Here is a 57,671-nt window from a genome sequence, read left to right as displayed (position 1 = left end):
CGTCTTCCTCCAGAAAGCCCTTGTTGACGAAGTAGTGGTTCTCCAACCGGGCAAAGGCGCGCGCGTATTCGGCCGGGCTTTCACCCCCCTGTCCGTCACTGTCCATCGAGGCCAGCGCATTCTCCCACGCGGCCCAGGCCCGTCCGAAGCGGGTCTCCACCATCCTGTCGCCTGAGAACAGCCGGCGGTTGTAGGCGGCAATCAGGTCGTGCCGTTCGTCTTCCGGCACGAGGCTCACGAACCGCTGCCACTGCTCGGGCCAGAACTGTCCCGCCCCGCCCCCGTAGAACCAGTCCAGCTCCCGTTGCATCGACAGGAACACGCCGCGCAGCGCCAGGTAGGCCACAGCTTCTGGATGGGTTTCTGCATAAATCAGGCCCAGCGTCGCCCCCCAGCTGCCGCCGAACACCGCCCAGCGGTCGATGCCGAGTGTCGTGCGGATTTTCTCGATATCGCGGACGAGGTGCCATGTCGTGTTGTCGGTGGTCGAGGCATGGGGCCGGGAGCGGCCGCAACCGCGCTGGTCGAACAGGATGATGCGCCAGACTGCCGGATCGAAGTAGCGCCGCATCGCCGGGCTGCAGCCGCCGCCGGGACCGCCATGCAGCACCACCACCGGCGCGCCCCGGGGGTTGCCGCATTGCTCGAGGTAGATGTGATGCCCGTCACCCACCTCCAGAATACGCTGATCGAAGGGATCGATCGGCGGAAACAAATGCGAGAATGTGCGCTTTTGGCCCGAGAACTTGTCCATGTCCGTCCTATATAGAACGTGACGTCGGTAACGACACGTCGAGTTGATTTTGCCGATTGAGGCAAAGCCAAGATTTGCAAAGGATGGAGGGGATGTCCATGACAGCCGCGCCCGTTAACACCGTCGATGACAGCGAAGTCGCCAAGTTCGAGGCGATGGCCGCCGAATGGTGGGACCTGAATGGCAAGTTCAAGCCTCTGCATATGCTGAACCCGACGCGGCTCGATTACATCACGCGACAGATCGCCGCCGAATTCGGCCGTGACCTGAAGGCCGAGGCGCCATTCGCGGGCCTTCGCATCCTCGACATCGGATGCGGCGGCGGATTGCTCGCCGAGCCGATGGCGCGTTTGGGTGCGGATGTCGTGGGGGCTGACGCGGCGGCGGGCAATATCCCGGTCGCGCAGATCCACGCGGCGCAGTCGGGGCTCGAGATCGACTATCGCCACACGACCGCCGAGGCACTGGCCGAGGCGGGCGAGCAGTTCGACGTGGTGCTGAACATGGAAGTGGTCGAGCACGTGGCCGATCCGCTCGGCTACCTGACCGCCTGCCAGCAGCTCCTGAAACCCGGCGGGCTGATGATCTGCTCGACCCTCAACCGGAACCCGAAAAGCTTCCTGTTGGCGATCATCGGCGCAGAGCATGTCATGCGCTGGCTGCCCAAGGGGACCCACGAGTGGTCGAAGTTCATCACCCCGGACGAGCTGTTCTCGCTGATCACGCAGGCCGGGCTCGATCCGGTCGACCGCAAAGGGTTCGTGTTCAATCCGGTGCTCTGGACCTGGGGGATCAGCGACCGCGATCTCAGCGTGAATTACGTCACCGCATCGGTCAAACGCGCCGGCAGCGAAGGCTAGCCTTCGCCCTCCAGCTTGCGGCGCACGTCGCGCAGCAGCGGCAAGGCATCGCGGACCTTGCCGGGACCGATTTCGGCCACGGCCTCGGTCAGGATCGGGACGATGGCTGAAATCGCCGCCTCCCGCGCCCGCCGCCCGGCGGGACTTATCGAGATCATCTTGCGGCGTGCATCATCCCAATCGGGCCGCACATGGATATGCCCGGCCCATTCCAGCTTGTTCAGCGTGTTGGTCATCGCGCCCCGCGTCAGGTGAAACGCCCGCGCCAGCTGTGCGGGCGATTTTTCTTCCTGGGTGGCGGCCAGATGATTGAGCACGGAAAAATGGCTCAACTCCATGCCCTTCGGCAACGCTTTCGACAGCCGCGCGCGCGCCAGCTGGTCGATCATGAAGACCTCACTGAACAGCGCGACAGAGAGCGGATCGTCGTGTTTGGACATGGCGCGGAGTAAAGAGCCGCAGGACCGCGCGACGCAAGAGCAAACCGCCCAAACGGGTCAGTCTGCCGCGAGCATCGGGTCCAGTTTGCCGTCTCTCTCCAGGGCGGCCATGTCGTCGTATCCACCGACGTGGGTATCGCCGATAAAGATCTGCGGAACAGTGTGGCGCCCGTTCGCCCGTTTCAGCATTTCCTGCCGCTTGGAGGGGTCGCCCGCGACGTCGATCTCGGCATAGCTGACGCCTTTGTCGGTCAGCATCCGCTTGGCAGCGTGGCAGAAACCGCAGAGCGGAGAGGTGTAAAGCGTGACGTTGGCCATGGGAGAGTGCTTTCCTTGAGTTCGCGTAAGTCTCCCTATCTAGGTATCACCGCCGACCCGCGCTAGGGTCAGGACCGACACATTTTTGGCACCGGCCTGCCGACAGGCCTCCGTCGCGATGGCAAAAGTGGCGCCAGAGGTCATGACATCGTCGATCAGCAAGACATTGCGCCCCTCCAGCACCTGCGCCTTGCGGGGGTGCGGAATGATCGCCTCTTCCACGTTCTTAAACCGGGCATCGCGCGAGCGTCCCTCCTGCGAGGGGGTCGGGCGCAGTCGCAACAGGGCCATTGGCGCCACCTCGGCCTCGCATTCCCGTGCGAGCGACCAGGCCAGAAGCGCCGCCTGATTGAAACGCCGGCGCGCCAGTCGTGTCCAGTGAAGGGGCACCGGCACCAGAACCGGATCATCCGCCAGCAGGTCCGCCGCCGCCCGCGCCATCCACGGCCCCGCAGCCCGTGCGATATCCGTGCGGTCCCCATGCTTGAGCGACAGGACAAGCCGCCGCCCCACGCCGTCATAGGCGAATACGGCGCGCGCATGGTCCCACGCGCGGGGCACGCGCTGGCATTCGGCACAGATCAACGCCTCGTCCGGCGGGGCGGACTGGCCGGGCAGACCCGTGCCGCAGAGGTCGCAGGAGGCTCCGAGGATGAAGGGCGTGTCGCTCCAACAGGAGCCGCAGATTGCAAAGGTATCTTCGACACGCGCGCTGCAATTGAGACATTCCGGCGGAAACACCGCATGCAGCATGGTTTGCAATCTCATACCTGTCCCCTAGATAGCGCGCAGTGATCCCCTGCGCAGAGCCTCGATTTTGCAACAGCCACAGCCCCGCCTGACCGATACCGCTGCGCTCGCCGCGCACCGTGACCGCGCGACCCGCACCGCGGGCCTTGCCCACGCCCGGTTCCTTCACGACGAGGCCATTGCCGAGCTTCAGGAAAGACTGGAGGACGTTAATAGAACGTTTACGCGGCCCGCGATTGTGACTGATTTTCCGACAATTTGGCGCGACTTGGCTCCGAACGCGAAGATCGTGCCCATGGCCGAGGCGCTGGATCTTGAAGAGAAAGCCCACGATCTGGTGGTTCATGGAATGGGGCTGCATTGGGCCGATGATCCCGTGGGGCAGGTCGTCCAATGCGCACGTGCCTTGCAGCCTGACGGGCTGTTTCTATCGGCGGCTTTCGGGGGCAGCACCCTCACCGAGTTGCGGCAGGCACTGGCGCAAGCCGAGGCGCAGGTGATGGGCGGGCTATCCCCCCGCGTCGCCCCGATGGCCGAGGTGCGAGACATGGGCGCGCTGCTTCAACGCGCGGGCCTTGCCCTGCCCGTGGCCGACACCCTGCGCAAGAAAGTGACCTACCGGGACGCCATTGCGCTCATGCATGACCTCCGCGCGATGGGGGAAACCAATGCGCTCGCCGGCCGTCACAAAGCCATCCCGCCCCGCGCCTTGTTCCCCGCTGCGTCTGCGATCTATGCACAGATGTTCCCGGCCGAGGAGAACCGCATCGAGGCGAGCTTCGAGCTGGTTTTCCTGACAGGATGGGCCCCACACGAGAGCCAGCAGAAACCCCTGCGCCCCGGTGCGGCAACGTCTCGGCTGGCGGATGCGCTGAATGTGCCCGAATTTGATGAGAATGCGAAACCGGTCGCGGACCGACCAACGGACAAAAGTCAGGACTGAGATGACCCAGATGCAAGCGACGCCGTCCCAAGGCACCGACGCCCCCGCCCTGCCCCACGCTCCGGCCGACCATCCGAAGGTCAAGCGCGGCAAGATCGGGGTACTGCTCGCCAACCTCGGGACGCCGGACAATTACGACTATTGGTCCATGCGCCGCTATCTGAGCGAGTTCCTCAGCGACCGCCGGGTGATCGACTATGCGCCGTGGAAATGGCAGCCGTTGCTGCAGACGGTGATCCTGACGAAACGCCCCTTCACATCAGGCGCGGCCTACAAGTCGATCTGGAATCACGAGGCGGGGGAATCCCCGCTCGCCACGATCACGAAGGCGCAAACCGCGAAGATGAAAGCCCTCATGGCTGCGCGATACGGCGAGGATGTGATTGTCGATTATTGCATGCGTTACGGCAATCCCTCGACCAAATCCAAGGTCGATGCATTGGTCGCCCAAGGCTGCACGAAGATCCTTTTCTTCCCGCTCTACCCGCAATACGCCGGGGCGACCTCGGCCACGGCCTGCGATAAATTCTTCCGCGCGCTGGAGACCGTGAAGTGGCAGCCGCAGGTCCGCACGACCGAGCCTTACTTCGACAATCCAGCTTATATCGATGCCCTCGCCCAGAGCGTCGAGCGCGCCTATGGGGCGATGGAGGTGAAACCGGACATCCTTGTGGCCAGCTATCATGGCGTCCCGAAACGCTACCTGCTGGAAGGCGATCCCTACCATTGCCAGTGTCAGAAAACGACGCGCCGGCTAAAGGAACGGCTTGGATGGGATGACACGCAGATCATCACGACGTTTCAGTCGAAGTTCGGCCCCGAGGAATGGTTGCAGCCCTACACCGTGGAAGAGGTCGCGCGGCTGGCTGAACGGGGCAAGAAACGCATCGCCGTCTGCGCACCGGCCTTCTCGGCGGATTGCATCGAGACTCTGGAGGAGATCAATGAAGAGATCCGCGAGAGCTTTGAGGAGGCGGGAGGCGAAAGCTTCACCTACATTCCCTGTCTCAACGATGATGATGCCCACATGGAGGCCTTGGCGAGCGTTGTGGACAACAACCTGCGCGGTTGGGTCGACTGATTTTCATTGGAAAAGGGCCGGGCAGCGACCCGGCCTTCCGGTGCTATTTCATAAGCTTGAGGGAGCTTCAGGCGGCTTGAAGCGCGCTCACCGGGCGGCCAGTGAACACCTGGTTCCCCACCCGCACGCTGACCAAACCACTGGGCAGCCGCTTTACGAATGTTCCCTGAACGGACACGCAAGTTCCGATAACAACAGTGGTCAGCACAGATCATCTCCCCAGATACCGTGCGTCATGTTTCGCGCAAACAGGTTAACAAATCACTTAAAAAATTCTGATTGTTTACAAATTTTTACGATTTTGCAGATCAGGGCGGGCTTCAGAGCCAATCCCTGAGGATTGGAATAAGCGGAATATCCGCCGGTGGCATGGGGTAGTCCCGCAATTCCGAAGCCCGCACCCACTTCAAGGCCTGACCTTCTCGTGACTGCGGAATGCCCTCCCATTTGCGGCACGCAAAAAGCGGCATCATCAGGTGAAAGCTCTCGTAGGCATGGCTCGCGAAGGTGAGCGGCGCGAGGCAGGAGGCCCAGGTGTCGATGCCGAGTTCTTCCTGCAGCTCGCGGATCAAGGCTGCTTCCGGGGTTTCGCCCGGCTCCACCTTGCCGCCGGGAAATTCCCACAGACCGGCCATGGACTTACCCTCGGGGCGCTGCGCCAGAAGCACGCGCCCGTCGCGGTCGATCAGCGCCACGGCAGAGACCAGCACGATCTTGGCAGGCGCGGCGGGCGCCTTTGCGACGCGTACCTCGGTCACGAGCGGTAATCCGCGTTGATCTGGATGTAGCCGTGGGTCAGATCGCAGGTCCAGACGGTCGCTGCGCCCTGTCCAAGGCCAAGGTCCACGTCGATCAGCAACTCCTGCTGCTTCATGTAGGCCGCGCCTGCGTCTTCGGTGTAGCTCTCAGCGACCCAGCCCTGCTCGGCCACAAGGATATCCCCGAGGCGGATCGTTAGAAGATCGCGGTCGGCCTTGGCGCCGGATTTTCCAACGGCCATGACGATGCGGCCCCAATTGGGATCTTCGCCAGCGACGGCGGTCTTCACCAGCGGCGAGTTCGCGATCGAGCGCGCCACGCGGTCGGCATCGGCATCGCTGTCGGCACCGGTGACGCGGACCTCGACGAACTTGGTGGCCCCCTCGCCGTCGCGCACGATCTGGTGGGCGAGGTCCTGCATCACTCGCAGTAGCGCGGTCTGGAACGCCGGATGGGGCGCAGTGATCGGCGTGTTACCGGCGCGCCCAGTGGCAGCCATCAGGACGGTGTCGGAGGTCGAGGTGTCGCTGTCGACCGTCACGGCGTTGAAGCTGGCGCGGTTGCAGCCCGACAGCATCGCCTGCAACACATCGGGCGCGATGGCGGCATCGGTGAAGATGTAGCCCAACATCGTCGCCATATCCGGCGCGATCATCCCCGAGCCCTTGGCAAAGCCCATGATCGTGACCGGCGTGCCGTCGAGGTCCAGCGTCGTCACAGCGCCCTTCGGAAAGGTGTCGGTCGTCATGATGGCGCGGGCGGCGGGCTCGGTTGCGGCGGGGTCCAGAGACGCGGCGATCCCCGGCAGGGCATCGGTGATCTTCGACGCGGGCAGCGGCTCTCCAATGACGCCGGTGGATGACGTGAAAACATGGGAGGCAGGCAGGCCCAGCGCCTTGCCTGCGGCCTCCGCGATCAGGGCGACATCGCTGACGCCGCGCTTGCCGGTGAAGGTGTTGGAATTGCCCGAGTTCACCACGATGGCAAACCCTTCGTCTCCGGACAGTCCCGCCAATTTCGCCTGACAGTCCAACACGGCGGCCGAGCGCGTGGCAGAGCGGGTGAACACGCCAGCGATCGCAGACCCCGGCGCGATTTCGGCCAGCATCACATCGGTGCGGTTGGCCTTCTTGATGCCGACAGCGCCCGCCGCAAAGCGGACGCCATCGATTTTTGGCAGTTCGGGAAAGCTGGCAGGCGCCAGCGGAGAGACGGCAGGCCCGTCGGTTTTGGTCTCGGTCACGCGTGTCTCTCCTTGCCCGGATTATTCCGCGATCAGGTCTAGGTCGCGGATCATGGCGGGGTCAATCTCCACCTCGGGGCGCATGATGTCGGCGGCGTTGGTCAGCTCTTCCAGACGCGCGTCGACGCGGGCGCGGCGGATGGTTTCCTCCAGCTCGGGGCGCACCTCTTCCAGCGTCGGGGCCGCCTGCTCGCGGGTCTCGTTCAGCAGGACGACGTGCCAGCCAAACTGGGTCTGCACGGGGGAGGATACCTCACCGGGCTCCAGATCGAACACGGCAGCCTCAAATTCCGGCACCATCATGCCGGCGGTGAACCAACCCAGCGCGCCACCGTTGGGACCCGAGGGCCCGATGGAGTGCTCGGCCGCAAGCTCGGCGAAATCCGCGCCTTCCTCCAGCTCCGCCAGCATGTTCTCGGCGTCTTCTTCGCCCTCCAGAAGGATGTGCGCGGCGTTGTATTCGGTGGTCGGTTCGACGGAACCATAGGCCTCGTCATAGGCAGCTTGCAGCTCGGCATCGTCGAGGTCGGCCATGGCGATGTCGTCCATGAACATCGCGGCAAGGAAGGCGCGGCGCTCATTCTCGAGACCCAGCTCCATCTCGCGGGTCACGTTATCCTCGGCCTCATCGGCCAGCACCTGCTGCTGGATCAACTGCTCCAGCATACCGTCGAACAGCACCTCATCGGGAAGCTGCTGATACTCGGCCGGCAGCATCTGCCGCATGGCGATCAGGTGACCGACGGTGATGTCCGATCCATTGACGGTCGCCAGAACGGTCTCGCCGCTGGCATGACCGTCCGCAAATGCCGGACCGAAGGAGGGGGCTGCAAGGGCCGCGACAAGGCTGACGGAGGCTAAAAGCTTCTGCATCGAGGAAAATCCTTTGTGTGGAGCGACCGCGCCCGGAGGCAAGATCGGCTTACGTTGACTATCATCAGGCCGCCCCTTATCTCGCTTACGGGTTACACGAACCCGGGGCATTGACCGTTGGCGCTATAGGTAGACCGCGGCGCAGGGTCTAACAACCCGAGGCCCCACACGAATTGTTTAGACGGCAACGGCCCGCCTCAGAGGTCGTGATAGAGGTTGATGACTATGCTCGGACTGGGAACGATTGCGAAAAAGGTGTTTGGGTCTCCAAACGACCGCATGGTGAAAGCCGTCCGCCCGATCATCGACAAGATCAATGAGTTGGAGCCCCAGTTCGAGGCGCTGGACGACGCGGGCATCATCGCCAAGACCAACGATCTGCGCGAACGTGCGCTGAACGGCGAGAAGCTGGACGATCTGCTGCCGGAAGCCTTTGCCAATTGCCGCGAAGCCGCCAAACGCGCGCTGGGTCTTCGCGCCTTCGACGTGCAGTTGATGGGGGGCCTGTTCCTGCACCGCGGGAATATCGCCGAGATGAAAACGGGTGAGGGCAAGACCCTTGTCGCGACCTTCCCGGCCTACCTCAACGCGCTGACCGGCAAGGGCGTGCACGTTGTTACGGTGAACGACTACCTCGCCAAGCGCGATGCGGAATGGATGGGGCAGGTCTTCACCGCGCTCGGCATGACCACCGGCGTCGTCTACCCGCGCCAGCCCGATGCCGAGAAGCGCCAAGCCTATGCCTGCGACGTGACCTACGCCACCAACAACGAGTTGGGCTTCGACTACCTGCGCGACAACATGCGCGGCTCCATCGCTGAAATGGCGCAGCGCGGTCACAACTTCGCGATCGTCGACGAGGTCGACTCGATTCTCATCGACGAAGCGCGGACACCGCTGATCATTTCCGGCCCGACGCAGGACCGCAGCGATCTCTACCTCTCGATCGACAAGATCATTCCACGCGTCGAAGACCACCACTTCACGCTGGACGAAAAGACCCGACAGGCGACCTTCACCGACGAAGGCAACGACTTCCTTGAAGAAGTGCTGCTGGAAGAAGGGATCCTGCCCGAGGGTCAGTCGCTCTACGATCCCGAGAGCACCACGATCGTCCACCACGTGACCAATGCCCTGCGCGCCCACAAGGTCTTCTCGAAGGACAAGGAGTACATCGTCCGCGATGGCGAGGTCGTTCTGGTCGACGAGTTCACCGGCCGCATGATGCCCGGCCGCCGCATGTCCGAGGGGCTGCATCAGGCGATCGAGGCCAAGGAGGGCTGCAAGATCCAGCCCGAGAACGTGACGCTCGCCTCGGTGACCTTCCAGAACTACTTCCGCCTCTACGATACGCTGTCGGGCATGACCGGCACCGCGACGACCGAGGCCGAGGAATTCGCCGACATCTACGGCCTCGGCGTGGTCGAAATCCCCACCAACCGGGGCATCGCGCGCATCGACGAAGACGACGCCGTCTATCGCACCGGCGCAGAGAAATACGCGGCAATCGTCGAGACGATCAAGGAGGCTCATGCCAAGGGCCAGCCGGTCCTCGTCGGCACCACCTCCATCGAGAAATCCGAGATGCTCGGGCAGATGCTGACCCAGGCGGGCCTGCCGCACAACATCCTCAACGCGCGCCAGCACGAGCAGGAAGCGCAGATCGTTGCCGACGCGGGCAAACTGGGCGCGATCACCATCGCGACCAACATGGCGGGGCGCGGAACGGACATCAAACTGGGCGGCAACGTCGAATTCCAGATCATGGAAGCCATCGCCGCCGATCCGGAAGCTGATCCGGAGGCCATCCGCGAACGGATGGAGGCCGAGCATGTCGCGGCCGAACAAGCCGTGAAGGACGCAGGCGGGCTCTACGTCCTCGCCACCGAGCGCCACGAGAGCCGCCGGATCGACAACCAGTTGCGGGGCCGGTCGGGGCGTCAGGGCGACCCCGGCAAGTCCAGCTTCTTCCTGTCGCTGGAAGACGACTTGATGCGCATCTTCGGCTCTGAACGGCTCGACAAGATGCTGAACACGCTCGGCATGAAAGAGGGGGAGGCCATCGTCCACCCATGGGTCAACAAATCGCTCGAACGGGCGCAGGCCAAGGTCGAGGGGCGCAACTTCGACATCCGCAAGCAACTGCTGAAGTTCGACGACGTGATGAACGACCAGCGCAAGGTGGTCTTCGCGCAACGCCGCGAAATCATGGGCGCCGAAGACATCGCCGAGGTCGCCAAGGACATGCGCGATCAGGTGATCGAGGACATGGTGGACACCCACATGCCGCCGAAAACCTATTCCGATCAATGGGATGTGACCGGCCTGAAAGAGGCCGCTCAGAAAGTTCTGGGCGTCGATCTGCCGATCGAGTCCTGGGCCGATGAAGATGGTGTCGATCAGGAAGAAGCCATCGAACGTCTGGAGCGGGCCGCCGACGAGTACATGGCCTCCAAGGCCGCGCAATTCGGCCCCGAGCAGATGCGCAACATCGAGAAGCAGATACTCCTGCAGACCATCGACCAGAAGTGGCAGGAACACCTGCTGGCGCTCGAGCACCTGCGCTCGGTCGTGGGTTTCCGAGGCTATGCGCAGCGCGACCCGCTGAACGAATACAAGACCGACAGCTTCACGCTCTTCGAATCGATGCTCGACAGCCTGCGCGCCGACGTCACCGAGCGTCTTGCCCGAATCCAGCCGCTCACCCCTGAGCAGCAGGAGCAGCTTATGGCGCAGCTGCGCCAGCAACAGGCCGCCGCAGCCGGTGCCGAGGCGAAAGCCTCCCCGGCAGCGGAGCCTGCCGCCACCGGCGACACGGCGAAACCGGGCTTCGTGGAGGACGATCCAAGCACCTGGGGCAACCCCGGCCGCAACGACGATTGCCCCTGTGGGTCCGGCAAGAAGTTCAAGCACTGCCACGGCCGGCTTTCGTAAGCAGAGAATCGGCGGGCTGAGCGCGGACTCCGAAAATTACGGCGAATCTACGAAAGGCGTGGGACAACCGCCCCGTCTTTCGTCGATTTCCGGCACATTGATGCCCCACTGATCGAGCATACCGCACTCCGTGTATTTGTGGCGGAGTGTACGTTTATGTTGAGTTCTTTGATAATTAGAGCCGCGGCAGGGGGCACATTGGCCCTCGGCGGAGTTTTGTTTGCAATAGATTCAGGCTGGATCGACGGGGGTGTCGAGGCGCAGCAGGTCAATCAGGTCTTCGATGAGCAGACCTACACGTCCTCATCCCGCCCCGCGGGTGTCGAGGCGCCCGATCTGCCTCTCCTGGAAAACAGCGACGTGATCCTGCCTATGGCAGAGCAATCCCTTTCGCCTCAGGCGACGGTGATCCCCGCGTCCTTCGACGAACCCCTCACCACGCCGGTCGCGCCCCGGCAGGCCCCTCCGGCGCAGAGCGCCCTTGGCCTGCCCTGCGGGGTCACCGTGAGCGCGACGGCGGCACCTGCCGCGATGGTGGCGCTCGACGTGATGGCGCCGTGCCGCACGGATGCGGCGGTCACGATCAACCACTCGGGCCTGCAGATCGTCACCACGACCGATCCGCTCGGCTTGCTGACCCTCGACATTCCGGCGTTCGAGACACCGGCCTTCTTCACCGTCACCTTCGCGGACGGCATCGAAGAATCGGTTCTGGTCGGCTTGCCTGATCTGCGCGACTACGACCGCATCGGCCTTCATTGGCAGGGCGACATGGGGTTGGAGCTGCACGCAATGGAATTCGGCGCCGCCTTCGGCGAGCCAGGCCACGTCTGGCAGGCGGCCCCCGCAAGCGCCGAGGCGGCCCTTGCCGGAGAAGGTGGCTTTTTGAGCGTGGTGGAAACCGGTGACAGCTTCGCTCAGGTCTACACCCTCCCCCGCGCGACCCTGCGCGAAGGAGACAGCGTGCAGCTTTCGATCGATGCACCCATCACGCAGCAGAATTGCACCCGAGAGGTCATCGCCCGCACCCTGCGCAGCGAAGGGGCTGGCCGGGTCGATGTGACCGAGCTTTCGTTCACCGCGCCCGCCTGTGACGCCGTGGGTGACGTTCTGGTCTTGCAAAACCTGCTGGACGACCTGAGACTCGCGTCGAATTAAGGCCAACGCACCGGGGTTTCGCATGACGAGACATATTGGGGCGGTCCTTGCGATCGCCCTTTTTTCATGCCTGTCCGGGCCTGCCTTTGCGCAGGATGTGGAACTGCGATCCCTCGACGGCTCGGTAGAGTTGGAGGGCAACCTGATCTCCTATGACGGGGCCTTTTATCGGCTGGACACGGTCTACGGCCCGCTCACGGTCTCTGCCGAGGGCGTCTCCTGCGCGGGACCGGGCTGCCCCAACTTGGCCACCTTCGTGGCCGAGGCGCGCGTGGCGGGTGCGGCCACCGTGGCGGAGGGCCTTCTGCCCGCGCTGCTGGAGGCGTTTGCAAGCTCGCGTGGGATGTCCATGGGGGTCGAAGAGGGGCCTGCCTATGTCCTCCGCCGCTCCGACGGCTCGCCCGCCGCGCGTTTCGCCGTCACGCCGGGTACCACCGATGATGGCTTCCTGTCGTTGCTCAATGGCGAGGCGGATATTGCCTTGGCGCTGCGCGAACCCTCGCAGGCAGAGGTGGCCGCGTCAGAAGCCGCCAGTCCGGACGACCCGCCGCTGGACGACAGGGTCAGGGTGCTGGCGCTTGACGCGCTGGTTCCGGTGGTCTCGCCCGATAACCCGATCAACGCGCTCTCCTTGCCTGAGATCGCCCGGCTGTTTTCCGGCGACGTGACCAATTGGGCCGAGGTCGGAGGGCCGGACGCTCCGGTGGCCTTGCACATGCTGGCGCCGGGTCTGGGCCTGTCGCAGGCCTTTTCGACGCGGGTCTTGTTGCCATCGGAAGCCTCCATGAGCGACGAGGTCACGCGCCACGTGAGCGCCGAAGCGCTAGCCGAGGCCGTGACCCGCGATGCCTATGCTGTGGGGATCACGGCACGATCCGCGGTAGGACCCGCGCGGGCGGTGCCGCTGATGGGGGAATGTGGCTTTCCCCTCAGCGCGAGCACGGATGCGGTGAAGGCAGAAGACTACCCGTTGACGGCCCCGATCTACATGTACCTCGCGCCGCGCCGCCTGCCGCTTCTGGTGCGCCAGTTCCTCGCCTTCACGGAGACCGAGGCGGCCGAGGCCCATGTGGCGGCGGCGGGCTTCGTGAACCAACTGCTGACCCGCACGCCACTGGCCTTGCAGGGAGAGCGCCTGGGCAATGCCATCCGGGCGGCCGGTGACGAGGTGGATCTGGCGGCACTGCAAGAGGTTGTGGGCACCTTGGGGACGGCAGAAAGGCTGTCCACGACACTACGTTTCAATCCCGGTGGCGCCGTGTTGGACATTCAGTCCCGCGCCTCGGTGGGTCGGCTTGCCGCCGCCATCGAACGCGGCGCCTTTGATGGACGACAGCTGATCTTTGCCGGCTTCTCGGACAGCGATGGTCCGGCCACTGTCAACGCGCGCCTTTCCCTGAGGCGGGCCGGCGTGGTGCGGGACGCCGTCCGCGCGGCGGGTGTCGCGGATGCGAGCCGGGTCGAGATGGTCGCGGCAGGTTTCGGAGAAGCCATGCCGATGGCCTGCGATGATACCGATTGGGGACGCGCCGTGAACCGGCGTGTCGAAGTCTGGGTAGACTGAGCCGCGGTGGGTCGGTCGCGTTGATGCCGGCCGATCTGGGGCTCTGCCCCAGACCCCGGAGTTGTATGGCCAAGATGAAGGCGAGCCGAGGTTCAGAGGTATCCTTCGGCCCGGAAGCTGAGCTCTCGCGCTTTGCCGATCACGAGGTGATCGTGGATCGTGATGTTGAAGACATTGGCAGCGTCGCGGATCGCGAAGGTCATCTGGACATCAGCCTCGGACGGAGTGGGGTCGCCGGAGGGGTGATTGTGTACGAGGATCAGCGCCGTGGCGTTGAGTTCCAGTGCGCGTTTCACAACCTCTCGGGGGTAGACCGGGACATGATCCACTGTGCCATTGGCCTGGGCTTCATCAGCCACAAGGACGTTCTTGCGGTCGAGGTAGAGCACGCGAAACTGTTCCAGATCCCGGTGCGCCATGGCGGTTTGGCAATAATCCAGCAGCGCGTCCCAAGAGGACAGGATTGGTTTCTGGATCACCTTGGCCCGGGCCATGCGGTGGCCTGTCGCCTCGGTCAGTTTGAGCTCGAAGATCACGCGATCGCCGACGCCGGGCACCTCCTTCAGCCGTGCGCGCGGGGCGGCGAGCACGTGGTTGAGATCGCCGAATTGTTTGATCAGATCCTTGGCCAGAGGCTTGGTATCGCCACGCGGTATGGCGCGGTAAAGGATCATCTCGAGCAGCTCATAATCGGGCACCGCATCGGCGCCCCCTTCGGTGAAACGCTGCCGCAGCCGATCCCGGTGGTTGTGGCGATGTTTCTCTGCGCCCCGTGAGGGACCGCCGGCTTTGCGCCGGGCGGGAGTGTCGTGTGGCGTGACGGGGACGCCACCCGCAAATTGGGGCGAGGTCTCGTCGAAAGAAAAGGTAGGCTGATCCGACATAGGCGCAGTTTGCCGCCAAATGGTTAACGGATCGTTAGCATTCCTGATGGAGGATGAGCGAGCCTACCGCTTGGAATCTTGCGACCTCACGTGGACGCAGGCTCAGCCGTAGGTGGGGTGGAAACGACCCGTGGGCGACAGCGTGAAGATCTCGAACCCGTCTGCCGTGACGCCGATGGAGTGCTCGAACTGCGCCGAGAGAGACTTGTCGCGGGTCACCGCCGTCCAGTCATCGGAGAGGACCTTGGTCTCGGGGCGGCCGAGGTTCACCATGGGTTCGATCGTGAAGAACATGCCTTCTTCCAGCTTCGGACCGGTTCCGGGGCGGCCGTAGTGCAGCACGTTGGGGGGCGAGTGAAACACCTGCCCCAGACCATGGCCGCAGAAGTCGCGCACGACGCTCATCCGTTTGCTTTCAACGAACGACTGGATCGCGTGGCCGATGTCGCCGAAGGTATTGCCCGGCTTGACCGCCTCGATCCCCTTGAACAGGGCGTCGTGGGTCACCTGGATCAGCCGCTCTGCTTTCCGGGGCAGATTGCCGGCGACATACATCCGCGAGGTATCGCCGAACCAACCGTCAACGATCACCGTGACGTCGATGTTCACGATGTCGCCGTCTTTCAGCTTCTTCTCGCTCGGGATGCCATGACAGACGACGTGGTTGATGCTGATGCAGCTTGCATGCTGATAACCACGGTAGCCGATGGTTGCGGATTTGGCGCCCGCCTCCTCCACCCAGGCCTCGATCTGCGCATCGAGCGCGCCGGTCGTCACGCCGGGCACGACGAGGGGGGCGATGCGATCCAGAATGTCAGCCGCAAGCGCACCGGCCTTGTGCATGCCGGCGAAGTCGAGGGTCTGGTGAATGCGGATGCCGTCCTTCGTCAGGCGGCCTTTGAAATCGTCCAAGGGAGGTCTCCATCGCCCATGTTTGAGCCCTAAATAGGCCCGCAGACCGGAAATTGCCAGTGACGACGTCAGCCGCGCGCTTGCGGCGCCGGATCGACGGGGAGAGGCCCTGTCAGGGTGATCCCGTCGGGCGTGATCTCGGTCTCGTGACAGAGCACTTCGACCCCTGCCTTACGGGCCGCATCGAAGGCGCGCGCATAGGCCGGGTCCAGATCGGCGGCGAGGCGGAAGCCCGTGCAATCCGTCCGTTGCACGACATAAAGCATGACGGCACGACCGCCTGACTGCGCGATCTTCGTCAGCTCCCTCAGATGCTTCGCGCCGCGCGCGGTGACGCAATCGGGGAACTCGGCCCAGTCGCCCTCGCGCCGGAGATGGCAATTCTTGACCTCGACGAAAGCGTCGGGTCGGCCCGGTTCGGACAGAAGGAAATCGATGCGCGAATTCTCGTCGCCGTATTTCTGCTCGGGTCGCACGAGGGAATAGCCCTGCAACGCTTCGATACGACCCTCAGCCAGCGCCTCTTTCACCAAGGCATTGGGCAGACCGGCATCGATGCCTGCGAAATGGCCGTCCGGAAGCTCCACCAGACGCCAGCCGTACTTCAGCTTCTTTTTCGGATCGTCGTTGGGCAGAAGCCAGATCCGCGCGCCGTCGTCCCTCAGCCCCAGCATGGCGCCGGGATTGGGACAATGCGCGGTGACTTCCGTGCCATCCTCCAGCACGGCGTCGGAGAGAAAGCGTTTGTAGCGACGCAGGAGCCGCGCCGGGACGAGGGGGGATGGAAAGCGCATGGGCAGGGACGTATACCCTTGCGTGGAAATGGCCAAGCCACGCCGTGGTTGAACCCGCAACTCTGCCCTCTGTCGACGCCGCATGGGGGACGCGAAAGGACACCGATGCCCAATCCGACCGCCGCCATGCTCGTCATCGGGGATGAGATCCTCTCGGGTCGCACGCGCGACAGCAACATGCACCACTTGGCGATTGCGCTGACAGAGCATGGCATCACGTTGGCCGAGGCCCGGATGATCAGCGATGAGCATGAGGTGATCAAACGCCACGTGGCGGAGTTGTCGGAGAGATATGACCATGTCTTCACCTCCGGGGGTATCGGCCCGACCCACGACGATATCACCGCTGAAGCCGTGGCCGATGCGATGGACGCCCCCTGCGGCATCCGCGATGACGCACGTGCGATCTTGCAGGCGCATTACGACCGCTCGGGTCAGGAGCTGAACGAGGCGCGATTGCGCATGGCCCGCATCCCGGATGGTGCTGCGCTGATCGACAACCCGATCAGCGCAGCACCCGGCTTCACGCTTGGGAATGTGCATGTGATGGCCGGGGTGCCCACGATCTTCACGGCAATGCTCGCGGGTCTCCTGCCGACGCTCACAGGAGGCGCGCCGATGGTGTCATCCTCGATTCGGGTCGAGCGGGGCGAGGGCGATATCGCCGGACCGCTGGCGGATTTGGCCGAAGCGCATCCCGAGGTCTCGCTTGGATCCTATCCGTTCACGCAGAATGGCATCCATGGCTCGAACATCGTCGCACGCAGCCAGGACGCGGCGGCGGTGGAGCGGACCATGAGTGCCCTGCGCGCCCTGTTCCCGGAAGCGGTCTGAAGCGCGCGATGGATATCACGGACATTTTTCCCGTTCTCGAGGCTACTTGGCCCGCCGCGAAGACGCGACAGGTCGGTCCCTTCATCGTCCCAGAGGCCGACCGCGGGGGCAATCGCGTCAGTGCGGCGCGCCTTGCCGATCCCAAGGCATCGGAGGCAAGCGCGGAGGAGGTCGAGGCCGCTGCCGCGCATATGCAATCGCAGGGGCGTGCGCCGCTCTTCCAGGTGCTTGGCACTCAACCTGCGCTCGACGAGATCCTCGATGCGCAGGGCTACACGGCCCGCGACCACACGGTGGCCATGGTGATCCGGGCGGCGGATCTGGCCGCCACGCCGCCGCCCGTGACGGCATTCGACATCTGGCCCCCGCTGGCCATCCAGACCGAGCTCTGGGAGGCGGGCGGGATCGACGCCGCGCGCCGCGCCATCATGGACCGCGCACGTTGCCGGAAGACCGCTCTTTTCGGGCGCATCATCGACAAGCCGGCCGGCGCGGCGTTCATCGGCATCCACAAAGACATCGCCATGCTGCATGCTCTTGAGGTGGCGCCGGTGGCCCGTCGCAAGGGGCTTGCCGCGCATATGATGCGACTTGCCGCGAAATGGTCGGCGGATAACGGCGCGGAATGGCTCTCGATCCTCGTGACGCAACAAAACACCGCCGCGCTTGGGCTTTACGCTTCCTTGGGAATGGAACCTGTGGGAACCTATGCCTATCGCGTGAAGGAAGGCGGAACGGCCCTGTGAGATCACCTCGACCGTTTGGACAATGGCACAGGGCATTGCTGTGCGGCGTCATCTTGTGCCTTTCCACGAAGGCCCATGCGCTCGACCTCGCCCTGCCGCTGACGGCGGAACTGGTACATGGCAGCGACCCGGTCGAGGGGCGGCACCCGATTGCATTGGGTCCCTGGTCAAGTGCCACCGGCGTGCCGACCGAGGACGCCACCGGCCAAGTACAGGAATTCACCTGGCAGATCAGTGGCGAAGAGATCACGACGGACGGGCTGCTTACAGCGCTGCAAAACCAGATCGAGGCGCAGGGTTACATGACCCGCTTCACCTGCTTTGCAGAGGCTTGCGGGGGCTTCGACTTCCGCCACGCCCTGCCCGTCGGACAGCCGCCGGAGATGCATATCGATCTGGGCGATTTTCATTACCTCGCGGCCGCTTCAGAAGATGGAGAGACCCAAGCGGCACTGATGATCTCGCGCGGCGGCGCGACGGGCTTCGTGCATCTCGCCTTGATCCAACCCGTGGCCACGGCTGAAGAGCCTGTCATCCAATCGACGCGCGCGCCCGATGTCGCGGTGAGCCTGACAGACCCGGACGCGCTAATTGCAGAGTTGATCGCCACGGGCTCCGCGCCGCTTGATGACCTCCAGTTCGAGACGGGCGCCTCCAGCCTGAGCGGTGATAGCTTCGCCTCCCTCGCTGTCTTGGCGATGTACCTCGCTGAAAACCCCGACAGACGTGTTGTGCTGGTTGGGCACACCGATGCCGCGGGCTCGCTCTCGGGCAACATCGCGCTCTCGCTGGCGCGGGCAACCTCGGTGCGCGACTACCTCACAGGCTCTCTCGGTGTGGATCCGGGCCAGATCGAAGCGCAGGGTATCGGCTTCCTCTCGCCTCGGGCGTCAAACGCGACAGCGGAGGGACGGGAGGCCAATCGGCGGGTCGAAGTGGTACTGGCCGAGCCTGAATAACCGGCTGTAACCTGCCTGTTCGAGCCTATCGGCGATGATGGCTCACAAAAAATCCCGGAGGATGCGCGGGGCATCGTCCGGGACAAGTTGGGCATGTTCGGGAAGGCGAAGGGTTAGTGACGCTTCCGAACAGCACGGCAATGGGGGAGGTGGTCTACCAGTCGTTCGGACCCTTGTCGCGGAACGCCTCGACCAGATAATCGATGAAGGAACGCACTTTCGGCTGGATGTAACGGCCCGGCGGATAAACGGCGTAGACGCCTTGGACGTCGGTCGGAAGCTCGGGCATCGCGTCGACCAAGAGGCCCTGGCGCATCGGCTCGGCGTAGAGGAAACTGGGCAGGTAGGCGATGCCGAGACCGCCCACGGCAGCATTCAGAAGGCTCTGCCCGTCGTTCACGGTGAGCCAACCTGCGGTGCGCACCTGCCGCTGCTCGCCCGAGGGGGCGGTCAATTTCCAGACGTTGCCGGCGCTTGAATTGCTGTAGTGCAAGAGCTTGTGTTCGTTGAGGTCGTCAATGCGCTCCGGCCGGCCATATTCCTCGAAATACGACGGCGCCGCGATCATCCGGCGCTGCGTCTCGCAAATTTTGCGCGCCATGAGGGAGCTGTCTTCCAGCTCTCCGACGCGGATCGCCATGTCGAAGCCTTCGGAAATCAACTCCACGTAGCGGTTGTTGAGCACCATGTTCACGGTGATTTCCGGGAAGGCATGCAGAAACTCGCCAAGGATCGGCGAGATGTGATTGACCCCGAAGTCCGTGGCAATCGACACGCGCAAAGTGCCCGAGGGCGCAGATTGCATCGCGGTCACAAGGGCGTCGGCCTCGCCTGCGTCGTTCAGAACGCGGCGGGCACGGTCGTAATAGGCCAATCCGATCTCGGTCGGGCTCACGCGGCGCGTGGTCCGGTTGAGCAGTCGCGCACCGAGCCGGGCCTCTAGGGAGGATACGTGTTTCGAGACAGCAGATTTGGAAATCCCCATCTTCTTGGCAGCATCCGTGAAGCCACCTTGATCCACCACAGTGGCAAAGGCTTCCATTTCCGTGAGACGGTCCATACTCGATTTGCCCTTTTTCTCGTTACATGATGTTTTGCGGGCCAAATGGGGCGCAATTGGGATGTGGCTTTGTTCAAAGCGCGATTATTCCGCGGATCGTTCAAGGCATGGAAACAACTGTTTACGACCCGTTAACGATTGGACCCGGAACGCCGGTGAAGGTAGCGTCCGGGCGACAATGACACGGACACAATCGAGGGACTTTTTCATGGATTACGCCAACGCTCGCGCCGAACTTGCGGCCGCTTTTCGCTTGACCGCACGCGAGGACATGCACGAGGGGGTCGCGAACCACTTTTCGCTCGCCGTGAACGACGCGGGCACGCAGTTCCTGATCAACCCCAAGAAGCACTTCAGCACCATGCGCGCGTCGGACCTTTGGGTCATCGACGCCGAAGATCCCTCGACCATGGAAGGTGACAACGCGCCGGATCAGACCGCATGGGGCCTGCATGCCTCGTTGCATCGACACGTGCCCCACGCGCGCTGCGCCATGCACGTGCATTCCACCTACGCGACGGTGCTGGCCTCCTTGCAGGATTCACGCCTTCCCGCGATCGATCAGAACTCCGCCATGTTCCATAACCGTCAGGTCGTGGACGAGAACTACGGCGGCCTGGCGCTGGAAGAGGAAGGCACCCGCTGCGCGAAGCTGTTCCAGGACCCGACCGTGCGCACGATGATCATGGGCAACCACGGCGTGCTCTTCATCGGTGAAACCGTCGCCGAGACCTTCAGCCGGATGTACTACTTCGAGCGCGCGGCGCGGAACTACATCATCGCGTTGTCGACCGGACGGGCCCTGCGCGAACTGCCGGAAGACGTGGCCGAGTTGACCGCGAAGCAGATGGAAGACGACATCTGCGGCGATCAGGACGTGCTGGACGGAATGCGGGCAATGCTTGACGCCGAGGGGCTCGACTACGCCGCCTGAGCGCGGAACCCTTGCCATAACTTCGGGGTTGTCGGTGTGATGATCCCGGAGAACCTGACATATTACCCCGATGACCGTCCCGGCATTACCCGCCGGAGGGCCGGGCGTGGGTTCAGCTATCGCGCCCCGGATGGCACGCGGATCGAACAGGCGGCCGAGCGCAAGCGGATCGAGGCGCTGGCCGTGCCGCCCGCCTATACCGACGTCTGGATTTCGCCGCGCAAACGCGGGCACCTGCAGGCGACCGGCATCGATGCGGCGACCCGAAAGCAATATCGGTATCACCCGGATTGGAGCGCCTTCCGCTCGGCGCTGAAGTTCGACGACCTGCCGCGCTTCGGACTGGCCCTGCCCCGCATCCGGGCGGCGATCAGGGAAGGTCTGGAGGAAGAAGTCGGCTCGCGCACATTCGCGCTCTCTGCCGTGCTCGGCCTCATAGATCGCCTCTCCCTCCGCCCCGGCCACCCGGAATATGCGGAGACCAATGGCAGCTTCGGCGCGACGACGCTGCGCTCCAAACATCTTGTCGCCAATGATGACGGCACCGAGTTGCGCTTTCGGGCCAAGGGCGGCGTGAAGGTGAGCGAGGTCCTGTCCGACAAGCGTCTGGCGCGGGCGTTGCACAAGCTCGACGATCTGCCCGGCGCGCCCCTCGCGACATGGCTCGACGGCGAGACTGTCCGGCAGATCACGCCAGACATGGTCAGCGCGCATCTGGCCGAAATCACCGGGGAAGAGGGGCTGACGCCCAAGACCTTCCGCACGTGGAACGGCTCTGTCGCCGCGATGGAAGTGGCCCTGCGCGATGACGAGGTGACGATCAAGGACATGGCCGAGGCTGCGGCGGAGCGGCTCAACAACACGCCGACAATTGCGCGCAACAGCTACATTCACCCCGACGTGATCGGGCTTGCCGATGTCTCGGCCAGTGAGCGGGTTTCCTTCGGCGAGGCCGGCACTCCGGCACGTTTGCGGAAGGCAGAGCGCGCGATGCTGGCTCTGCTCGGCTAGGCTTTCCGAGCGTGGAGGATGCGCCCGATGAGGTTCAATAACACCTGTGCCGCAAGGATCGCTGTCGTCCCGTCACGGTCGTAATCCGGCGCGACCTCCACCAGATCCACCCCGACGATGCAATTCCGCCGCGCGAGAATGGCGAGGAACTCCATCACCTCGTAATAGAGAAACCCGCCATGGGACGGCGTGCCCGTACCGGGCGCGATGGAGGGATCGAATCCGTCGATGTCGATCGTGATGTAAAGGTTCACCCCTTCCGGCACACGCGCTGCGGCGGCCTCGGCACCCAAGGCGCGAATCTGACGAACCGACTGGATGTCCGAGCCGAACCGGCGGGCGTCGTCATAGCCCTCCTTCGCGGTGCTGCTGACATTGCGAATGCCGAACTGGCTCAGACCCGTGACGTGATCCTGCTCGGCGGCCCGTCGCATCGGGTTGCCGTGACCGTATCGCACACCGTGGCGCTCATCGACGAAATCCAGATGCGCATCGATCTGCACGATATGGATCGGTCCGCGATCGGCAAAGGCGCGCACGCATGGGATGTTGATTGAATGATCGCCACCAAGCGTGACCGGGATGGCCCCGGCTTCGAGGGCCGCCCGAACCCCCTTTTCGATATTGGCGTGAGAAGCCTCGGTCTGGGTGTGGACGATATCCGCATCCCCCATGTCGATGATCTTCGTACCGGGCCCCAAGTAGGTGACGTCGTCCTCGTGATCGTAGGCCCCGGCGTGACCGAATGAGAATAAGGTCGAGGCTTCCCGGATCGCGCGCGGACCGAAGCGGGCACCGGGGCGCCATTGGGTGCCGAAATCAAAGGGCGCGCCAAGCACGGCCACGTCCGCGTCGATGGCGTTCCAGTCCGCGACGTATTCGTATTTACCGAAGGTCGAGATACCGACGAAAGGCAGGTTGAGCCGGCCGCTGTCATAAGAATTGGTCATCGGGTGAATGTGCGGCGCATGGGTCGCGCCTTCAAGAAGATGTTGTGCTTGGGGCTGGTGTTGGAGCCTCCGGCGGCCGTATTTGGGAAAAGGTGAATGAAGGAGCGTCGAGCAGCTTGGCGAAACGAACGCGGAAGACGAAGAAGAAGGAATCGCGTCTGCGGCTGGGGCTGCGAGCCGTGAAGCGCTGGCTTTTGCGTGGCGCGGTCGGGCTCGCGGTGTTCTTCCTGTTGTGGATCCTGATCTATGCCGTCGTGCCGGTGCCGACGACGATCTACATGCAACAGGAACGCGCGCGTCTCGGCGGGATCGAGCGGGACTGGACACCCATGGAGGAGATCGCTCCGGTGTTGGCCCGATCAGTGGTTGCCGCGGAGGACGCGAATTTCTGCCTCCACTGGGGGTTCGACATGAGCGCGATCCGCGATGCCATCGCCGAGGGCGCGGCGCGGGGTGGCTCTACCATCAGTCAGCAGACGGTAAAGAACACGTTCCTCTGGCACGGGCGCTCCTGGCTGCGGAAGGCGATGGAGGCAGCGATCACCCCGGTCATGGAGTTGATCTGGCCCAAAGCGCGCGTGTTGGAGGTCTACCTCAACGTCGCGGAATTCGCGCCGGGGGTCTTTGGCGCGGAAGCCGGCGCGCGGCACCATTTCGGGGTCTCCGCCGCCGATCTGAGCGCGCGACAGGCCGCATTGTTGGCGGCCGTTCTGCCGAACCCGCAGGAGCGAAACGCCAGCGCGCCGTCCAATTTCGTCGACCGACGCGCCCGGTCCATCGCCGATGGAGCGGCCACAATCCGCGCTGATGGGCGGGACGATTGCTTTGCGAATTGATTTTCCCTGATCCGTCTTGCAAAGACGGGGTAAACCCCAACATGAGCAGCCCGCAATGAACCGCCTCTACCATTTTCCCTTGTCGCCTTTTTGCCGGAAGGTCCGCCTGATCCTCGCGGAGAAACGCATCGAGGTGGAATTGGTCGACGAGAAGTATTGGGAGCCCACCAATGAGTTCCTGCGCCGTAACCCGGCCGGAAAGGTGCCCGTGCTGCGCATCGACGGGATCTTGCTGTGCGACAGTACCGCGATTTGCGAATACATCGAGGAAACCGTGCCAGAGCCGCAGTTGATGCCGCGCGATCCGGTTGCGCGGGCCGAGGTGCGTCGGCTGGTGGCTTGGTTCGATGACAAGTTCTACAACGAGGTCACGCGCAATCTGGTGCACGAGCGGGTGCACAAGAAGCTGATGCGCAGTGGCTATCCTGACGGGCGCGCCGTGAAGCTGGGCGCCAAGAACATCAAGTTTCACCTGCGGTACATGGATTGGCTGCTGGATCAGCGCCGGTGGCTGGCGGGCGACAAGATGACGATGGCCGATTTCACCGCGGCCGCGCATCTGAGTTGCCTCGACTACATCTCGGATGTGGACTGGAGCCTGAGTGAGCCGGTCAAGGACTGGTATGCGACGATCAAATCGCGGCCCGCGTTCCGCTCGATCCTCGCGGATCAACTCTTCGGGTTTCCGCAGCCGCCCCACTACGCGAACCTGGACTTTTGAGCGCGCTGAAGGACGCTCTTCTGGCGGAGTCCGTCGCGGCGGGCTTTGCCAAGATGGGCGTCTGTCGGCCCGACGCGGTGCCCGAGACGGCCGAGCGCCTGCGCGCCTTCGTCGATGCCGGATATCACGGGCAAATGGGGTGGATGGCCGAGCGGATGCATTGGCGTGGCGATGCCAGCGCGCTTTGGCCGGAGGCGAAATCCGTCATCATGCTGGCAGAGCCCTACACGCACGATATTGATCCGCTCACCCCGCTGGAGGCGCGCGATCGTGCCACCATCAGCGTCTATGCACAGGGGCGCGACTACCACGATCTGGTGAAAAAACGGTTGAAGCGCGTGGGTCGCTGGCTGCTGGAGCAGGCGCCGGGCGAGCAGATCAAGGTCTTTGTCGACACCGCCCCGGTGATGGAGAAGCCCTTGGCGCAGGCAGCGGGGCTCGGCTGGCAGGGCAAGCACACCAACCTTCTGGGGCGCGATCTTGGGAGTTGGTTCTTCCTCGGTGCGATCTTCACCACGATCGAGCTGCCGGTCGATGCGCCCGAGGAAGAGCATTGCGGCTCTTGCACCGCCTGTCTCGACATCTGTCCGACGGACGCCTTTCCCGCGCCGTTCCGGCTCGATGCGCGCAAGTGCATTTCCTATCTGACGATCGAGCATAAGGGGCCGGTGGACAGGGACCTGCGCGCGAAGATGGGCAATCGCATCTATGGCTGCGATGATTGCCTCGCTGTGTGCCCCTGGAACAAGTTTGCGCAAGCTGCCCGGGACATTCGCTACGCGCCGCGTGACGACCTGAAATCGCCCCCGCTCGCCGAATTGGCGCAATTAGACGACGCGGGTTTCCGCGCGCGGTTTTCGGGGTCTCCCATCAAGCGCATCGGGCGCGACAGGTTTGTGCGAAACGTGCTCTATGCGATTGGAAATTCGGGGGTTTTTGAGTTGGCAAACGTCGCAAAGGGGCTGACAGATGATCCCGACCCCGCGGTCGCTGACGCCGCGCAATGGGCAGTGGAGAGGTTGCAATGAAGCTTTTGATTTTCGGGTATGGCTTCTCGTCAAAGGCCTTCGCAAAGGCCGTGCCGAGCGACTGGGAGATCGTCGCGACGACGCGGTCGCCTGAGAAAGCCGCCAAGATGACGGGCGTGACGGCTCGGATCTTTCCGGGGGATGACCTAGCGCAGGACGTGGCGGAGGCGACACACATCCTGATTTCCGCCGGCCCGGATCAAGGGCGCGATCCGGTTCTGGCTGAGCTTCGCGACGCCTTCGCAGCGGCCAAGCCCGAGTGGGTCGGTTACCTGTCCACCACTGGCGTCTACGGCGATCATCAGGGCGGCTGGGTGGACGAGCAGACGCCGCTGACCCCGACGAGCGAGCGGGGCGAGGCACGCGTCGCGACCGAGGGCGAGTGGCTGGACCTGTATCGCGAACACGGGTTGCCGGTTCATATCTTTCGGCTGGCGGGAATCTACGGCCCCGGCCGCGGCCCATTCGCCAAGGTCCGGAGCGGTAACGCGCGCAGGATCGTAAAGAAAAACCAGGTGTTTAGCCGCACGCATATCGACGATATCGCGCAGGTGCTTCTTGCCTCGATCGCGCGGCCCAACCCCGGCGCGGCTTACAATGTCTGCGACGATCAACCTGCCCCGCCGCAGGACGTGATCGCCTACGCGGCCGAGCTGTTGGGGCTGCCCGTTCCACCTGCGATTCCGTTTGAGGACGCCGAGATGACGCCGATGGGGCGCAGCTTCTATTCCGAATCCAAGCGGGTCGATAACACGCGGATCAAGGAAGAACTCGGGGTGAAACTCCTCTATCCCGACTACCACACTGGTCTGACTGCGCTTCTTTCCGCTGAGAGCGATCGCTAATGCTCGCATCGAACCCGGAATTCGGTGTAACTGGAACAAACCCTGTCTCGATGGAATGACCATGCGTTTTCTTCTGATTGCTCTGCTCACGCTCACGGCCCTCACCGGATGTTCGCGTTTCATCGAGTACGATGGACCACAGGTGACGCGCGTGATCGTCCACAAGGACGACCGGCTTATGTACCTGATGCATAACGAAGAAATCCTCGAAGCTTACGAATTCGAACTGGGCTTCGCACCCGAAGGCCACAAGCTGGAAGAAGGCGATGGTCGCACGCCCGAGGGCGAGTACATGATCGACCGCCGCAACCCCAACAGCGCGTACTACCTCTCGATCGGGATCGACTATCCGAACGAGGAAGACATCGCGCAGGCCCGCGCCCGTGGTGTCAGCCCCGGTGGCGACATTTTCATTCACGGCACGCCGCGGCCGTTCCGGCGCGACGACGACTGGACGGCGGGCTGTATCGCGGTGAGCAATCGCGACATGCGCCAGATCTACGCGATGGTCGAAGACGGCACGCCGATCTCGATCTACCCGTAGTTCAGGGCATCAGAATCACCCCTTTGAGCGACGATTCGGGGCGATTTCAAATGGTTCCACGAGTCCGCAAATAAAGCCGGCATCGTGCAGAAACCGTTGCGATCACCTTTATTTCAAGGCCCTTGCGCAGAAGTGTTGCTATTTTGACGACATGGGTCGTTTCCGTGCTTGGCGTTAATTTCGCCGCCATTGCAATCAAACCGGGTTGCTGGTTAAAGAAATGCACGAGGTACAGTCTTGGGTGCCCCAACCTGCGCATAGTGCGTAAAAGGGGCGTATCTTATAAGGATATCTACTATGAAAAAACTCGCTCTCGCTGCTGCTCTGTCCGTTGTCGCTTCTGGCGCAATCGCAGGCGGTTATGTTGCTCCTACGGTCGTTGAGCCCGTAGTTGTTGTCGAAGACACCAGCTCCTCCGCTGGCGGCATCCTGGTGCCCGCCATCGCAGTTCTGCTGCTGGTTCTGGCACTGCACCACTCCTGATCTTCGGATCAACGTGGAAGAATTTGGATTGGCGCTGCCTTCGGGCGGCGCCTTTTCTTTTGTGCAACACCTCGCACCGATGTTGCCTTGGGGGCCATCCGTTGATTGCACCCGCCGACAGTCTCCGGATACGACTCCTGCCAAGGTGTTAATTCAATTGCCCTGCCGACGCATGAGGCGTGAAACCGGGCCAAGGAGACTAAAATGAAAAAACTCGCACTCGCAGCAGCACTTTCCGTCGTCGCAACCGGCGCCATCGCAGGCGGCTATGTCGCCCCCACCGTTGTCGAGCCCGTTGTTGTCGTAGAAGACACCAGCTCTTCCGCTGGCGGCATCCTCGTCCCCGCGATCGCAGTTCTGCTGCTCGTGCTGGCGCTGCACCACTCCTGATCCTCGGATCAAGGTGGAAGATTTTGAATTGGCGCGGCCTTCGGGCGGCGCCTTTTCTTTTTTATGAGAGAGGCGCGTCGCAGGTATTACAAGCCTGCTTCGGCCTCGATCTGCTTGCGCGATTTACGCGCGCGTTCAGTTGCCGACTTCAGCTGACCACAGGCGGCCATGATGTCCTCGCCCCGCGGCGTGCGAATCGGTGAGGCGTAGCCCGCCTTGTAGACGATATCCGCGAAAGCCTCGATCCGCGCCCAATCCGAGCGCTCGTAGGGCGCGCCCGGCCATTCGTTGAACGGGATCAGGTTGATCTTCGCCGGGATGCCCTTGATCAGCTGCACCAAGCGCCGCGCGTCCTCGTCCGTATCGTTCACGTCCTTCAGCATCACGTATTCGAAGGTAATCCGCTCGGAATTGCTGACCTTCGGATAGGCCCGCAGCGCGTCGAGCAACTCGGCGATGGGCCAGCGTTTGTTGATCGGCACCAGCTTGTCGCGCACCTCATCCGTGGTGGCGTGGAAGCTGACGGCGAGCTGGCAGCCGATCTCTTCAGCCGTCTTCGCGATCTCCGGCACGACGCCCGAGGTCGACAGGGTGATCCGGCGACGCGAGAGAGAGATGCCTTCGGGGTCCATCGCGATCTTCATCGCGTCGCGGACGTTCTCGAAGTTGTAGAGCGGCTCGCCCATGCCCATCAACACGATGTTCGAGACCAGCCGCGGCTTGGCATCGCTGCCTTCGCCCGCAGCCGTCCATTCTTCCAGATCGTCGCGCGCCAGCATGACCTGACCGATGATCTCTCCGGCGGTCAGGTTGCGCACCAGCTTCTGCGTGCCGGTGTGACAGAACGAGCAGGTGAGCGTGCAGCCGACTTGGCTGGAGATACACAGCGTGCCGCGATCGACCTCGGGGATATAGACGACCTCCACCTCATGGCCGCCCGCGATCCGCACCAGATACTTGCGCGTGCCATCCGCACTGACCTGCTTCGAGACGACCTCGGGCACATCGGCCACGAAGGTCTCCGCCAGCATCGCGCGGTAATCCTTGGAGAGATTCGTCATCTCCGCGAAATCTCGCACGCCCTTCTGGTAGAGCCATTGCCAGATCTGCCCGGTCCGCATCTTCGCCTGTTTCTCGGGCGTACCCGCCTCGATCAGCGCAAGGCGCAGGGCATCACGAGTGAGACCAATCAGATTGGTCGGCCCGTCGGGCAGTTTGCGAGGGAACGTTTTGACGTCCTGCGTGATGGGGGCAGTCGCGGTCATGGCGGCACTCCTTTTGAGAACGGCCTTCCTTATAGGAGGCCGCGCATCCACGCAAATCTTTCGCGACGGCGCTATTCCGGCGCGCAGCGCACGGAGGCGTCATCGATTGCGCGGTCGAACCCTTGCAGGCTGAATGTATCGATGACCTCTGTCCCACGGGTGGACGTCGCCGTCACCACTGCCTCGATCCCTTCGCGCATGGCGGCGATCAACCGCGCATCTGCTTCGGGAGAGCCGGCCCATGACATCGGGCCTTCGGTGAACAATTCGAAGCTGTCGTCCCCCACCTCGACCGTGACAACGCTGTCCTCGGCGAACTGGTAGCCGCCGGTATAGCTGACCTCGCCCATGCGGCCATCGTCTGGCCAGTAGGAGACGAAAAACAGCGCCGTATCGCGGCTGATGTTGCCCGAGACATCGGTGCCACCGCGCGACGCCGTCGTGCCCGTGGGGTCCGAAACGATCCAGCACCGCGCGGGCTCTTCCTGCACATAGACGGGCCACGGCGCCTCATCGCTCTGCGCCAAGCCCATGCCGGGCAGCACTGCGCCAAGGCCCAGTGCCAGAACGGCTATGCCGCGTGATGCGCTTTTCATGACGGACTCAGTTCCCGCACCGCGCCTCGGCGTCTTCCACCGCAGCGGTGAACCCGAGAAGGCTGAAGGTGTCCTGCGTCTGCGTCCCGCGCGAGGACCGTGCCGTCAGAACCGCTTCGGCGCCGCGTTTCATCGCGGTGATGATGCGGTCATCGTCCTGCGGCGAGGCGGCCCAGGCCATTTCGCCTTCGGTGAACAATTCGAACGACGTGTTGCCGATCGCCATGGTCACGGTGGAGCCATCCGCGAAGGGATAGCCGCCGGTGAAGCTGACCTCGCCCAAACGCTCCTGGCCGGGCCAGAAAGAGACGAACATCAGGATTTCACCGCGCCGCACGGACACGACTCGGCCGTCACGCGTGTTCACGGTTTCGGAAGGTGTGGATACGACCCAGCACTGCGTCGGGTCATCTTCGACGAACACGGACCAGTCGGTCTCGGCGTTCACCCGGTTAGTCGATTCGTCCTGAGCAAGCGCGACCGTGGCCGATAGGGCCAATGCGCCCGCCAGAATACCAGCAAGATATGTCTTCATGAATAAGAGCCTCCAGCCCCTTCGCTGCCTCTGGTCGGCACCCGGTTTTTAGGTCATCACAAACGATGGGGCGTCCGACCGTAATTGCGCGGTAACCTAAACGAAAGCCGCGGTTGAAAAAAGCCCCGTGTGCGGAAATTCGCCGGGATGTGAAGGGACTGGGAGCAAATGGTGATGACAACGAATGCGAACGAGGCGCTGGTAGAGGTCCATCGCGGCCCGGTTCTGGAGTGCACCCACAGGGGCCAGGTTGCCATCTGGCGGCATGGCGAGGGGTTGATCGCCGGTATTGGCGACACCGAAGCACGGATCCTGCCGCGCTCCTCCTCCAAGATGATCCAGGCGCTTCCGCTGGTGGAAAGCGGCGCGGCAGATGCCCGTGGCCTGACGCCAGAGCATCTGGCGCTGTCCTGCGCCTCTCATCAGGGTGCGGCGATCCACACGGACCGCGTCACCGCGTGGCTGGCCGATCTGGGCCTGTCCGAATCCGATTTTCGCTGCGGCGTGCAATGGCCCAATGACGTGCCCGCCCGCGATGCACTGATCTGCTCTCACTGCGGGCCGGATCAGCGGCACAACAATTGCTCCGGCAAGCACACCGGCTTCCTGACCTATAGCCAGCACATCGGCGCGGGGCCGGAATACGTTGACCCCTCCCATCCCTTGCAGGCCGCGATCAGCGAGGCTTGGGATGATGTGACAGACGAGCCGAACCCCGAATTCGCCATCGACGGTTGTTCGGCGCCGAACTTCTCGACGCGTCTCTCCGGGCTCGCCCGCGCCATGGCGGCCTATGCAGCCGCAACGCCGGACGGTGGCGCGCGCCAAGCCGCGATGGTGCGCCTGCGTGAGGCGATGATGCTGCACCCTGACCTCGTCGCCGGCGAGGGGCGCGCCTGCACCCGTCTGATGCGTGCGATGGGTCAGCGGGCTGCGATCAAGACCGGGGCTGAAGGTGTCTTCGTGGCCATCGTGCCCGAGCTGAAGATCGGCGTCGCGCTCAAGATCGCGGACGGGGCGACGCGTGGCTCGGAGGCGGCGATCACCCACATCCTCGGCGCGCTTGGCGTTCTGGACCCCAAGCATCCGGAGGCGCTGGCCTTCACCCACGGTCCGATCCGCAATTGGAACGGCATCGAAACAGGGCATTACCGGATCGCCGATGCTCTGTCCGGGCTGCAGCTCTGATCCGACGCCCGCGCCATATCGAGCGCGGTGTCCCGCTCCAGCGGCGAATCGGAGGCGGTGAGGTGCGTTCCCGCCTCTGACAGAGCCGCCTCGATTCGCGCATGGATGAGGGTCTTCTTGAGGGGCTTGGTGACATAATCATCCAGCCCCGCGGACAGGATTCTCTCTCGATCCCCGTCGACCGCATGGGCTGTCATGGCGATGATCGTGACGGGCTCGAGCCCCTGCTCCGCCTCGAAGGCGCGAATCTCACGCGAGGCGTCGATGCCGTCCATCACCGGCATGGAGATATCGGTCATCACCAGATCGGGGGTCTCTCGCTTGTAGGCCGCGACAAGTTCCGCGCCGTCGTTGACGATCTCCAGATCCAGCGCCAGTCCCTTCAGCATCGCTTTGAACACCAGTTGATTGGTCTTGTTGTCCTCTGCAGCCAGAAGGCGCGGTCGCGGACGGACCTGCTGATCCGGTCGGCTATCGGAGGCTTCCGCATCTGCGACCAGCGACAGATCAGGTGCAACCACCACCTTGCTATCGTCTGCTTCGTCATGCGCTGGTCCGATCAGCAGAGCTCTTAGCGCCGCGAGGTTGTCGCCCGGTGTGCAATCCTCAAACCCGTCCGTTGCGGCGTCAGGCGGGAGGCTGCAGAGCCGTGCGCCGGTGAATGTCTCGACGTCGAGGATCGCGGCGACCTCGGCAGGCTCCCGAGAAGGATCGCAAAGGATCACGGCACCGGTCCCCTCCAGATCGCGTGCCGTGGGCAGGCGTCGTATCTGGGTCGCCTCGGCGTGTAGCCGCCCGAGCGCATCGAACAGAGCTTCCTCCCGCTCGCCCCCCTGCCCGATGATCAACACGCGTGACCGATCGGCAGGCAAGCCTGCCACGGGCGCCGCAGCTTCGCCGGCATCGACCTTGAGCGGTATCTTGAACCCGAAGGCCGAGCCGCGGCCAAGGTCCGAGTGGAGCCAGATCTCTCCGCTCATCATCGCGAGCAGGCGCTTGGTAATCGCAAGCCCCAGTCCGGTACCATCGTGGCGCCGATTGCTCTCGTCTTCGACTTGGTTGAACTCTCCGAAAATGTGAGCCTGCTTGTCCAGCGCGATCCCAACCCCGGTGTCCTCGACCACGATCGTCATGTCCTGACCGCGGCCGTCGTTGGTGCGCGGCACGGCCATCACGCGGACGGTCACATGCCCCTCCTGGGTGAACTTCACGGCGTTGCCGATCAGGTTGGTCATGATCTGCCGAATCCGGCCCCGGTCGCCCAGAATGCGCGGCGGCATGAAGATGTCGTAGTCCAACCGCAACTCGAGCTCCTTGTCGCGGATGCCGGGGCGCAGCAGCCTGAAAATCTCGCGGATCATGGCGTTCAGGTCGAAGCTGTCCTCGTGCAACTGCAGTTTCCCGGCCTCGATCTTCGAGAAATCGAGAATGTCGTTGATGATGACGAGAAGAGCCTCGCCGGAATTGCGGATCGTGTCGGCAAACACCTGTTGCTCCTCGCTCAGCGGGGTTTCGCGGAGCAATTCAGCCATCGAGACGACACCGTTCATCGGCGTCCTGATCTCGTGGCTCATGTTGGCGAGGAACGAGGATTTCGCGCGGCTCGCCGCAAGCGCGGCATCGCGCGCCTCCGCCAGTTCCCGCTCGCGCTTGATGTTCGGCGTGATGTCCACGGCGAGCGACACGAAATCCCCTTGAGGTGTCTGCTTGTCGTTCAGCCGGATATAGGCCCCGTTCCACAGCTTGATGTCGACGTTCGGGATCGGATCCTGCTCCCACCGGGCGATCATCCGGTCGACCCAATCCTCCGGGTCTTCGCCCTGCAGATCGACGATGCCTTCCTCGACACCGATTCGCAGGATCGCCTCGTAGGTTGCTCCCTCCGTCACATCGGCCACGCCGTCGAAGATCGAGAAAAACGCGGGGTTGGCGGCGACGAGGCGCCAATCGCGGTCGAATATCGCAAAGCCATCTTCGGTCGCGGTCAGCGCATCCCAAAGGCGCCTCTGCGCTGTGACGGCGCGCTCCGTCGCCACTTCCAACTGAGCCTCCGTCTTGTCGGAAAGCCCCCGAAGAAGCGCGTTTTCCTCCCGCTGTTCAATCACTTGGGTTGAGAGCGCCGTCGCGTGCTCGGCCAGTTTCCTGTTGGCGTCGTAAAGCTCTTCCGACCGCAAGGCGAGAAGCTGCTCTGCCTGAAGACGGGCCCGGCGCTCCTGCGCCATCCGGTCGTTGATATGTCTCGCAGCCATGGGACGACGCTCTGAATGTTTCAGTCCCGCATGTTCTGAGCCAACTTGCTGAACATAGCGTTAATCCACCATTGCGCTGCGTCGCGCAGGAGGAATCATCGACACGATGGCGCAGGCCGTGGCACGCTTTCGTTAATATTATTCTAAAAGACTTTATGAGGGCCGCATGTCACGCATCATTGCTGCTGCCGTCGGGATTCTATTGGCGCTGTCAGGGCCTATTTCGGCCCAGGACAGCTTGCCCGACCGTACGACACGGATCATCCGCGATACCGATCTGCCGGGAAATGACCTGCGCCCGATCTTCGACACCACTCTGACGGATTGCACGGCGGCGTGTCGCGCCGATCCCGACTGCGCGGCGTTTACCTTCAACGCAACCAACAACACGTGCTTCCCCAAGACCGTGGCGGGAGAGGCCGTCGCCCATGCCGGCGCCATGTCGGGCATCCTGCAAACGACGCCGGAGCCTGCTCACGCGCTTGCGGACCAGCGTCGCGGAGAGCTTGGCTTCCTGCGCGACACCGATTTCGATGGCGCGAGGGCACAGGCAGAAGGGCTCGGCCTTGTCCATTATGCAGGCCAGTTCCCGGCCGATGACTGGCGCCGAAGCGCGCGCAATGCCTTCGACGAAGGCAATCAGACGGGCGCCATGCGTCGAATCGGGGCGGCGATCACGGTGGAGGATCACGCCGAGGATTGGGTCACCTATGCCACTTACCTTCTGGCGCTCGAACCTGACGATTACGCAACCCGTCAACGCTACGAGGCGCGCGCCTTGGACGCGGCCGTCAACGCAGCGCTGCGCTCCGAAGACGGCACTGCTTTTGCGCAATCGCTCGACGTATTGGCCGGGGCTCTGGAACGGCGCGGTCGGGGGCAGGATGCGATCCCTGCGCTGCGCCTTGCCCTGTCCCAGGCCGACGCCCCGCAACGCGCCGAGGCGCTTGACCGCGTTCTGGGTCTTTACGGCTTTCGCGTCACCGACACGCGCGTGGATGTGGAGGCGGATTTCCCCCGCGTCTGTGCCATCTTCTCCGAGCCTCTCGCACCCGGCGGCGTCACGTATCAGGACTTCGTGCAGACCACCGCCTCCGACGTCGCGGTAGAGGCGGAGGGCCGCCAGCTCTGTCTCTCGGGCCTGAGACATGGTGAGAGGATTGCCTTCACCCTCCGCGCGGGACTTCCCGCCGCGTCAGGAGAAACCCTGCACGCGCCGATCACGCTGCGCCAATACGTGCGTGACCGTGAGCCCTCAGTGCGTTTCGCAGGGCGGGCCTATATCCTGCCAGCGGCTGGTAACGGCTCTATTCCGCTGGTTGGGGTCAATACCGACGTGGTGGATCTGCGCCTTTTCCACGTGTCTGACAGGAACATCCTGCGCACGATGCAGCAGGATTACTTCGGCAGACCGCTCGCAGAATGGCAGGTCGACCAATTCGCTGACGAGATTGGAGAGCCCGTCTGGCAGGGCGAGGCCGAGGTCGCCGAAGAACCTAACCGCAGCGTCACCACCCGTGTGCCGATTGGCGAGGTTCTGCAGGGTCGCGCGCCCGGCCTCTACGCGCTGGAGGCGAGGGTCGGAGGCGCCGGGACGTCTGAGGGCGGCGCAACCCAGTGGTTCCTCGTCAGTGACCTCGGCATCAGCGCGATGAGCGGGGCGGACGGCGTCCACGTGCTCGTGCGGTCGCTCGCGACCACCGCGCCCCATGCGGGAGCCACGGTCGATCTCATCTCTGAGTCAAACCGTGTTTTGGCACAATTAGAGACGGATTCCGACGGATACGTCCACTTTCCAGCGTCAATCTCTGCCGGTTTGCAAGGTGCCGCGCCGGCGCTTCTGACCGTGCGCAACGGTGACGATGACCTCGCCTTCCTGTCGCTTCGCGATGCGGAATTCGACCTGTCGGATCGCGGTGTCGAAGGCCGCGCACCCGCAGGGCCCATCGACGTGTTCCTCGCCACCGATCGAGGTATCTACCGGGCCGGCGATACCATTCACCTGACAGCATTGGCTCGCGACCCTCAGGCACAGGCGCTGACTGGGCTTCCGCTCACCGCCATCCTGACCCGTCCGGACGGTGTCGAGTATACGCGACATCTTCTGGAGGAGGCCGGCGCAGGCGGTTTCGTGGCGGATCTGGCTTTGGGTCCGGACGTCCCGCGCGGCACCTGGCGCTTGGCAATTCACGCGGATCCCGATGCGCCCGCGTTGCGCGAGACGCGCCTTTTGGTGGAAGATTTTCTGCCCGAACGCCTCGACCTGCGTGTCGACCTCGATATCGAAATCGAAACGGCACGGTTTCAGGCCGATTACCTCTTTGGCGCACCCGCTGGAAACCTGCCGATCTCGGGACGCCTCGCCCTGCGCCCACGCGACACGCTGCCTGATTATCCGGGCTTCCGGTTCGGTCGCCACGACGCGCCCCCCGAGGCTGCATTCAACAGTTTGGCACCGCTGCAAACGGACGCGGACGGCGCGGCGACAGCACCCCTGATCCTACCGAGTTTCGACGGGATCAACCAACCCGGCGACCTCACCCTGACGGCTCAGATTATCGAAGGCTCCGGCCGGCCCGTCGAGCGCGCGGTTACTGCCATCATCGTCCCCGACGCGCCCCTCATCGGCATTCGGCCTCTCTTCGACGGCACCCTGCCGGAAGGTGTCGAGGCTCCTTTCCACCTGATCACCACCGGCGCCGCGCCCCTACCCGTCCGCTGGACGCTCAACCGTGTCGAAAGGCGCTACCAATGGTATCGCCAGAACGGAAACTGGACGTGGGAGCCGATCACCACCCGGCAGCAGGTCGCCACCGGTGAGGCGACGCTGACCGACGCTCCATTTGCCTTGGATTTATCCGTCGATTGGGGAAGCTATGAGCTGCGGGTCGAGAGCGATACCGGCGGCTTCGCCGTGACGTCAGTTGGCTTCAGCGCCGGTTGGTACGGGGCCCGCCATGGAACGGACACGCCCGACGCGCTGGAGGTCTCTTTGGATGCGGAGGCCTACCTTCCCGGCGACACTGCAACCTTGCGCATCGTGCCGCGGACTGGGGGCCTTGCACTGGTGCAGGTGGTCACCGACAGGCTGATCGACCAACGGATCGTCCAACTCGGCGACGAGCCGGAAGACGTCACGCTGCCCGTCACCGATGACTGGGGCTCCGGCGCCTACGTTGCTGCGACCCTGATCCGCCCGTTAGAGACTGTTTCGGGTCCCACGCCCACCCGCGCGATTGGTCTTGCCCATGCCGCTGTCGACCCCGGCGATCGCGCCCTGTCCGTAAGCCTTGAGCTGCCGGATAGCATGCGGCCGAACAGGTCACTCAATGTCGCGATGCAGGTCGAAGGCGCACGTCCCGGTGACATTGTCCACGCAACGATGGCTGCGGTCGACGTCGGCATCCTGAACCTCACCGGGTTCGAGGCACCTGACCCGCAAGGCCACTACTTTGGCCAGCGCCGGCTCGGCATGGCGTATCGGGATATCTACGGTCGCCTGATCGACAACCGCGACGGTGCCGAGGGACGCATTCGCCAAGGCGGCGATGCGAGTTCAGGTCTGCGGATGCAGGCCGACCCGGCCTCGGAAGAAGCCCTTGCCTTGTTCTCAGGCCCTCTCGAGTTCGGGCAGGATGGCATCGCTCGCGCAAGCTTCGACGTGCCAGCGTTCAACGGTACGTTGCGGGTGATGGCTGTCGCTTGGAGCGAGACCGGAGTCGGGCAGGCGGAGGCTGATATCGTCGTCCGCGACCCGGTGGTGATTACGGCCAGCGCACCGCGGTTTCTGGCACCCAATGATCGGGCACAGCTGCTCTTGGAGTTCTCCCACACCGATGGCCCATCGGGAGAGATGCCTCTGACTGTCTCCACGTCCTCCAACCTCCAGCTTACCGACGAAATCCCTGCCGAGCTGAGCCTCGCCGAGGGTGGCGCGACCCGCGTCGTCGTCCCGTTCACGGCGGCGGATCAGGTCGGACGCTCAGAAATCACCGTCGCCCTCACGACACCAGATGGCACCGAAATCACGCAGACCATCGCGATCCCCGTGCAGGCAAATGACCCCGAGATCGCCGAGACAACCCGCGTCACGCTCGCACCGGGAGAGAGCTTCACCATCGATGCCGCCGCACTGACCGGGTTTCACCCTGACAGCGCCCGGGTCGTTCTCTCCGCAGGGCCCTTGGCGCGATACGATGTGGCCGGGCTGTTGCAACGGCTGGATCGCTATCCCTACGGCTGCACCGAACAAACGGCGAGCCGCGCGATGCCTCTGCTCTATCTGTCGTCCGTGGCGCAGGCGCTCGACCTCGGGACTGCGGACGATCTCGACGCTCGGATCGAAGAGGCTATCGCCTCGGTTCTCACCAATCAATCGGCGAGCGGCAGCTTCGGGCTGTGGCGCGCGTCTTCCGGCGATCTGTGGCTGGACGCCTACGTGAGCGATTTCCTGTCCCGCGCGCGGGAGGAGGGCCACGCTGTCCCGGATATTCCGTTCCAAAGCGCGCTGGATAACCTTGCCAACGCGGTCGCGTCTTACCCGGATTTCGAGGATGGCGGCGAAGGGCTCGCCTATGCGTTGATGGTTCTGGCACGCGAGGGTCAGGCCAGCATGGGCGACCTCAGGTATTATGCCGATGTGAAAGCGCCGGACTTCTCCACGGCGCTGGCCCTCGGGCAACTCGGCGCTGCCTTGGCGATGTACGGGGACCAACCACGCGCGGACGCGATGTTTGCGGCGGGCCTCGCTCGGCTATCGACGCCTTTGGAGCCGGACGGCGGCCCCTCCTGGCGCGTCGATTATGGCAGCCAACACCGCGATGCTGCGGGACTGGTCGCGCTTGCTACCGCGGCGGGATCTCGCGCCGTGAGCCTGCCGGCAAGCGGGTTCGAGCTGTTGCCAGACGCAGGCGATGCCTCCACGCAGGAGGCCGTCTGGACGCTTCTCGCGGCCCACGCCTTGATCGACAATCCAGCCGTCGTTGGCTTGCAACTGGACGGAGCGCCGATGGCCGGTCCGATGACGCTGGTGGTGGACAATCCGTCTCTAACGCGCCGTTTAGAGAATGTCGGAACGCGGGATGAGACCATCACCCTCTCTCGGTTCGGGCGCCCGATTGGTGCAACCGAGGCGTTTGGCAATGGGTACCGGATCGACCGAGAGTATCTCACGCTCGAGGGCGAGGTCGTGGACCCGTCGCAAGTGGCCCAAGGCACGCGCCTTGTGACGATACTGACGATCACCAACACCGGCGCGCCGGAGGGTCGGCTCATGGTAAACGATCCCCTGCCCGCAGGGTTCGAGATCGACAACCCCAACCTTCTGCAATCCGGAGACGTGCGGGCGCTGGACAATGTGGACATCAGGCATGCTCCCGCGATGTCCGAATTCCGGGCCGAGAGGTTCCTTTCGGCCATCGACATGCGCGGCACCCATGAACGCATGCGCATTGCCTATATCGTGCGTGCCGTGTCCCCGGGTGAGTTCCATCATCCCGCCGCCTCGGTCGAGGACATGTATCGGCCCACCTATCGCGCGCAAACGGCCTCGGGACAGGTCCGGGTGACCGGCCCGTGATGCGCAGCGTAGCGATCATCACTTGCGTCCTTGCCGCCCTCGCGATCAGCGCGGCGTTATGGGTTGACCGCTGGATCGATGAAACCGAGATCCCGCCCCTCACGCTCGAGACGAGTGCCGAAGTCCTGGACCGGGATGGCGCCCTCCTGCGCGCCTATACGGTCGAGAACGGGCGCTGGCGTTTGCCGGTCTCTTACGACGCCGTCGATCAAGGGTATCTGGAGATGCTTGTCGCCTACGAGGATCGACGATTCTGGACCCACCCCGGCGTTGACCTCCGCAGCTTTGCGCGCGCCGGTTGGCAATGGCTTACGACCGGGCGCATCGTTTCGGGGGGATCGACCCTGACGATGCAAGTAGCGCGGTTGCTGGAGGACTCCGGCACCGGCGCGTGGCGCGGCAAGATCCGGCAGATCAGGCTCGCCCTGGCGCTGGAGAGACGCCTCTCGAAGGAAGATATTCTTGGCCTCTACCTCCACCTCGCGCCCTTTGGCGGCAACATCGAAGGGGTCCGCGCGGCGACGCTGACGTGGTTTGGTACGGAGCCGCATCGGCTGACCGCGGCCCAATCCGCGCTTCTGGTCGCCCTCCCGCAAGCGCCGACCTCTCGCCGTCCCGATCGTTATCCTGACGCCGCCCAAATGGCGCGGGACCGTGTCCTGACGCGCGCGGTACGGTTTACCAGCCTGACGGAAGCAGAAATTGCTTGGGCGCGAGAAGAGCCGATCCCGACGGAACGCCGAGACTTCCCCGCCCTTGCGCCTCATCTCTCGGATCGCGCTCTTGTCGAGCGGCCGGTCCAGGGCACGCACCACCTGACCATCGACGCTGATCTTCAGAGGCAGATGGAGCGCCTCGCCTCCCGTGCCATTGGTGACTTCGGACCGCAGATGTCCGCAGCGATCATGGTGATGGACCACGAGACCGGCGCGGTGCTGGCTTCGGTGGGGTCGCCCGATTTCACGGACACGGCGCGAGATGGCTTCGTGGATATGACCCAAGCCGTGCGCTCTCCCGGTTCGGTTCTGAAACCGCTGATCTATGGCCTCGCCTTCGACGCCGGCATCCTGCACCCGCAAACGCTGATCGAGGATCGTCCCATTTCCATCGCGGGCTACGCCCCGCAGAACTTCGATGAGGCGTTTCGCGGTGAAGTGACCGCCGCAGTCGCGCTGCAACAGTCTCTGAACATCCCCGCCGTAACGCTTTTGCAGGAGGTCGGACCGCACCGGATGCTTGCCGCGATGTCACGCGCCGGCATGGAGGTAAGCCTGCCGGAGGGCGAGGAACCGGGCCTTGCAATCGCGCTTGGGGGGCTTGGCGCGTCGATGGAGGATCTCATGGCGCTCTACGGGGGCATCGCGCGCGGCGGCGTGGCTGTGCCGCTGCACTGGCGGCAGGGGGAGGGCACTGAAGGCCAGCGCATCCTGTCGGAAACCGCTGCTTGGTATCTTGGCGATATCCTCTCTGGCGTGATGCCGCCCGCCAATGCGCCGCGGATCGGGCTGAGTTACAAGACCGGCACAAGCTACGGGCATCGCGACGCCTGGGCGTTCGGCTTTGATGGACGCCACGTGGTGGGTGTCTGGATGGGGCGGGCCGATGGCGCCTCCGTGCCGGGTGCCTTCGGCGCCGCGCTGTCCGCGCCGCTGCTGTTCGAATCCTTCTCGCGGATCAGTGAGGATATGACACCAAGGGTGCCGCCGCCGCCGGGCGCACTCACGCTCAGTCACGCGGCGCTTCCGCGGACGCTGCAACACTTTGCGCCGGTCAGCGATCTTTCCGACGCTGACGGCCCCGCGATCACCTTTCCGCCGGAAGGGGCGGTTCTTGCCTTCCAGCCCGGACTACCGCTGACGGCCCGCGTGGCCGAAGGCACCCCGCCGTTCACCTGGCTCTGGAACGGCGCGCCGGTGGTCACCCGGCGGCACGATCGCGAAATCGCGCTTGAGATTGGCGCCGGGTTCGCGGAGCTCACCGTGATCGACGCGGCCGGTCGCGCCGCCCGACGCACCATCGAGGTCGCCGACTGAACGCGCGCCCTTCCCGCCAGTCTTTTGCAAAAGACTGCGCAGAGCCTTGCAAGGCTCTGACCCAAGACTTTTGCAAAAGTCTTGGGTCGTCACGGTCTCAGATGCGCTCGATGGCGAGGGCGATGCCTTGGCCGCCGCCGATGCACATCGTAATCAGCGCACGTTTGCCGCCGGTCCGCTCCAGCTCATAGAGCGCTTTCACGGTGATGATGGCGCCGGTCGCGCCGACCGGGTGACCGAGAGCAATGGCCCCACCGTTCGGGTTCACCTTGGCCGGATCGATGCCGAGCCCCTTGTTGACCGCAAGCGCCTGGGCGGCAAAAGCCTCGTTCGATTCGATGATGTCAAAGTCCGCGATGCTGAGACCGGTTTTCGCCATCAGGTTCTCGACCGCCGGGATCGGGCCGATCCCCATCACCTCGGGGCGGACGCCAGCGTGCGCATAGCCCAGAACGCGGGCGCGTGCTGTCAGGCCCGCGGCCTCGGCCGCGTCGGCGCGGGCCAGCACGAGGGCTGCGGCACCGTCGTTGATGCCGCTGGCATTGCCGGCCGTGACACGGCCCTCCTTCTGGAACACGGCGCGCAGGCCGCCGAGCGCTTCCAGCGACGTCGCTTTGGGGTGTTCGTCGACCTCGAAAGGCACCATGTCGCGTTTGACCTTCACCTCGACCGGGACGATCTGGTCCTTGAAGTAGCCTTGCTCGATCGCGTGGGCCGCGCGTTCCTGACTGCTCAGGGCGAAGGCATCCATCTGCTCGCGGGTCACTTCATGCTCGTCTGCCACGTTCTCGGCCGTGACCCCCATGTGACCGGTGCCGAAGGGGCAGTTGAGCGCGCCGAGCATCATGTCGAGGGTCTTGACGTCGCCCATCTTCTGCCCGAACCGCGTCGCCGAGGAGATGTAGGGCGCGCGCGACATGCTTTCCGCACCGCCGGCGAGACCATAATCGGCGTCACCCAGAGCGAGCGACTGGATCACGCTGACAATCGCCTGCGCACCCGAGCCGCAAAGCCGGTTCACATTCATCGCGGGCGTGGTGTCGGGGATACCGGCCTGCATCGCCGCCACCCGCGAAAGATACATGTCACGAGGTTCGGTATTGATCACGTGACCGAAGACCACCTGCCCGATCTGCCCGCCTTCGACGCCAGCACGTTCCAGCGCTGCCTTGGCGACCACGGTCCCCGTGTCGATGGGCGGCGTGCCGGCCAGTGAACCCCCAAAGGTGCCGATTGCCGTGCGCGCGCCCGACAGAATGACGATATCGTCCATGAAAAAACCCTCCGCGATGTGTCACGGAGGGTTAGAGCATCTATCGCAGCGGCACGCCAACCTTAACGCGGCGTCCCGAAGAAGGCTTGGCCTCAGGCCGCGTCGAACTGCAGCGGCTTGACCTGCTGGAACATGCCGGTGGCCATGAGCTTCTCGAGCACGTCCGCAGGGGGTTGCGCATCAAGGTAGAGCAGCGCGATCGCGCCGCCCTTCGGGCCGGAGCGACCGAGGGTGAAGTTGGCGATGTTGACGCCGTTTTCACCCATGGTCTGACCCAAGGTGCCGATGATCCCGGGTACGTCTTCGTTCGTCGTATAGAGCATGTGCTCCCCGATTTCGGCATCGATGTTGATGCCCTTGATCTGGATGAAGCGCGGTTTGCCGTCCGAGAAGACCGTCCCCGCGATCGAGCGCTCGCGCGTGGCGGTTTTCACGACGAGGCGGATATAGCCGTCGAAGACACCGGTCTTGTCCTGCGTCGTCTGGCTCAACTCGACGCCGCGCTCCTTGGCGATCACCGGGGCGGAAACCATGTTCACGTCCGGGTTCGTCGCCTTCATCACGCCCGCGATGGCCGCGCAATCCAGCGCCTTGAGGTTCATGCCGGTGACCACACCGTTGTAGACCACCTCGATGCTTTCGATCGGCTCGTCAGTGAGTTGCCCGACGAAGGCGCCCAGATGCTCGGCCAGCTTGACCCATGGCCCCATGATGGCAGCCTCTTCGGCGGTGACCGAAGGCATGTTCAGCGCGTTCGAGACGGCGCCGGTCAGCAGATAATCAGACATCTGCTCGGCCACCTGCAGCGCGACATTCTCCTGCGCTTCCGTCGTGGCCGCGCCGAGGTGGGGCGTGACCACCACGTTGGGCAGATGGAAGAGAGGGTTCTCGGTCGCGGGTTCCTGCGCGAACACGTCGAAGGCGGCGCCTGCGACGTGGCCAGATTTCAGCAGGTCAGCGAGCGCCGCCTCATCCACCAGACCGCCACGGGCGCAGTTGATGATCCGCACGCCTTTCTTCGTCTTGGCGAGGTTCTCGGCGGAAAGAATGTTGGCGGTCTTCTCGGTGAAAGGCACATGCATGGTGATGAAATCAGCGCGTTCCAGCAGCTCATCGAGCTCGACTTTCTGGCAACCGATCTCGCGCGCGCGTTCCTCGCTCAGGAAGGGGTCATAGGCCACGACCTTCATTTTCAGCCCGAGCGCGCGGGAAATGACGATCGAGCCGATGTTGCCGGCACCAATGACGCCGAGGGTCTTGGCGGTCAGTTCGACGCCCATGAACTTCGACTTCTCCCACTTGCCATCGTGGGTTGAAGCGGAGGCCTCGGGGATCTGGCGGGCCACGGCGAACATCATCGCGATGGCGTGCTCGGCCGTGGTGATCGAGTTGCCGAAGGGCGTGTTCATCACGATGATGCCCTTCTTCGACGCGGCGGGGATGTCGACGTTGTCGACCCCGATCCCGGCGCGACCCACGACCTTGAGGTTGGTGGCGGCGGCGATGATCTTCTCCGTCACCTTGGTGGCGGAGCGGATGGCGAGGCCGTCATATTGGTCGATGACGGAGAGAAGCTTCTCCTTGTCCTTGCCGATGGTGGGGTCGAAGGTGACATCGATGCCGCGGTCGCGGAAGATCTGGACGGCGGTTTCCGAGAGCTTGTCGGATACGAGAACTTTGGGGGCCATTGTCGGCGCTCCTGTGTCGGGGGCCTGCGCTTGGGGCAGGCCGTGGGATTGAGTTGTATTTACCAAGATGAAGGAGGAGCAGGCGGTCAGGCCTGCGCCTCGATTTCGGCGTGGAAGGCCCAGTCGAGCCAGGGGAGCATCGCCTCGATGTCAGCGGTCTCCACGGTGGCGCCGCACCAGATGCGCAAACCGGCAGGCGCGTCGCGGTAGGCGCCCACGTCCAGCGCCACGCCTTCATCGGCGAGCCGCTTGGCGACTGCCTTGGCGAAGGCTGCGCCGTCCTTGATCCGCGCATCGGTGAACTTCAGGCAGACGGAGGTGTTGGAGCGGGTGGCGGCGTCCTCGGCGAGGATGGCGATCCAGTCGCGGGCGCCCACGAAGTCGTGGATTGCCTGAGCGTTGGCGTCGGCACGGGCCTTCAGGGCCGGCAGACCGCCGAGGCTTTCGGCCCAATCCAGCGCGAAGAGGTAATCCTCGACGCAGAGCATGGAGGGCGTGTTGATGGTGGCGCCGGTGAAAATCCCCTCGATGAGCTTGCCGCCCTTGGTGAGGCGGAAGATCTTGGGCAGGGGCCAGGCCGGGGTGTAGGACTCCAGCCGCTCCACCGCGCGGGGCGAGAGGACGATCATGCCGTGGGCCGCTTCACCGCCCATGACCTTCTGCCAGGAGAAGGTGGTCACGTCGAGCTTGTCCCAGGGAAGATCCTGGGCGAAGGCGGCGGAGGTGGCGTCGCAGATGGTCAGCCCTTCGCGGTCAGCAGGGATCACGTCGCCATTCGGGACGCGGACCCCGGAGGTCGTGCCGTTCCAGGTGAAGACGACGTCGGTGTTCCAGTCGACGGCGGCAAGATCAGGAAGCGCGCCATAGTCGGCGGTGGTCACGGTAGCGTCGAGGTTGAGCTGTTTGACCGCATCGGTCACCCATCCAGCGCCGAAGCTTTCCCACGCGAGCATGGTGCAGGGGCGGGCGCCCAGCAGCGACCACATCGCCATCTCCACGGCGCCGGTGTCGGAAGCGGGCACGATGCCGACGCGGTAGCCTTCCGGCACGCCGAGGATCTCGGCCGTCTTGTCGATCGCGCGCTTCAGCTTTGCCTTGCCTTCTGCCGCGCGGTGCGAACGGCCGAGGGGGGCGTCCGCCAGAGCTTCAGCTGTCCAGGTGGGGGGTTTGGCACAGGGGCCGGACGAAAAACGTGGGTTCACGGGTTTCGTGTTCGGCCGCGTGGCCGGTTGGTTCGTAACCATTACTGGTATCCTCACAGATATGCGCCCCTCGTTGGGGAGGGGTGTCCCACCGCCGGGATACGGGGGGGCGTGGACCGCGACAAGCCGGAAAAGAGACCTATTGCGTCGGAAGTGGCACATTTTCCGGGGAGGTGGTTCTCTATCGGAAACTTCCGTGGCTTCGGACGGATGCGATTTCAGCAGAAGGGGTGTTCGGCGCGCGCGCGACTGCTACATCTTTGACATGGACGCCCCGCTGCTCGACCTCCGCGATATTCGCAAGACTTACCCTTCGGATCGCGGTCCGTTGCGGGTGCTTGATGGTGTCTCGATCAGTTTGCGCGCGGGCGAGACCCTTGCACTGACGGGGGAGAGCGGATCCGGCAAGTCGACGCTTCTGCATCTGTCCGGAGGGCTGGATCAGCCTGATAGTGGAGAGGTCCTGCTTGATGGGCGCGACATTGGTCAGCTCGATGACGCTGCCCGGGCGCGGGTGCGGCGCTCGAGGATTGGGCTGATCTTTCAGCAGTTCAACCTGGTGCCTTCTCTGACGGTGGAGAAAAACATCTCGCTACAGGCGCGGCTGGCCAATCGGCACGACGCACCGTTCGCGGCGGAGCTTGCCGGGCGTCTCGGGCTTGCGGATCTGCTCACGAGATATCCTGAACAACTCTCGGGAGGGCAGCAGCAGCGCGTGGCCATTGCGCGCGCCCTCGTCTCTCGGCCGGCATTGATCCTGGCTGACGAGCCTACTGGCAACCTCGACGAAGACACCGGTGACACCGTTCTTGGGCTGTTGCTGGCTTTGGTTGCGGAAACCGGCGCGGGGCTGTTGATGGTGACGCATTCGCCGCGACTTGCGGACAGCTTGCAGCGCCGGGTGCATCTGTCACGCGGGCGGTTGGAAGGCTAGGACATGCTCTACACCGCAGTTTCGAGCCTTCTTTCGCACTGGCGGCGGCATCCGAGTCAGTTTGCAATGTTGGCGTTGGGGCTGGCGCTGGCGACGGCACTCTGGACGGGCGTTCAGGCGATCAACTCCGAGGCGCGCGCCGCTTATGACCGCGCGGCGACCACCTTGGGGCAGGATCAACTGACACGATTGATGCGCGCGGATGGGCAGCCCATCGCAATCGACGTCTATCTGAACCTGCGAGAGGCAGGGTATCTCGTCTCGCCGGTCATATCAGGTGAACTTCGCGATCCGGAGGGGCGGTTGCGCGTTCTTGGAATTGACCCGCTCACCATGCCGGAAGAGGCGCAGGGGCCGTCGCTGGAGGGCAGCCTGGATCTCGTAGGGTTCTTCACGGCTCCGGGCATTTTGCTGATGAGTGAGGCGACAGCCTCAGGCCCCCTTCCCGGTGGTTTGCCGCCTATTGAAATCCGCGACTCCATTCCGCCCGCGGCTGCAATCACGGACATCTCCACCGCTGCGCGACTCATTGATCAAAGCGGGCCGTCTTACCTCCTCGTCGATCCTGATCAGCCCTTCGGATTGCCGCCCCTGAGCTCCGCAACGGACCTCTCCCTGCGCGAGCCCCAGACCGGCAACGATATCGCGCGGCTTACCGATAGCTTTCACCTCAATCTGACAGCCTTCGGCTTCCTCGCTTTTGGCGTTGGGCTGTTCATCGTCCACGCCGCAATCGGCCTCGCGTTCGAGCAACGACGCGCGCTTCTGCGAACCCTGCGCGCCTTGGGAACGCCGCTGCGGACCATTCTTGTCGCTCTATCGCTAGAGCTTGCGGGCATCGCCTTGATCGCGGGCATCATTGGGGTGGCCTTGGGATACTTGATCGCAACGAGCTTGTTGCCGGGGGTGGCCGGCACATTGCGAGGGCTCTACGGGGCCGAGATCGACGGCGTGCTGAGTTTCAGTCCCTATTGGGCGGTTTCGGGACTGTTTATCACGCTCCTTGGCACAGGTGCTGCCGCCGTTCAGGCGATGATACGCACCGCGCGGATGCCGCTTCTGGCACCTGCGATGCCACGGGCCTGGGCGCAGGCCTCCGGCAGAATAATCCGCTTGCAAGGACTCGTGGCACTGGCACTTTTCGTGGCGTCGGGGACACTGGCGTGGCTTGGGCAGGGCTTGCTCGCGGCCTTCGCCTGTTTGGCGTGCCTGTTGATCGGCGCTGCCTTGGCGCTGCCGATGGTTATGACCGCTGCCCTGTCCCTCATCCGACCGAAAGGCGCCTTTGCAGAGTGGGTCGTGGCTGACACCAAGCAACAGATACCGGGGCTTTCGCTCGCCTTGATGGCGCTCCTTCTGGCGCTGTCGGCAAACGTCGGCGTCTCGACCATGGTGGGTTCCTTCCGCACGACGTTTCTGGGCTGGCTCGATCAGCGCCTTGCCTCAGAGCTCTACGTGAGCGCCGCCACGCCTGACGAGGCGGAGGCCTTGATGGCCGCTCTCGCGCCGGAGGTCGACGCGATCCTTCCGATCGTGTCGACAGAGGTGCGGTTGTTCGATCGGCCTGCCGAGCTGTTCGGCGTTGTGGATCATGCGACGTACCGGGAGGCTTGGCCGCTTCTCTCGCAAACTCCCGATGCATGGGAGGCACTTGCCACCGGGAATGCCGCATTGGTCAATGAGCAGATGGCGCGCCGTGAGGGACTGAGGCTCGGCGACACGCTTGCGATTGCCGGGGGCCTTCCGATTGTGGGGGTTTACTCCGACTACGGAAACCCGAGTGGACAGGCGATTGTGTCTCTGAACCGCCTGACAGAGACTTATCCTGCGTCGCGCGCCACTCGGTTTGCAATCCGCGTGTCACCTGAACGCGCGCCGGAGTTAGCCTCGCGGCTGCGGGATGAATTTGGCCTGCCTGCGGATGCCGTCACCAATCAGGCGCAGGTCAAGGCGTTCTCGGTCGACGTGTTCGATCAGACGTTCCGTGTGACCGGTGCCCTGAACGTCCTCACGCTTGGCGTCGCAGGCATCGCTTTGCTGACCAGTCTCCTGACGCTCGCTAATCTGCGGCTGCCGCAGCTTGCACCGATCTGGGCCATCGGCGCGTCGCGCGCAACCTTGGCGTGGGTCGAGATGGCGCGCAGCCTGATCCTCGCGGCCATCACCTTCTTGGCGGCCTTGCCCGTCGGACTCGCCTTAGCCTGGGTGCTGCTCGCAATCGTGAACGTCGAAGCCTTCGGGTGGCGGCTGCCGATGCGTGTGTTCCCCGGTGATTGGCTCATGTTGGGCATTTTAGCCCTCCTCGCCGCCGGCCTTGCGGCGCTTGGTCCGACGCTTCGCCTCGCCAGGATTGCGCCCGCGCGGCTCACGCAAGTTTTCGCACAGGAGCGCTGATGATGCGGTTTCTTCTCGCTCTTGCTCTCTTATTTGGCCCGCAAGTGACGTTCGGCCAAGGGTTCGCGGGACTTGGCACCTCCGCCGATGGCTTTGCGATCCCTGCGCCTGAACCCGAGTTTTCCTTTCCCGACGATCACGGCCCGCACCCGGATTTCCGCATCGAGTGGTGGTACCTGACAGCCACGCTCGAGGATGCTGCGGGCAACGCCTATGGCATCCAATGGACCCTGTTTCGCAGCGCGCTGGCTCCTGAGACCTCCAATGACTGGACGGCGCCCCAGTTGCTCATGGGTCACGCCGGGTTGACGACCGCCGACGCGCATTTCAGTGCAGAACGCCTCGCGCGCGGCGGGATTGGGCAAGCTGGCGTCACTACTCAGCCGTTCAGAGCCTTCATCGATGATTGGCAGATGAGCGCCACGGCATCAGAGGGGGACGCCCTTGATGCACTAACCCTCTCTGCGCGGGGTGCCGACTTTGCCTATGACCTGGAGCTACAGGCTGACGGCCCGCTGATCTTTCACGGCGATGTCGGCTACTCTGTCAAAAGCGCCGAAGGTCAGGCGAGTTACTATTACTCGCAGCCTTTCTACGACGTCACCGGAACGCTTATGCTGCCCAGTGGTCCGGTGGCGGTGACCGGATCTGGCTGGCTGGACCGCGAATGGTCGTCGCAGCCTCTGTCGGACACGCAGAGCGGATGGGAGTGGTTTTCCCTACAATTGCCGGAGGGCGCGCGCCTGATGGCGTTTGCCTTGCGCGACGATACGGATGCACCGTTCACCTCCGCCACCTACATCGCTGCCGATGGAACCACGCAAGCCTATGGCGACGGGGCCATCACCCTCACACCACTGGCAACGCATCGCGTCGCGGGGCGGGACGTGCCAGTGGAATGGCGGTTGGAATTTCCTGAACGCGACATCGACATTACGACGCGAGCCCTGAACCCGAACAGCTGGATGGACACGTCATTCCCCTATTGGGAGGGCCCGATTTCCTTTACCGGCACTCACGCCGGTCGAGGGTATTTGGAGATGACGGGTTACGACTAAACGGCTCTGATCGGCGGCGCAGACACGTGATGTTCAAGCGCCGCCGCCACCTACCTGACAACCGCTCACGTTGGCCCTAGCCCATCATCCCGTCGCGCCTTAATGTGCCCAAAATTTCTTGGAGCCTTCTGACGATGCACACGGTCACTCTGCTGACAAACCACGCCATGTACCTTGACGCGAGCCTCGTGACGAACCTGCGCAACGCGATGGGAGGGGGCGATGCGACCTGGCTGGACCCGAACCATTGCGCGGAATTCGACGTGCCGAAAATCCCGCGCAACATTCAGACGGTGTGGGAGAGCCTGAGCGCCGAGGGCGTAGATATGGTCTGGCAGAAGGCGGAGGATCGGAAGCGTAAGGTTCTGCTGGCCGACATGGACAGCACCATTATCCAGCAGGAATGCATCGACGAGCTGGCAGACGAGGCCGGTTTCGGAGAGCGTGTCGCGGCGATCACATCCCGCGCCATGAATGGCGAGTTGGATTTCGAGGCCGCGCTGCTGGAGCGTGTGGGACTTCTGAAAGGTCTCCCCGAAAGCACCATCGCCACGGTGCTGGAACGGCGCATCACCTTGATGCCGGGCGGTGCGACATTGCTCGCGACCATTAAAGCCCATGGCGCTCATTGCGCGCTGGTGTCCGGTGGTTTCACCGCATTTACGCAAGCCATCGCAGAAAAACTCGGCTTTGATGAGCATCAGGCCAACGTCCTGCTCGCCGAAAACGGTGTCCTGACAGGCGACGTCGCGCGCCCGATCGTGGGCCGCGACGCAAAGGTGGAAGCTCTCCGGCGGATCACAAAGAGCCTCGGTATCCAGCCTGACGATGTGCTGGCGGTAGGCGATGGGGCCAATGATCTGGGGATGCTTCAATTGGCCGGCACCGGCGTGGCGTTGCACGCCAAGCCAACCGTGCAGGAGCAGGCAAAGCACCGCATCAATCACGGCGATCTGACGGCGCTTTTGTTCATCCAAGGTTACGCGAAGTCGGATTTCGTCTCTGCCTGAGCGGACCGCCGCGTAGGCCTGAACAGACAAAAGCCCCCGCCCTGCTTAACTGCGGAGCGGGGGCTTTTTTGTCGACGGGCGGTTTACTCTGCCGGAACGGCGGTCTCTTCGAGACCCAGACCGACCGGGATCTTGTCGAGCATTTCTTTCGGGCAGACCTGAACGAAATTGGCGCGCTCGGTTTCCCAATGTTGCAGGATGTCGCGCGCCTTCACGCTGCCGGTCTCTTCGGCATGGCGCTCCACCAGATCGCGCAGCTGCGCTTCCCAGTGGTCGACCGTCACAGGGCAGGTCACCAGCGTTTCCATGTTCATCTGCGGCAGGGCATCGCCGTCGGGATCGTAGAGATAGGCCATCCCGCCCGTCATGCCCGCCCCGAAGTTCGCGCTGATCGAGCCGAGGATGACGACGACACCGCCAGTCATGTACTCGCAACCATTGGAGCCGCAGCCCTCGATCACCGTTTTCGCGCCCGAGTTGCGGACGGCAAACCGCTCGCCCGCGCGACCTGCGGCAAAGAGGTAGCCATCGGTCGCCCCGTAAAGCACCGTGTTGCCGATGATCACGTTCTCGGACGCCTTCAGCGGCGAGGCCATCGGCGGACGCACCACGATGGTGCCCCCCGAGAGGCCCTTGCCGACGTAGTCGTTGCTATCGCCCGAAACCTCCAGCTTCAGACCCGGCGCCGCGAAGGCGCCGAGCGATTGGCCAGCCGAGCCCTTCAGCTTCACCGTCAGATGGTCCGGCTGCAGGTCGTTGCGCATCCCGAAGTTCTTGACGATATGGCTCGAGGTGCGCGTGCCGATGGTCCGCTGCGTGTTCTGCACCGCGTAGGAAAGCTGCATCTTCTCGCCATCCTGCAGGAAGCGGTCGGCATCCTTCACGATCTGTGCATCCAGCGTATCCGGCACCGCATTGCGCGGCTTGTTCCGGTCGTAGACGATCCGATCCGCGCCATCGACGGTGATGAGCATCGGGTTGAGGTCGAGGTCATCCAGATGCGCCGCACCCCGGCTCACCTGGCTCAGCAGGTCAGCGCGGCCGATCACCTCGTCGAGGCTGCGAGCCCCGATCTCGGCCAGGATCTCGCGCACTTCCTCGGCATAGAAGGTGATCAGGTTCACCACCTTGTCGGCGTTGCCCGTGAACTTGTCACGGAGTGCTTCGTCTTGCGTGCAGACGCCCACCGGGCAGGTGTTGGACTGGCACTGACGCACCATGATGCAGCCCATGGCGATCAGCGCGGCGGTGCCGATGCCGTATTCCTCGGCCCCCATCATCGCCGCCATGACGATGTCGCGCCCGGTGCGCAGGCCACCATCGGTCCGCAGGGTCACGCGACCGCGCAGGTTGTTCATCGCCAGAACCTGATGCGCCTCGGTCAGGCCCATCTCCCACGGGAGGCCGGCGTATTTGATCGAGGTGGCAGGGCTTGCGCCGGTGCCGCCGTTGTGACCGGAAATCAGGATCACGTCGGCCTTGGCCTTGGCCACACCCGCCGCGATCGTGCCAACGCCGGAGGAGGCAACAAGCTTCACCGTCACCTTGCAACGCGGGTTGATCTGCTTGAGGTCGTAGATCAGCTGCGCGAGGTCCTCGATCGAGTAGATGTCGTGGTGCGGCGGCGGAGAGATCAGCATCACGCCGGGCGTGGAATGACGCAGCCGTGCAATCAGGTCGGTGACCTTCATGCCGGGCAACTGACCGCCCTCTCCGGGCTTGGCGCCCTGGGCGACCTTGATCTCCAGCTCTTCACACTGGTTCAGGTATTCGGCGGTCACACCGAACCGGCCAGAGGCGACCTGCTTGATCTTGGCGCTTGGGTTGTCACCGTTGGGCTCGGGCACGAAATGCGCCGGATCTTCGCCGCCCTCGCCCGAGTCGGACTTCGCACCGATCCGGTTCATCGCAACGTTCAGGGTCTTGTGCGCTTCGGGCGACAGCGCGCCGAGCGACATGCCGGGCGTGACAAAACGCTTGCGGATCGAGGTGATGCTCTCGACTTCCTCGATCGGGACCGGGGCACCCATCGGCTTGATCGCCATCAAATCGCGCAGGTGGATCGGCGGGTTCATCCGCATCTGGGCCGAATACTGCTTCCAAAGCCCGTAAGAGGCGCGGTTACAGGCTTCTTGCAGGATATGCATGTTCGTCGCCTGCCACGCGTGGGTCTCACCCGAGCGGCGCGCCTTGTATAAACCACCGATGGGCAGAACACCTTCACCGCGCAGGAAGCCCTTGGCGTGGACCTCCTCCACCTTGGTCTGCAGACCGCTGACGCCGATACCGCTGATCCGGCTGAGCATGCCGGGGAAATATTCCGCGACCATCGCACGCGAGAGGCCCACCGCCTCGAAGTTCAAGCCGCCCCGGTAGGATGAGATCACCGAGATGCCCATCTTGCCCATAATCTTGAGCAGGCCCGCGTCGATCGCCGCGCGGTAGCGGGCCATCGCCTCGGTCAGGGTGCCTTCGATCAACCCGCGGTCGATCCGGTCAGCGATGCTGTCTTGCGCCAAGTAGGCATTCACCGTGGTGGCGCCACAGCCGACGAGAACGGCGAAGTAATGCGGGTCAATGCACTCGGCCGAGCGCACGTTGAGCGAGCAGAAGGTCCGCAGACCCTTGCGGGTCAGGCCCGAATGAACGGCACTGGTGGCAAGGATCATCGGTATCGCCACACGACCTTCGCCTTGACCCTGATCGGTCAAAACGATGTGCCCCGCGCCGGAGCGTACGGCATCCTCGGCCTCGGCCCGCAGCCGCTCCAGCCCCTTGCGCAACGCGCCGCTCTCTCCGCCCGCCTCGAAGGTACAATCCAGCGTCGCGACGGAATCGCCGAAGTAGCTCACCATCTTGTCGAACTGCGCGTTCGCCACGAAGGGGCTGTTGAGCACGAGGATCTCGGTCTGCGAGCTGTCTTCGTCCAGCACGTTCTTCAGGTTGCCGAACCGCGTCTTCAGGGACATCACGCGGTATTCGCGCAGGCTGTCGATGGGCGGGTTGGTAACCTGGCTGAAGTTCTGCCGGAAGTAGTGCGACAGGGGCCGATACTGGGAGGAGAGCACCGCGCTTGGCGTGTCGTCGCCCATGGAGGCCAGCGCCTCTTTCGCGTCCTCGGCCATGGGCGCGAGGATCTGCTCGACTTCCTCGATGCTGTAGCCCGCCGCGACCTGACGGCGACGCAACTCTGCACCGCTGAATAGAGCCTGTTCCGTCTGCCCGCTGGTCTCTTTCTCGAGATCGGTGATCCGGCTGACCCACCCGCCGAAATCGCGGCTGGCTGCAAGCGCATCCTTGATCTCGGAGTCGTGGAACAGAGCCTGGTCCTGCATGTCGACGGCGATCATCTGACCGGGGCCCAACGCGCCCTTTTCAACGACGTTCGCTTCATCGACCGGGACCATGCCGGTCTCGGACCCTGCGATCAGCAAGCCGTCACCGGTCACGACATAGCGCATCGGGCGCAGGCCGCTCCGGTCGAGCCCGGCACAGACCCAACGCCCGTCGGTCATCGCCAGCGCGGCGGGGCCGTCCCAGGGCTCCATCACGGAGTTGCAGTAGGAATACATGTCGAGCCAGGGCTTCGGCAGCTCGGTCGCCGTCTGGCTCCATGCCTCAGGCACCAGCATGGTCTTGGCCATCGGTGCGGAGCGGCCGGCGCGGACCATGACCTCAAAGACCGCATCCAGCGCGGCGGAGTCGCTGGAGCCGCCCGCGACGATCGGCTTGATGTCCTCGGCCATGTCTCCGAAGAAGCCCGAGGCCATGCGGATCTCGTGGCTTTTCATCCAGTTCAGGTTGCCCTTGAGCGTGTTGATCTCGCCGTTGTGGGCCAACATGCGGAACGGCTGCGCGAGCCACCACTGGGGGAAGGTGTTGGTGGAATAGCGCTGGTGGTAGATCGCGAAGGCGCTCTCGAAACGCTCATCCTGCAGGTCGGGGTAGAACTCCGCCACCTGCTCGGCCAGCATCATGCCCTTGTAGATCACCGAGCGGCAGGACAGCGAACAGAGGTAAAGCTCGCGCACGCCGGCCGCGGCGGCGGCCTTCTCGATCCGGCGACGGATGACGTAGAGCTCGCGCTCGAAGGTCTCTTCGTCGACGCCCTTGGCGTTGGAGATGATGATCTGCTCGATCTCGGGGCGGGTGGCGTTGGCCTTCTCGCCAAGGCAGGTCACATCCACCGGCACGTGGCGCCAGCCGTAGATGTAATAGCCCATCCGCAGAACCTCGGATTCCACGATGGTCCGGCAAACCTCCTGCGCGCCGAAGTCGCTGCGCGGCAGGAAGACCTGGCCCACCGCCATCAGCTCGTCGCGCATCTCGTGGCCGGTGCGCTGCACCTGCTCGGCGAAGAAGGGCACGGGGATCTGCACGTGGATGCCGGCGCCGTCACCGGTCTTGCCATCCGCGTCCACCGCGCCGCGGTGCCAGATCGCCTTGAGCGCGGAGATGCCCGCCTCTACGACCGACCGCGTGGGCTTGCCGTCAATGGAAACCACAAGCCCCACACCGCAGGACGAATGCTCGTCCTCTTCGCGGAACATGCCGTTTTCTTCCATCCATTTGCGCTTCGCCTCTTCGGCGGCGGCCCAGTTGGCGTCGAATTGGGTCATAGTCATCCTCCTCAGGATAAAACGCTGGAAGCGACCGGCGCTTGGGAGCGGCACAGTTCACTGAATGTGTGTCTAATCAGCAGGTCAGAGCCTGCTGCGTATGCGAGAACGATCATCCGAAGTCACCAACGGGAGACGTGGCTCTACTCATCACGTCGCCGCAATCGTACTGCGGTGTGGTCGAGAGGAACCCTGCCTCGCCCGGTTCGGCGAACTCCATCGGGCTGTAGTTGCCCTCGAACACCTCGCCGGATGGCGTTGTGACAGTCTCTAACCCGCCAAAAAACAGGCCAAGACGCGGGCTCACGAATTGGCTGCCTTCGGTCTCTCTCGGGCCTGCTTCGGTTTCCCACTGGTAGGCGAAATCGGTGACGAGAAGCTCCTCGCCGTCGACGGTGACAGAGGCTCCGGTCAGCCTGTCGTACCCGGTGTAATCGCGACGGAACGTGCCTTCGGCGCGCTCTTCGCGGACAGAGAAGGCCATCGTGTCGCTGCCGGTTTCCAGAAGGTCCGACAGGGAAGCCGGATCGTCCTCGGGCTCGATCAACGTGTCGGTGGAGCCGCTGCGGAGATTGAAGGCGCGCAGCCAGCGAAACTCCGTGTCCGTATAATTCAGGTAGAAGGCGCCTTCCTGATCGAGGGTTACCCGCCAATGGGTGCCTTCCGGGTCCGCCTCACACGTCCAATAATGAGCGATGAGGCACGAGCGGGACTGAACCGTCAGGAAAGCCGTACATCCGTCAGGCACCGCGAATTGCGTGTTCGCACCCTGTGCGTTCGCAGCGACGGGGGCGCTGGCCAGAATGGCCATGCCCAGCGCAGCGGTGAGGATCTGTTTGCGAATGGCGTTCATTCGGTCAGCTTTCTTGTCAGTTTCAGGCCGTGGCCCCATCGAGCGCGCCGAGGGGGCGACTACTCAGCGGCCACGGTGGCACCAAGATACACGCGTTCCAGAATCGCCTCCGCGGCTTCGCGTCCGTCACGGATCGCCCAGACCACAAGGCTCGCGCCCCGGACGATATCGCCCACGGCATAGACGTTCGGCAGCTCGGTCTCATGGGTGCGGCTGGCTTTCACGGTGCCCCACCGGGTCACCTCAAGTTCGGGCGTATCCCAGAGCGTCGGCAGATCTTCGGGCGAGAAACCGAGCGCCTTGATGACCATGTCGGCTTCTTCGATGTAATCCGCGTTCTCGATGATTTCCGGGCTTTGCCGCCCGGTCTGGTCGGGAGCGCCCAGACGCATCTTCTGGATCATCACGCCATTCACGGCACCCTTGCCGTCGGTGAAGCCCTTGGGAGAGGAGAGCCAGACGAAATCGACGCCCTCTTCCTTGGCGTTCTGCACTTCGCGCATGGAGCCCGGCATGTTCGCCTCGTCGCGGCGGTAGAGGCACTTGACCGATGTCGCGCCCTGCCGCGTCGCGGTGCGCACGCAGTCCATCGCCGTGTCGCCGCCGCCGATGACGACGACGCGCTTGCCCTCGGCGCTCAACTCACCGCTTTCGAATTCGGGCACGTCGTCGCCGAATGACTTGCGGTTTGATGCGGTCAGGTAGTCGATCGCGCGGATGATGCCGCCGCTGCCCGAACCGGGGCCGTCCAGCTCACGGGATTTGTAAACGCCCGTGGCGATCACGACGAAATCGTGCTTCTCGCGGATCTCGGAGAAGGAGATATCCTCGCCCACGTTGCAGTTCAGAACGAATTTCACGCCGCCGTCTTCAAGTTGCTTGTTGCGACGCACGACGACGTCTTTTTCCAGCTTGAAGCCGGGAATGCCGTACATCATCAGCCCGCCGGACCGGTCGTAGCGATCATAGACCGTCACCTGCAGCCCTGCGCGACGCAGCATGTCGGCGGCAGCCAGGCCGCCCGGACCGGCGCCGATGATACCAACGGACTCGGGGCGCTCTTCCGCCGGGGCGATGGGCATGACCCAACCGTTATCCCACGCGGTATCTGTAATATATTTCTCGACGGAGCCGATGGTGACAGTGCCGTGTCCCGACTGCTCGATGACGCAATTGCCTTCGCAGAGCCGATCCTGTGGGCAGATCCGGCCGCAAATCTCCGGAAATGTGTTGGTTGCCTGCGAGATATCGTAGGCCTCGCGCAGCCGCCCCTCGGCCGTCAGTTTCAGCCAATCGGGGATGTTGTTGTGCAACGGGCAATGGGATTGGCAGTAGGGCACACCACATTGGCTGCAACGACCGGCCTGCTCTGCCGCCTTCGCCGTTGCATACTCGCCGTAGATTTCGGCGAAATCTTCTTTCCGCTGGTCCGCTTCCCGCTTTTCGGGCATTTCCTTGCCCACGGTCACGAATTTCAACATGGGTTGCTTGGCCACAACGCTTCCTCCGTCGATTAGAACGTCCGTATAACCGGGGCCTTTGGGGATAAAAAGACAGCTATGCTGACCTATTTGGTGCTTTTCGATGA

General features: G+C 63.8%; 47 protein-coding genes (1 of these 47 cut by a window edge). 25 read left to right on the top strand and 22 right to left on the bottom strand.

The genetic code is table 11. The annotated features are described in order from the left end of the window. Nucleotides 1–754 carry the 5' portion of a prolyl aminopeptidase gene (gene pip / locus KYE46_RS02190; RefSeq protein ID WP_219003161.1) on the bottom strand. The gene continues 236 nt to the left of window position 1, outside the view, so only the first 754 of its 990 coding nucleotides appear in the window; it begins with the start codon at nucleotides 752–754; its stop codon lies beyond the left edge, outside the window. Nucleotides 755–852: 98 nt separating this feature from the next. On the opposite strand from pip, the gene ubiG reads away from it, so the two are divergent. Next, on the top strand, nucleotides 853–1,614 hold the full coding sequence (gene ubiG, locus KYE46_RS02185) for a bifunctional 2-polyprenyl-6-hydroxyphenol methylase/3-demethylubiquinol 3-O-methyltransferase UbiG (protein ID WP_219003159.1): 762 nt from the start codon (nucleotides 853–855) through the stop codon (nucleotides 1,612–1,614). On the opposite strand, the gene KYE46_RS02180 is transcribed toward ubiG, so the two are convergent. Genes KYE46_RS02180 through KYE46_RS02170 form a run of 3 tightly spaced genes read right to left on the bottom strand, consistent with a single transcriptional unit; the run spans nucleotide 1,611 to nucleotide 3,140 of the window. After that, complete coding sequence (locus KYE46_RS02180) at nucleotides 1,611–2,054, bottom strand: MarR family winged helix-turn-helix transcriptional regulator (protein WP_219003158.1); 444 nt, start codon at nucleotides 2,052–2,054, stop codon at nucleotides 1,611–1,613. The genes ubiG and KYE46_RS02180 overlap by 4 nt on opposite strands. A gap of 57 nt (nucleotides 2,055–2,111) precedes the next feature. Beyond that, nucleotides 2,112–2,372 (bottom strand): glutaredoxin 3, encoded by a 261-nt coding sequence (gene grxC / locus KYE46_RS02175; protein WP_219003156.1) that lies wholly within the window; start codon nucleotides 2,370–2,372, stop codon nucleotides 2,112–2,114. Nucleotides 2,373–2,411: 39 nt separating this feature from the next. Next, on the bottom strand, nucleotides 2,412–3,140 hold the full coding sequence (locus tag KYE46_RS02170) for a ComF family protein (protein WP_219003155.1): 729 nt from the start codon (nucleotides 3,138–3,140) through the stop codon (nucleotides 2,412–2,414). A 49-nt stretch (nucleotides 3,141–3,189) separates the two neighbouring features. Here KYE46_RS02170 and KYE46_RS02165 point away from each other — a divergent pair, with 49 nt between their 5' ends. Together KYE46_RS02165 and hemH are read left to right on the top strand one after the other, a co-directional pair. Next, nucleotides 3,190–4,065, top strand: a complete 876-nt coding sequence (locus tag KYE46_RS02165; RefSeq protein ID WP_219003153.1) for a methyltransferase domain-containing protein — start codon at nucleotides 3,190–3,192, stop codon at nucleotides 4,063–4,065. 10 nt (nucleotides 4,066–4,075) lie between these two features. Then, nucleotides 4,076–5,146 carry a ferrochelatase gene (gene hemH, locus KYE46_RS02160; protein ID WP_219004979.1) on the top strand — a complete coding sequence of 357 codons (1,071 nt, stop codon included), beginning with the start codon at nucleotides 4,076–4,078 and terminating at the stop codon, nucleotides 5,144–5,146. A 320-nt stretch (nucleotides 5,147–5,466) separates the two neighbouring features. On the opposite strand, the gene mutT is transcribed toward hemH, so the two are convergent. From mutT to KYE46_RS02145, 3 genes are read right to left on the bottom strand one after another with little or no spacing between them, the layout of a single operon-like run. Further along, on the bottom strand, nucleotides 5,467–5,904 hold the full coding sequence (mutT, locus tag KYE46_RS02155; protein WP_219003151.1) for an 8-oxo-dGTP diphosphatase MutT: 438 nt from the start codon (nucleotides 5,902–5,904) through the stop codon (nucleotides 5,467–5,469). Then, nucleotides 5,901–7,148, bottom strand: a complete 1,248-nt coding sequence (gene argJ, locus KYE46_RS02150) for a bifunctional glutamate N-acetyltransferase/amino-acid acetyltransferase ArgJ (RefSeq protein WP_219003148.1) — start codon at nucleotides 7,146–7,148, stop codon at nucleotides 5,901–5,903. Before argJ ends, mutT begins: the two co-directional genes overlap by 4 nt. Nucleotides 7,149–7,169: 21 nt before the next feature. After that, complete coding sequence (locus KYE46_RS02145; RefSeq protein WP_219003147.1) at nucleotides 7,170–8,021, bottom strand: foldase protein PrsA; 852 nt, start codon at nucleotides 8,019–8,021, stop codon at nucleotides 7,170–7,172. A gap of 225 nt (nucleotides 8,022–8,246) precedes the next feature. Between KYE46_RS02145 and secA the strand changes: the two genes are divergently transcribed. From secA to KYE46_RS02130, 3 genes are all read left to right on the top strand, one after another. Continuing rightward, nucleotides 8,247–10,955: a preprotein translocase subunit SecA gene (gene secA / locus KYE46_RS02140; RefSeq protein ID WP_219004978.1), complete on the top strand. Its 2,709-nt coding sequence runs from the start codon at nucleotides 8,247–8,249 to the stop codon at nucleotides 10,953–10,955. A 216-nt stretch (nucleotides 10,956–11,171) separates the two neighbouring features. Further along, a complete protein-coding gene (locus KYE46_RS02135; RefSeq protein WP_219003146.1) occupies nucleotides 11,172–12,113 on the top strand; it encodes a translocase in 942 nt (313 codons plus the stop codon). 97 nt (nucleotides 12,114–12,210) lie between these two features. Then, complete coding sequence (locus KYE46_RS02130) at nucleotides 12,211–13,677, top strand: phosphate ABC transporter substrate-binding/OmpA family protein (RefSeq protein WP_247716890.1); 1,467 nt, start codon at nucleotides 12,211–12,213, stop codon at nucleotides 13,675–13,677. A gap of 92 nt (nucleotides 13,678–13,769) precedes the next feature. Here KYE46_RS02130 and radC read toward each other — a convergent pair whose 3' ends face one another. From radC to sfsA, 3 genes are all read right to left on the bottom strand, one after another. Further along, entirely contained in the window at nucleotides 13,770–14,561 is a 792-nt protein-coding gene (radC, locus tag KYE46_RS02125; protein WP_219003144.1) for a RadC family protein, read from the bottom strand. 102 nt (nucleotides 14,562–14,663) lie between these two features. Then, nucleotides 14,664–15,473 carry a type I methionyl aminopeptidase gene (gene map / locus KYE46_RS02120; protein WP_219003143.1) on the bottom strand — a complete coding sequence of 270 codons (810 nt, stop codon included), beginning with the start codon at nucleotides 15,471–15,473 and terminating at the stop codon, nucleotides 14,664–14,666. Nucleotides 15,474–15,541: 68 nt separating this feature from the next. Then, a complete protein-coding gene (gene sfsA, locus KYE46_RS02115) occupies nucleotides 15,542–16,267 on the bottom strand; it encodes a DNA/RNA nuclease SfsA (RefSeq protein ID WP_219003142.1) in 726 nt (241 codons plus the stop codon). Between the two features lie 105 nt (nucleotides 16,268–16,372). On the opposite strand from sfsA, the gene KYE46_RS02110 reads away from it, so the two are divergent. The 3 genes from KYE46_RS02110 to KYE46_RS02100 are packed head-to-tail and all read left to right on the top strand — an operon-like array spanning nucleotide 16,373 to nucleotide 18,806. Beyond that, a complete protein-coding gene (locus KYE46_RS02110) occupies nucleotides 16,373–17,101 on the top strand; it encodes a competence/damage-inducible protein A (RefSeq protein WP_219003141.1) in 729 nt (242 codons plus the stop codon). An 8-nt stretch (nucleotides 17,102–17,109) separates the two neighbouring features. Then, complete coding sequence (locus tag KYE46_RS02105; protein WP_247716889.1) at nucleotides 17,110–17,847, top strand: GNAT family N-acetyltransferase; 738 nt, start codon at nucleotides 17,110–17,112, stop codon at nucleotides 17,845–17,847. Between the two features lie 53 nt (nucleotides 17,848–17,900). Beyond that, a complete protein-coding gene (locus KYE46_RS02100) occupies nucleotides 17,901–18,806 on the top strand; it encodes an OmpA family protein (RefSeq protein ID WP_219003140.1) in 906 nt (301 codons plus the stop codon). A 154-nt stretch (nucleotides 18,807–18,960) separates the two neighbouring features. On the opposite strand, the gene KYE46_RS02095 is transcribed toward KYE46_RS02100, so the two are convergent. Next, entirely contained in the window at nucleotides 18,961–19,866 is a 906-nt protein-coding gene (locus tag KYE46_RS02095) for a LysR family transcriptional regulator (RefSeq protein WP_219003138.1), read from the bottom strand. Between the two features lie 208 nt (nucleotides 19,867–20,074). Here KYE46_RS02095 and KYE46_RS02090 point away from each other — a divergent pair, with 208 nt between their 5' ends. Together KYE46_RS02090 and KYE46_RS02085 are read left to right on the top strand one after the other, a co-directional pair. Then, nucleotides 20,075–20,800 (top strand): class II aldolase/adducin family protein, encoded by a 726-nt coding sequence (locus tag KYE46_RS02090; RefSeq protein ID WP_219003137.1) that lies wholly within the window; start codon nucleotides 20,075–20,077, stop codon nucleotides 20,798–20,800. Nucleotides 20,801–20,839: 39 nt separating this feature from the next. Further along, nucleotides 20,840–21,811 carry a DNA topoisomerase IB gene (locus KYE46_RS02085; RefSeq protein ID WP_219003136.1) on the top strand — a complete coding sequence of 324 codons (972 nt, stop codon included), beginning with the start codon at nucleotides 20,840–20,842 and terminating at the stop codon, nucleotides 21,809–21,811. Here the strand turns inward: KYE46_RS02085 and speB are convergent. Continuing rightward, nucleotides 21,808–22,761: an agmatinase gene (speB, locus tag KYE46_RS02080; RefSeq protein ID WP_219003135.1), complete on the bottom strand. Its 954-nt coding sequence runs from the start codon at nucleotides 22,759–22,761 to the stop codon at nucleotides 21,808–21,810. The two genes, KYE46_RS02085 and speB, sit on opposite strands and share 4 nt — an antisense overlap. A 116-nt stretch (nucleotides 22,762–22,877) precedes the next feature. On the opposite strand from speB, the gene mtgA reads away from it, so the two are divergent. From mtgA to KYE46_RS02045, 7 genes are all read left to right on the top strand, one after another. Next, nucleotides 22,878–23,597 (top strand): monofunctional biosynthetic peptidoglycan transglycosylase, encoded by a 720-nt coding sequence (gene mtgA / locus KYE46_RS02075; RefSeq protein WP_219003134.1) that lies wholly within the window; start codon nucleotides 22,878–22,880, stop codon nucleotides 23,595–23,597. 55 nt (nucleotides 23,598–23,652) lie between these two features. Then, nucleotides 23,653–24,318 carry an FtsZ-binding protein FzlA gene (fzlA, locus tag KYE46_RS02070; RefSeq protein ID WP_219003133.1) on the top strand — a complete coding sequence of 222 codons (666 nt, stop codon included), beginning with the start codon at nucleotides 23,653–23,655 and terminating at the stop codon, nucleotides 24,316–24,318. Continuing rightward, on the top strand, nucleotides 24,315–25,346 hold the full coding sequence (queG, locus tag KYE46_RS02065; protein ID WP_219003132.1) for a tRNA epoxyqueuosine(34) reductase QueG: 1,032 nt from the start codon (nucleotides 24,315–24,317) through the stop codon (nucleotides 25,344–25,346). Before fzlA ends, queG begins: the two co-directional genes overlap by 4 nt. Further along, on the top strand, nucleotides 25,343–26,191 hold the full coding sequence (locus KYE46_RS02060; RefSeq protein ID WP_219003131.1) for an SDR family oxidoreductase: 849 nt from the start codon (nucleotides 25,343–25,345) through the stop codon (nucleotides 26,189–26,191). The genes queG and KYE46_RS02060 overlap by 4 nt, the downstream gene beginning before the upstream one ends. Nucleotides 26,192–26,252: 61 nt before the next feature. Further along, nucleotides 26,253–26,735: a L,D-transpeptidase family protein gene (locus tag KYE46_RS02055; protein ID WP_219004976.1), complete on the top strand. Its 483-nt coding sequence runs from the start codon at nucleotides 26,253–26,255 to the stop codon at nucleotides 26,733–26,735. A 297-nt stretch (nucleotides 26,736–27,032) separates the two neighbouring features. Next, a complete protein-coding gene (locus KYE46_RS02050; RefSeq protein ID WP_219003130.1) occupies nucleotides 27,033–27,218 on the top strand; it encodes a hypothetical protein in 186 nt (61 codons plus the stop codon). 204 nt (nucleotides 27,219–27,422) lie between these two features. After that, the gene (locus KYE46_RS02045; protein WP_219003129.1) at nucleotides 27,423–27,608 is read left to right on the top strand and encodes a hypothetical protein; all 186 of its coding nucleotides are present in this window, start codon (nucleotides 27,423–27,425) and stop codon (nucleotides 27,606–27,608) included. Between the two features lie 86 nt (nucleotides 27,609–27,694). Here the strand turns inward: KYE46_RS02045 and rlmN are convergent, their stop codons facing one another. The 3 genes from rlmN to KYE46_RS02030 form a co-directional block, all read right to left on the bottom strand. Beyond that, complete coding sequence (rlmN, locus tag KYE46_RS02040) at nucleotides 27,695–28,873, bottom strand: dual-specificity RNA methyltransferase RlmN (RefSeq protein WP_219003128.1); 1,179 nt, start codon at nucleotides 28,871–28,873, stop codon at nucleotides 27,695–27,697. 71 nt (nucleotides 28,874–28,944) lie between these two features. After that, the gene (locus KYE46_RS02035; RefSeq protein ID WP_247716888.1) at nucleotides 28,945–29,469 is read right to left on the bottom strand and encodes an invasion associated locus B family protein; all 525 of its coding nucleotides are present in this window, start codon (nucleotides 29,467–29,469) and stop codon (nucleotides 28,945–28,947) included. A 7-nt stretch (nucleotides 29,470–29,476) separates the two neighbouring features. Further along, nucleotides 29,477–30,004 (bottom strand): invasion associated locus B family protein, encoded by a 528-nt coding sequence (locus KYE46_RS02030; protein WP_219003127.1) that lies wholly within the window; start codon nucleotides 30,002–30,004, stop codon nucleotides 29,477–29,479. A 174-nt stretch (nucleotides 30,005–30,178) separates the two neighbouring features. On the opposite strand from KYE46_RS02030, the gene KYE46_RS02025 reads away from it, so the two are divergent. Next, complete coding sequence (locus tag KYE46_RS02025) at nucleotides 30,179–31,192, top strand: asparaginase (RefSeq protein WP_219003125.1); 1,014 nt, start codon at nucleotides 30,179–30,181, stop codon at nucleotides 31,190–31,192. On the opposite strand, the gene KYE46_RS02020 is transcribed toward KYE46_RS02025, so the two are convergent. Beyond that, nucleotides 31,153–33,441, bottom strand: coding sequence for an ATP-binding protein (locus KYE46_RS02020; RefSeq protein WP_219003123.1), 2,289 nt, complete (start codon nucleotides 33,439–33,441; stop codon nucleotides 31,153–31,155). The genes KYE46_RS02025 and KYE46_RS02020 overlap by 40 nt on opposite strands. A gap of 166 nt (nucleotides 33,442–33,607) precedes the next feature. Between KYE46_RS02020 and KYE46_RS02015 the strand changes: the two genes are divergently transcribed. After that, the gene (locus KYE46_RS02015) at nucleotides 33,608–39,019 is read left to right on the top strand and encodes an alpha-2-macroglobulin family protein (RefSeq protein ID WP_219003121.1); all 5,412 of its coding nucleotides are present in this window, start codon (nucleotides 33,608–33,610) and stop codon (nucleotides 39,017–39,019) included. After that, nucleotides 39,019–41,052 carry a penicillin-binding protein 1C gene (gene pbpC / locus KYE46_RS02010; protein ID WP_219004974.1) on the top strand — a complete coding sequence of 678 codons (2,034 nt, stop codon included), beginning with the start codon at nucleotides 39,019–39,021 and terminating at the stop codon, nucleotides 41,050–41,052. Before KYE46_RS02015 ends, pbpC begins: the two co-directional genes overlap by 1 nt. Nucleotides 41,053–41,149: 97 nt before the next feature. Here the strand turns inward: pbpC and KYE46_RS02005 are convergent, their stop codons facing one another. From KYE46_RS02005 to KYE46_RS01995, 3 genes are all read right to left on the bottom strand, one after another. Then, nucleotides 41,150–42,325 carry an acetyl-CoA C-acyltransferase family protein gene (locus KYE46_RS02005; RefSeq protein WP_219003120.1) on the bottom strand — a complete coding sequence of 392 codons (1,176 nt, stop codon included), beginning with the start codon at nucleotides 42,323–42,325 and terminating at the stop codon, nucleotides 41,150–41,152. A 92-nt stretch (nucleotides 42,326–42,417) separates the two neighbouring features. Beyond that, nucleotides 42,418–44,013: a phosphoglycerate dehydrogenase gene (gene serA, locus KYE46_RS02000; RefSeq protein ID WP_219003119.1), complete on the bottom strand. Its 1,596-nt coding sequence runs from the start codon at nucleotides 44,011–44,013 to the stop codon at nucleotides 42,418–42,420. Between the two features lie 86 nt (nucleotides 44,014–44,099). Continuing rightward, on the bottom strand, nucleotides 44,100–45,257 hold the full coding sequence (locus KYE46_RS01995) for a phosphoserine transaminase (protein WP_219003118.1): 1,158 nt from the start codon (nucleotides 45,255–45,257) through the stop codon (nucleotides 44,100–44,102). A gap of 223 nt (nucleotides 45,258–45,480) precedes the next feature. Here KYE46_RS01995 and KYE46_RS01990 point away from each other — a divergent pair, with 223 nt between their 5' ends. From KYE46_RS01990 to serB, 4 genes are all read left to right on the top strand, one after another. Beyond that, nucleotides 45,481–46,149: an ABC transporter ATP-binding protein gene (locus tag KYE46_RS01990; RefSeq protein WP_219003117.1), complete on the top strand. Its 669-nt coding sequence runs from the start codon at nucleotides 45,481–45,483 to the stop codon at nucleotides 46,147–46,149. Nucleotides 46,150–46,152: 3 nt separating this feature from the next. Next, entirely contained in the window at nucleotides 46,153–48,543 is a 2,391-nt protein-coding gene (locus tag KYE46_RS01985) for an ABC transporter permease (protein ID WP_219003116.1), read from the top strand. Beyond that, nucleotides 48,543–49,601 (top strand): lipocalin-like domain-containing protein, encoded by a 1,059-nt coding sequence (locus KYE46_RS01980; protein ID WP_428845071.1) that lies wholly within the window; start codon nucleotides 48,543–48,545, stop codon nucleotides 49,599–49,601. Before KYE46_RS01985 ends, KYE46_RS01980 begins: the two co-directional genes overlap by 1 nt. Nucleotides 49,602–49,735: 134 nt before the next feature. Beyond that, nucleotides 49,736–50,611: a phosphoserine phosphatase SerB gene (serB, locus tag KYE46_RS01975; RefSeq protein WP_219003114.1), complete on the top strand. Its 876-nt coding sequence runs from the start codon at nucleotides 49,736–49,738 to the stop codon at nucleotides 50,609–50,611. Nucleotides 50,612–50,694: 83 nt separating this feature from the next. On the opposite strand, the gene gltB is transcribed toward serB, so the two are convergent. The 3 genes from gltB to KYE46_RS01960 form a co-directional block, all read right to left on the bottom strand. Beyond that, the gene (gene gltB, locus KYE46_RS01970) at nucleotides 50,695–55,230 is read right to left on the bottom strand and encodes a glutamate synthase large subunit (RefSeq protein WP_219003113.1); all 4,536 of its coding nucleotides are present in this window, start codon (nucleotides 55,228–55,230) and stop codon (nucleotides 50,695–50,697) included. Between the two features lie 112 nt (nucleotides 55,231–55,342). Beyond that, entirely contained in the window at nucleotides 55,343–56,083 is a 741-nt protein-coding gene (locus KYE46_RS01965; protein WP_219003112.1) for a hypothetical protein, read from the bottom strand. Between the two features lie 59 nt (nucleotides 56,084–56,142). Beyond that, on the bottom strand, nucleotides 56,143–57,579 hold the full coding sequence (locus KYE46_RS01960; protein ID WP_219003110.1) for an NAD(P)-dependent oxidoreductase: 1,437 nt from the start codon (nucleotides 57,577–57,579) through the stop codon (nucleotides 56,143–56,145). Nucleotides 57,580–57,671 lie beyond the last annotated feature (92 nt).

This window comes from Gymnodinialimonas ceratoperidinii (assembly GCF_019297855.1).
In the GTDB taxonomy this organism is placed as follows: Bacteria; Pseudomonadota; Alphaproteobacteria; order Rhodobacterales; family Rhodobacteraceae; genus Gymnodinialimonas; species Gymnodinialimonas ceratoperidinii.
This window is presented reverse-complemented; position numbering and strand designations above follow the sequence as displayed.

Excerpts from the sequence above, each read along its gene's own strand:
- hemH (WP_219004979.1), top strand. The coding sequence starts at position 4,076 with ATGCAAGCGACGCCGTCCCAAGGCACCGACGCCCCCGCCCTGCCCCAC.
- KYE46_RS01985 (WP_219003116.1), top strand. The coding sequence starts at position 46,153 with ATGCTCTACACCGCAGTTTCGAGCCTTCTTTCGCACTGGCGGCGGCAT.
- KYE46_RS01965 (WP_219003112.1), bottom strand. The coding sequence starts at position 56,083 with ATGAACGCCATTCGCAAACAGATCCTCACCGCTGCGCTGGGCATGGCC.
- KYE46_RS02035 (WP_247716888.1), bottom strand. The coding sequence starts at position 29,469 with ATGAAAAGCGCATCACGCGGCATAGCCGTTCTGGCACTGGGCCTTGGC.
- secA (WP_219004978.1), top strand. The coding sequence starts at position 8,247 with ATGCTCGGACTGGGAACGATTGCGAAAAAGGTGTTTGGGTCTCCAAAC.
- rlmN (WP_219003128.1), bottom strand. The coding sequence starts at position 28,873 with ATGACCGCGACTGCCCCCATCACGCAGGACGTCAAAACGTTCCCTCGC.
- fzlA (WP_219003133.1), top strand. The coding sequence starts at position 23,653 with ATGAACCGCCTCTACCATTTTCCCTTGTCGCCTTTTTGCCGGAAGGTC.
- KYE46_RS02025 (WP_219003125.1), top strand. The coding sequence starts at position 30,179 with ATGACAACGAATGCGAACGAGGCGCTGGTAGAGGTCCATCGCGGCCCG.
- KYE46_RS02060 (WP_219003131.1), top strand. The coding sequence starts at position 25,343 with ATGAAGCTTTTGATTTTCGGGTATGGCTTCTCGTCAAAGGCCTTCGCA.
- KYE46_RS02045 (WP_219003129.1), top strand. The coding sequence starts at position 27,423 with ATGAAAAAACTCGCACTCGCAGCAGCACTTTCCGTCGTCGCAACCGGC.
- KYE46_RS02170 (WP_219003155.1), bottom strand. The coding sequence starts at position 3,140 with ATGAGATTGCAAACCATGCTGCATGCGGTGTTTCCGCCGGAATGTCTC.
- KYE46_RS02110 (WP_219003141.1), top strand. The coding sequence starts at position 16,373 with ATGCCCAATCCGACCGCCGCCATGCTCGTCATCGGGGATGAGATCCTC.
- KYE46_RS01995 (WP_219003118.1), bottom strand. The coding sequence starts at position 45,257 with ATGGTTACGAACCAACCGGCCACGCGGCCGAACACGAAACCCGTGAAC.
- KYE46_RS02105 (WP_247716889.1), top strand. The coding sequence starts at position 17,110 with ATGGATATCACGGACATTTTTCCCGTTCTCGAGGCTACTTGGCCCGCC.
- KYE46_RS02180 (WP_219003158.1), bottom strand. The coding sequence starts at position 2,054 with ATGTCCAAACACGACGATCCGCTCTCTGTCGCGCTGTTCAGTGAGGTC.
- grxC (WP_219003156.1), bottom strand. The coding sequence starts at position 2,372 with ATGGCCAACGTCACGCTTTACACCTCTCCGCTCTGCGGTTTCTGCCAC.
- KYE46_RS02090 (WP_219003137.1), top strand. The coding sequence starts at position 20,075 with ATGGATTACGCCAACGCTCGCGCCGAACTTGCGGCCGCTTTTCGCTTG.
- sfsA (WP_219003142.1), bottom strand. The coding sequence starts at position 16,267 with ATGCGCTTTCCATCCCCCCTCGTCCCGGCGCGGCTCCTGCGTCGCTAC.
- pbpC (WP_219004974.1), top strand. The coding sequence starts at position 39,019 with ATGCGCAGCGTAGCGATCATCACTTGCGTCCTTGCCGCCCTCGCGATC.
- KYE46_RS02145 (WP_219003147.1), bottom strand. The coding sequence starts at position 8,021 with ATGCAGAAGCTTTTAGCCTCCGTCAGCCTTGTCGCGGCCCTTGCAGCC.
- KYE46_RS02085 (WP_219003136.1), top strand. The coding sequence starts at position 20,840 with ATGATCCCGGAGAACCTGACATATTACCCCGATGACCGTCCCGGCATT.
- KYE46_RS02030 (WP_219003127.1), bottom strand. The coding sequence starts at position 30,004 with ATGAAGACATATCTTGCTGGTATTCTGGCGGGCGCATTGGCCCTATCG.
- serB (WP_219003114.1), top strand. The coding sequence starts at position 49,736 with ATGCACACGGTCACTCTGCTGACAAACCACGCCATGTACCTTGACGCG.
- KYE46_RS01980 (WP_428845071.1), top strand. The coding sequence starts at position 48,543 with ATGATGCGGTTTCTTCTCGCTCTTGCTCTCTTATTTGGCCCGCAAGTG.
- KYE46_RS02005 (WP_219003120.1), bottom strand. The coding sequence starts at position 42,325 with ATGGACGATATCGTCATTCTGTCGGGCGCGCGCACGGCAATCGGCACC.
- KYE46_RS02095 (WP_219003138.1), bottom strand. The coding sequence starts at position 19,866 with ATGGACCGTCTCACGGAAATGGAAGCCTTTGCCACTGTGGTGGATCAA.
- speB (WP_219003135.1), bottom strand. The coding sequence starts at position 22,761 with ATGACCAATTCTTATGACAGCGGCCGGCTCAACCTGCCTTTCGTCGGT.
- radC (WP_219003144.1), bottom strand. The coding sequence starts at position 14,561 with ATGTCGGATCAGCCTACCTTTTCTTTCGACGAGACCTCGCCCCAATTT.
- KYE46_RS02020 (WP_219003123.1), bottom strand. The coding sequence starts at position 33,441 with ATGGCTGCGAGACATATCAACGACCGGATGGCGCAGGAGCGCCGGGCC.
- KYE46_RS01990 (WP_219003117.1), top strand. The coding sequence starts at position 45,481 with ATGGACGCCCCGCTGCTCGACCTCCGCGATATTCGCAAGACTTACCCT.
- KYE46_RS02050 (WP_219003130.1), top strand. The coding sequence starts at position 27,033 with ATGAAAAAACTCGCTCTCGCTGCTGCTCTGTCCGTTGTCGCTTCTGGC.
- KYE46_RS02015 (WP_219003121.1), top strand. The coding sequence starts at position 33,608 with ATGTCACGCATCATTGCTGCTGCCGTCGGGATTCTATTGGCGCTGTCA.
- ubiG (WP_219003159.1), top strand. The coding sequence starts at position 853 with ATGACAGCCGCGCCCGTTAACACCGTCGATGACAGCGAAGTCGCCAAG.
- KYE46_RS02055 (WP_219004976.1), top strand. The coding sequence starts at position 26,253 with ATGCGTTTTCTTCTGATTGCTCTGCTCACGCTCACGGCCCTCACCGGA.
- serA (WP_219003119.1), bottom strand. The coding sequence starts at position 44,013 with ATGGCCCCCAAAGTTCTCGTATCCGACAAGCTCTCGGAAACCGCCGTC.
- gltB (WP_219003113.1), bottom strand. The coding sequence starts at position 55,230 with ATGACCCAATTCGACGCCAACTGGGCCGCCGCCGAAGAGGCGAAGCGC.